General features: G+C 71.9%; 47 protein-coding genes and 1 tRNA gene (2 of these 48 only partly in view). 28 read left to right on the plus strand and 20 right to left on the minus strand.

The window, feature by feature from the left end:
• The 3 genes from ACH4ZA_RS07895 to ACH4ZA_RS07905 all read right to left on the minus strand — a co-directional run.
• On the minus strand, positions 1 to 439 hold the 5' end (the start) of the coding sequence (locus tag ACH4ZA_RS07895; protein ID WP_398428488.1) for a penicillin-binding transpeptidase domain-containing protein. Its footprint begins 1,238 nt before the window's first position; only the first 439 of its 1,677 coding nucleotides appear in the window; the start codon lies at positions 437 to 439; its stop codon lies off the left edge, out of view.
• A 143-nt stretch (positions 440 to 582) separates the two neighbouring features.
• Positions 583 to 2,217 carry a penicillin-binding transpeptidase domain-containing protein gene (locus tag ACH4ZA_RS07900; protein WP_398428490.1) on the minus strand — a complete coding sequence of 545 codons (1,635 nt, stop codon included), beginning with the start codon at positions 2,215 to 2,217 and terminating at the stop codon, positions 583 to 585.
• Positions 2,218 to 2,343: 126 nt separating this feature from the next.
• On the minus strand, positions 2,344 to 4,095 hold the full coding sequence (locus ACH4ZA_RS07905; protein ID WP_398428492.1) for a dolichyl-phosphate-mannose--protein mannosyltransferase: 1,752 nt from the start codon (positions 4,093 to 4,095) through the stop codon (positions 2,344 to 2,346).
• A gap of 63 nt (positions 4,096 to 4,158) precedes the next feature.
• Between ACH4ZA_RS07905 and rsmI the strand changes: the two genes are divergently transcribed.
• From rsmI to ACH4ZA_RS07935, 6 genes are all read left to right on the plus strand, one after another.
• A complete protein-coding gene (rsmI, locus tag ACH4ZA_RS07910) occupies positions 4,159 to 5,031 on the plus strand; it encodes a 16S rRNA (cytidine(1402)-2'-O)-methyltransferase (protein ID WP_398428493.1) in 873 nt (290 codons plus the stop codon).
• 245 nt (positions 5,032 to 5,276) lie between these two features.
• Positions 5,277 to 5,696 (plus strand): hypothetical protein, encoded by a 420-nt coding sequence (locus ACH4ZA_RS07915; RefSeq protein ID WP_319276315.1) that lies wholly within the window; start codon positions 5,277 to 5,279, stop codon positions 5,694 to 5,696.
• 46 nt (positions 5,697 to 5,742) lie between these two features.
• Positions 5,743 to 6,636: a TatD family hydrolase gene (locus tag ACH4ZA_RS07920; RefSeq protein WP_319276316.1), complete on the plus strand. Its 894-nt coding sequence runs from the start codon at positions 5,743 to 5,745 to the stop codon at positions 6,634 to 6,636.
• Positions 6,637 to 6,748: 112 nt separating this feature from the next.
• Complete coding sequence (locus ACH4ZA_RS07925) at positions 6,749 to 8,194, plus strand: ubiquitin-like domain-containing protein (RefSeq protein WP_398428496.1); 1,446 nt, start codon at positions 6,749 to 6,751, stop codon at positions 8,192 to 8,194.
• A gap of 103 nt (positions 8,195 to 8,297) precedes the next feature.
• Positions 8,298 to 9,173: a 16S rRNA (adenine(1518)-N(6)/adenine(1519)-N(6))-dimethyltransferase RsmA gene (rsmA, locus tag ACH4ZA_RS07930; protein WP_319276318.1), complete on the plus strand. Its 876-nt coding sequence runs from the start codon at positions 8,298 to 8,300 to the stop codon at positions 9,171 to 9,173.
• Positions 9,170 to 10,069, plus strand: a complete 900-nt coding sequence (locus ACH4ZA_RS07935; protein WP_398428498.1) for a 4-(cytidine 5'-diphospho)-2-C-methyl-D-erythritol kinase — start codon at positions 9,170 to 9,172, stop codon at positions 10,067 to 10,069. Before rsmA ends, ACH4ZA_RS07935 begins: the two co-directional genes overlap by 4 nt.
• Positions 10,070 to 10,081: 12 nt before the next feature.
• On the opposite strand, the gene ACH4ZA_RS07940 is transcribed toward ACH4ZA_RS07935, so the two are convergent.
• Positions 10,082 to 10,687 (minus strand): Uma2 family endonuclease, encoded by a 606-nt coding sequence (locus ACH4ZA_RS07940; protein ID WP_398428500.1) that lies wholly within the window; start codon positions 10,685 to 10,687, stop codon positions 10,082 to 10,084.
• Positions 10,688 to 10,833: 146 nt separating this feature from the next.
• Here ACH4ZA_RS07940 and ACH4ZA_RS07945 point away from each other — a divergent pair, with 146 nt between their 5' ends.
• The 7 genes from ACH4ZA_RS07945 to ACH4ZA_RS07975 all read left to right on the plus strand — a co-directional run bounded on the left by ACH4ZA_RS07945 (position 10,834) and on the right by ACH4ZA_RS07975 (position 19,858).
• On the plus strand, positions 10,834 to 12,639 hold the full coding sequence (locus ACH4ZA_RS07945) for an ABC-F family ATP-binding cassette domain-containing protein (protein WP_398428502.1): 1,806 nt from the start codon (positions 10,834 to 10,836) through the stop codon (positions 12,637 to 12,639).
• A 189-nt stretch (positions 12,640 to 12,828) separates the two neighbouring features.
• Positions 12,829 to 14,658 carry a PQQ-binding-like beta-propeller repeat protein gene (locus tag ACH4ZA_RS07950; protein ID WP_398428504.1) on the plus strand — a complete coding sequence of 610 codons (1,830 nt, stop codon included), beginning with the start codon at positions 12,829 to 12,831 and terminating at the stop codon, positions 14,656 to 14,658.
• A 107-nt stretch (positions 14,659 to 14,765) separates the two neighbouring features.
• The gene (locus tag ACH4ZA_RS07955; RefSeq protein WP_398428505.1) at positions 14,766 to 16,883 is read left to right on the plus strand and encodes a PQQ-binding-like beta-propeller repeat protein; all 2,118 of its coding nucleotides are present in this window, start codon (positions 14,766 to 14,768) and stop codon (positions 16,881 to 16,883) included.
• A 282-nt stretch (positions 16,884 to 17,165) separates the two neighbouring features.
• Positions 17,166 to 17,870, plus strand: coding sequence for a LuxR C-terminal-related transcriptional regulator (locus ACH4ZA_RS07960; RefSeq protein WP_319276324.1), 705 nt, complete (start codon positions 17,166 to 17,168; stop codon positions 17,868 to 17,870).
• A 5-nt stretch (positions 17,871 to 17,875) separates the two neighbouring features.
• The gene (locus tag ACH4ZA_RS07965; RefSeq protein ID WP_319276325.1) at positions 17,876 to 18,406 is read left to right on the plus strand and encodes a hypothetical protein; all 531 of its coding nucleotides are present in this window, start codon (positions 17,876 to 17,878) and stop codon (positions 18,404 to 18,406) included.
• 285 nt (positions 18,407 to 18,691) lie between these two features.
• Positions 18,692 to 19,456, plus strand: coding sequence for a GNAT family N-acetyltransferase (locus ACH4ZA_RS07970; RefSeq protein WP_319276327.1), 765 nt, complete (start codon positions 18,692 to 18,694; stop codon positions 19,454 to 19,456).
• A gap of 129 nt (positions 19,457 to 19,585) precedes the next feature.
• Positions 19,586 to 19,858, plus strand: a complete 273-nt coding sequence (locus ACH4ZA_RS07975) for a hypothetical protein (protein WP_319276328.1) — start codon at positions 19,586 to 19,588, stop codon at positions 19,856 to 19,858.
• Between the two features lie 103 nt (positions 19,859 to 19,961).
• On the opposite strand, the gene ACH4ZA_RS07980 is transcribed toward ACH4ZA_RS07975, so the two are convergent.
• Both ACH4ZA_RS07980 and ACH4ZA_RS07985 read right to left on the minus strand, forming a co-directional pair.
• Complete coding sequence (locus tag ACH4ZA_RS07980) at positions 19,962 to 20,342, minus strand: hypothetical protein (RefSeq protein WP_319276329.1); 381 nt, start codon at positions 20,340 to 20,342, stop codon at positions 19,962 to 19,964.
• A 34-nt stretch (positions 20,343 to 20,376) separates the two neighbouring features.
• Positions 20,377 to 22,056, minus strand: a complete 1,680-nt coding sequence (locus ACH4ZA_RS07985) for a sodium:solute symporter family protein (protein WP_319276330.1) — start codon at positions 22,054 to 22,056, stop codon at positions 20,377 to 20,379.
• 149 nt (positions 22,057 to 22,205) lie between these two features.
• Here ACH4ZA_RS07985 and galT point away from each other — a divergent pair, with 149 nt between their 5' ends.
• Genes galT through galK form a run of 3 tightly spaced genes read left to right on the plus strand, consistent with a single transcriptional unit; the run spans position 22,206 to position 25,422 of the window.
• The gene (gene galT, locus ACH4ZA_RS07990; RefSeq protein ID WP_398428508.1) at positions 22,206 to 23,285 is read left to right on the plus strand and encodes a galactose-1-phosphate uridylyltransferase; all 1,080 of its coding nucleotides are present in this window, start codon (positions 22,206 to 22,208) and stop codon (positions 23,283 to 23,285) included.
• Positions 23,285 to 24,268, plus strand: coding sequence for a UDP-glucose 4-epimerase GalE (gene galE / locus ACH4ZA_RS07995; RefSeq protein ID WP_319276332.1), 984 nt, complete (start codon positions 23,285 to 23,287; stop codon positions 24,266 to 24,268). Before galT ends, galE begins: the two co-directional genes overlap by 1 nt.
• The gene (gene galK, locus ACH4ZA_RS08000; RefSeq protein WP_319276333.1) at positions 24,268 to 25,422 is read left to right on the plus strand and encodes a galactokinase; all 1,155 of its coding nucleotides are present in this window, start codon (positions 24,268 to 24,270) and stop codon (positions 25,420 to 25,422) included. The genes galE and galK overlap by 1 nt, the downstream gene beginning before the upstream one ends.
• A gap of 58 nt (positions 25,423 to 25,480) precedes the next feature.
• On the opposite strand, the gene ACH4ZA_RS08005 is transcribed toward galK, so the two are convergent.
• Positions 25,481 to 25,948 carry an N-acetyltransferase gene (locus tag ACH4ZA_RS08005; RefSeq protein WP_319276366.1) on the minus strand — a complete coding sequence of 156 codons (468 nt, stop codon included), beginning with the start codon at positions 25,946 to 25,948 and terminating at the stop codon, positions 25,481 to 25,483.
• A gap of 272 nt (positions 25,949 to 26,220) precedes the next feature.
• Between ACH4ZA_RS08005 and ACH4ZA_RS08010 the strand changes: the two genes are divergently transcribed.
• A complete protein-coding gene (locus ACH4ZA_RS08010; protein WP_319276334.1) occupies positions 26,221 to 26,994 on the plus strand; it encodes a response regulator transcription factor in 774 nt (257 codons plus the stop codon).
• Here ACH4ZA_RS08010 and ACH4ZA_RS08015 read toward each other — a convergent pair.
• Complete coding sequence (locus ACH4ZA_RS08015) at positions 26,953 to 27,450, minus strand: MarR family winged helix-turn-helix transcriptional regulator (RefSeq protein ID WP_107443563.1); 498 nt, start codon at positions 27,448 to 27,450, stop codon at positions 26,953 to 26,955. The genes ACH4ZA_RS08010 and ACH4ZA_RS08015 overlap by 42 nt on opposite strands.
• Positions 27,451 to 27,538: 88 nt before the next feature.
• Here ACH4ZA_RS08015 and ACH4ZA_RS08020 point away from each other — a divergent pair, with 88 nt between their 5' ends.
• The 3 genes from ACH4ZA_RS08020 to ACH4ZA_RS08030 all read left to right on the plus strand — a co-directional run bounded on the left by ACH4ZA_RS08020 (position 27,539) and on the right by ACH4ZA_RS08030 (position 29,000).
• The gene (locus ACH4ZA_RS08020) at positions 27,539 to 28,348 is read left to right on the plus strand and encodes a trans-aconitate 2-methyltransferase (RefSeq protein ID WP_398428510.1); all 810 of its coding nucleotides are present in this window, start codon (positions 27,539 to 27,541) and stop codon (positions 28,346 to 28,348) included.
• Complete coding sequence (locus tag ACH4ZA_RS08025) at positions 28,342 to 28,725, plus strand: VOC family protein (protein ID WP_398428511.1); 384 nt, start codon at positions 28,342 to 28,344, stop codon at positions 28,723 to 28,725. Before ACH4ZA_RS08020 ends, ACH4ZA_RS08025 begins: the two co-directional genes overlap by 7 nt.
• A 101-nt stretch (positions 28,726 to 28,826) precedes the next feature.
• Positions 28,827 to 29,000, plus strand: a complete 174-nt coding sequence (locus tag ACH4ZA_RS08030; protein ID WP_069768604.1) for a CsbD family protein — start codon at positions 28,827 to 28,829, stop codon at positions 28,998 to 29,000.
• An 89-nt stretch (positions 29,001 to 29,089) separates the two neighbouring features.
• Here the strand turns inward: ACH4ZA_RS08030 and ACH4ZA_RS08035 are convergent, their stop codons facing one another.
• Positions 29,090 to 29,776, minus strand: coding sequence for a TetR/AcrR family transcriptional regulator (locus ACH4ZA_RS08035; RefSeq protein WP_319276337.1), 687 nt, complete (start codon positions 29,774 to 29,776; stop codon positions 29,090 to 29,092).
• Positions 29,773 to 30,783 (minus strand): fatty acid desaturase, encoded by a 1,011-nt coding sequence (locus ACH4ZA_RS08040; protein WP_319276338.1) that lies wholly within the window; start codon positions 30,781 to 30,783, stop codon positions 29,773 to 29,775. The genes ACH4ZA_RS08035 and ACH4ZA_RS08040 overlap by 4 nt, the downstream gene beginning before the upstream one ends.
• A gap of 291 nt (positions 30,784 to 31,074) precedes the next feature.
• Here ACH4ZA_RS08040 and ppc point away from each other — a divergent pair, with 291 nt between their 5' ends.
• Positions 31,075 to 33,804, plus strand: a complete 2,730-nt coding sequence (gene ppc / locus ACH4ZA_RS08045; RefSeq protein ID WP_398428513.1) for a phosphoenolpyruvate carboxylase — start codon at positions 31,075 to 31,077, stop codon at positions 33,802 to 33,804.
• 103 nt (positions 33,805 to 33,907) lie between these two features.
• Here ppc and ACH4ZA_RS08050 read toward each other — a convergent pair whose 3' ends face one another.
• From ACH4ZA_RS08050 to ACH4ZA_RS08075, 6 genes are all read right to left on the minus strand, one after another.
• The gene (locus ACH4ZA_RS08050) at positions 33,908 to 34,420 is read right to left on the minus strand and encodes a hypothetical protein (protein ID WP_398428570.1); all 513 of its coding nucleotides are present in this window, start codon (positions 34,418 to 34,420) and stop codon (positions 33,908 to 33,910) included.
• A 203-nt stretch (positions 34,421 to 34,623) separates the two neighbouring features.
• The gene (gene pth, locus ACH4ZA_RS08055) at positions 34,624 to 35,226 is read right to left on the minus strand and encodes an aminoacyl-tRNA hydrolase (RefSeq protein WP_319276340.1); all 603 of its coding nucleotides are present in this window, start codon (positions 35,224 to 35,226) and stop codon (positions 34,624 to 34,626) included.
• A 72-nt stretch (positions 35,227 to 35,298) separates the two neighbouring features.
• On the minus strand, positions 35,299 to 35,883 hold the full coding sequence (locus ACH4ZA_RS08060; RefSeq protein WP_319276341.1) for a 50S ribosomal protein L25/general stress protein Ctc: 585 nt from the start codon (positions 35,881 to 35,883) through the stop codon (positions 35,299 to 35,301).
• Between the two features lie 199 nt (positions 35,884 to 36,082).
• The gene (locus ACH4ZA_RS08065) at positions 36,083 to 37,057 is read right to left on the minus strand and encodes a ribose-phosphate diphosphokinase (protein WP_319276342.1); all 975 of its coding nucleotides are present in this window, start codon (positions 37,055 to 37,057) and stop codon (positions 36,083 to 36,085) included.
• A 133-nt stretch (positions 37,058 to 37,190) separates the two neighbouring features.
• The gene (gene glmU / locus ACH4ZA_RS08070; RefSeq protein ID WP_319276343.1) at positions 37,191 to 38,639 is read right to left on the minus strand and encodes a bifunctional UDP-N-acetylglucosamine diphosphorylase/glucosamine-1-phosphate N-acetyltransferase GlmU; all 1,449 of its coding nucleotides are present in this window, start codon (positions 38,637 to 38,639) and stop codon (positions 37,191 to 37,193) included.
• 110 nt (positions 38,640 to 38,749) lie between these two features.
• Positions 38,750 to 38,824: transfer RNA gene (locus tag ACH4ZA_RS08075), tRNA-Gln, on the minus strand.
• A 396-nt stretch (positions 38,825 to 39,220) separates the two neighbouring features.
• Here ACH4ZA_RS08075 and ACH4ZA_RS08080 point away from each other — a divergent pair.
• Positions 39,221 to 40,501: a histidine kinase gene (locus ACH4ZA_RS08080; protein ID WP_319276344.1), complete on the plus strand. Its 1,281-nt coding sequence runs from the start codon at positions 39,221 to 39,223 to the stop codon at positions 40,499 to 40,501.
• An 82-nt stretch (positions 40,502 to 40,583) separates the two neighbouring features.
• On the opposite strand, the gene ACH4ZA_RS08085 is transcribed toward ACH4ZA_RS08080, so the two are convergent.
• Together ACH4ZA_RS08085 and ACH4ZA_RS08090 are read right to left on the minus strand one after the other, a co-directional pair.
• Positions 40,584 to 41,078 carry an SUKH-3 domain-containing protein gene (locus ACH4ZA_RS08085; RefSeq protein WP_319276345.1) on the minus strand — a complete coding sequence of 165 codons (495 nt, stop codon included), beginning with the start codon at positions 41,076 to 41,078 and terminating at the stop codon, positions 40,584 to 40,586.
• A gap of 71 nt (positions 41,079 to 41,149) precedes the next feature.
• The gene (locus ACH4ZA_RS08090) at positions 41,150 to 41,686 is read right to left on the minus strand and encodes a YwqJ-related putative deaminase (RefSeq protein WP_319276346.1); all 537 of its coding nucleotides are present in this window, start codon (positions 41,684 to 41,686) and stop codon (positions 41,150 to 41,152) included.
• A 307-nt stretch (positions 41,687 to 41,993) separates the two neighbouring features.
• On the opposite strand from ACH4ZA_RS08090, the gene ACH4ZA_RS08095 reads away from it, so the two are divergent.
• The 3 genes from ACH4ZA_RS08095 to ACH4ZA_RS08105 all read left to right on the plus strand — a co-directional run bounded on the left by ACH4ZA_RS08095 (position 41,994) and on the right by ACH4ZA_RS08105 (position 46,964).
• Entirely contained in the window at positions 41,994 to 43,022 is a 1,029-nt protein-coding gene (locus tag ACH4ZA_RS08095; protein ID WP_319276347.1) for an SMI1/KNR4 family protein, read from the plus strand.
• A gap of 8 nt (positions 43,023 to 43,030) precedes the next feature.
• Positions 43,031 to 45,787, plus strand: coding sequence for an SUKH-4 family immunity protein (locus tag ACH4ZA_RS08100; RefSeq protein ID WP_398428515.1), 2,757 nt, complete (start codon positions 43,031 to 43,033; stop codon positions 45,785 to 45,787).
• A gap of 292 nt (positions 45,788 to 46,079) precedes the next feature.
• Positions 46,080 to 46,964: a cellulose-binding protein gene (locus ACH4ZA_RS08105; protein WP_319279818.1), complete on the plus strand. Its 885-nt coding sequence runs from the start codon at positions 46,080 to 46,082 to the stop codon at positions 46,962 to 46,964.
• A 76-nt stretch (positions 46,965 to 47,040) separates the two neighbouring features.
• Here the strand turns inward: ACH4ZA_RS08105 and ACH4ZA_RS08110 are convergent, their stop codons facing one another.
• Both ACH4ZA_RS08110 and ACH4ZA_RS08115 read right to left on the minus strand, forming a co-directional pair.
• Positions 47,041 to 48,651: a cation acetate symporter gene (locus ACH4ZA_RS08110; protein WP_319279817.1), complete on the minus strand. Its 1,611-nt coding sequence runs from the start codon at positions 48,649 to 48,651 to the stop codon at positions 47,041 to 47,043.
• Positions 48,648 to 49,178: a DUF485 domain-containing protein gene (locus tag ACH4ZA_RS08115; RefSeq protein ID WP_398428516.1), complete on the minus strand. Its 531-nt coding sequence runs from the start codon at positions 49,176 to 49,178 to the stop codon at positions 48,648 to 48,650. The genes ACH4ZA_RS08110 and ACH4ZA_RS08115 overlap by 4 nt, the downstream gene beginning before the upstream one ends.
• Before the next feature lie 708 nt (positions 49,179 to 49,886).
• Between ACH4ZA_RS08115 and ACH4ZA_RS08120 the strand changes: the two genes are divergently transcribed.
• The 3 genes from ACH4ZA_RS08120 to mfd form a co-directional block, all read left to right on the plus strand.
• Complete coding sequence (locus ACH4ZA_RS08120; RefSeq protein WP_319279815.1) at positions 49,887 to 50,675, plus strand: ABC transporter ATP-binding protein; 789 nt, start codon at positions 49,887 to 49,889, stop codon at positions 50,673 to 50,675.
• Complete coding sequence (locus ACH4ZA_RS08125; protein ID WP_319279814.1) at positions 50,672 to 53,251, plus strand: FtsX-like permease family protein; 2,580 nt, start codon at positions 50,672 to 50,674, stop codon at positions 53,249 to 53,251. Before ACH4ZA_RS08120 ends, ACH4ZA_RS08125 begins: the two co-directional genes overlap by 4 nt.
• 453 nt (positions 53,252 to 53,704) lie before the next feature.
• Positions 53,705 to 56,934, plus strand: partial view of a transcription-repair coupling factor gene (gene mfd / locus ACH4ZA_RS08130; RefSeq protein ID WP_398428518.1) — the 5' portion only. Its footprint extends 304 nt past the window's final position; the window shows 3,230 of its 3,534 coding nt (coding positions 1–3,230); the start codon lies at positions 53,705 to 53,707; its stop codon lies off the right edge, out of view.

A 56,934-nucleotide genomic window follows, 5' to 3' on the forward strand; every position in this document is an offset into this window, starting at 1 on the left:
TGGCGTACGACAGCGGCTTGCTGACGTCCTTGTACGTCACCGTGCCCTTCACCCGGAACGGGACCCTGGCGCCCTTGGCCTCGCCGGCGCTGAGGGCGACGCCCGTGACGTGGGCGTCCTTGCCGTAGCCGGTCAGCAGGGCGGAGGCGGCCGCGGAGTCGTCCGTGGCGGCGGCCGCCTGGGCCACCTTGCCCCCCTGCCAGGCCGTGAGGAACCGCTCGGCCACGGTCTTGGCCTCGGCCGCCGACGGCGGATCGGCCCTGACCCGCGGCACCTGCCTGCCGTCCGCGGCCGCGGCGGAACCGTCGTCGGCCGCCGCCCCGCCGTACAGCGCGTAGACGCCGAACCCGGCGCCCGCGACGACTACGGCGATCATGCCGCCGGCCACGGCGGGACGCCGCTTGCTGCGCTGCTCTTCGACGCGCCTTCTCTTGCCCACTGCGTGCGATCCTCCGGATCCCCTGGGGCTTCCCCCCGCCCCGCTGCCCTCGTTGCCCTCACCGACCCCAACGACGGCAACAGCCTAGAGTCCCGTCGCGGTCGAGTGACGTCATAGGTGACGTCGGCCACTTCGGTCACGGTTCAGCCGGCCCGCAGCACCTCCGCGACGATCGGCCCCGACGCGTCGATCCCGTGGCCGCCGTCCTGGGTCATCGCGGCGGCCGCGACGTCGCCCCGGTAGCCGGTGAACCAGCTGTCGGAGCGGGCCTGTCCGTCGACCTCGGCGGAGCCGGTCTTCGCGCCGATGCGGCCGCTCAGCCCGGCCATGACCTGGGCGGCGGTGCCGCTGGTCGCGGTCCGGTTCATCATGGAGCGCAGCTGCTGGACGGTGCTCTGCGACAGCCCCTTCGCGTGGGCAGGGTCGCGGCCGTCGAGGCTGAGCGGCACGATCACCGGCTGCCGGAAGGCGCCGGTGATCGCGGTCGCGGTCACCGAGGCCATGTTCAGCGGGTTCATCTGGACCTTGCCCTGTCCGATCAGGCCGGCCGCGGTGTCCGGGCCGGCGGAGACCGGGACGGAGCCGTCGAACGAGGGGATGCCGGTCTGCCAGTCGAGGCCGATGCCGAAGCGGTCCCTGGCCTCGTTCGTCAGCGAGTCGTCCTTCACCGAGTCGGCGAACTTCACGAATGCCGTGTTGCAGGAGACGGCGAAGCTCTTGGAGAGGGTCGCGCCCTCGTCGGCCTTCATGCCGGTGATGTTCTTGAAGGTCTGGCTCTCGGAGACGGCCGAGGACGGGCAGGGCGCGGGTCCGTTCGCGGTGGTGAGCCCGTTGTCGATGAGGGTGGCCGCGCTGACGATCTTCATCGTGGAGCCGGGCGCGACCTCGCCCAGGAAGGCGGCGTTCCAGCCGTCGGTGCGGTTGTTGGCGACGGCCAGGACCTCGCCGGTGCTCGGCTTGACGGCCACCACCGACGACTGGGGGTACTTCTTGACCGCTTTCTCCGCCGCCGCCTGCACGCTCGCGCTGAGGGTGGTGGGCAGCCTGCCCGCCTTGCCCTCGGCGAGCGTCAGCAGCGGGGTGTCGGCGGTGTCGGGCGCGGCGTGCCGGATCGCCAGCTCGATGCCCGGCGTCCCGCCCGCCTTCGCCCCGTACTTGGTGCGCAACTGGTCCAGGACCGGCCCCAGGGAGGGGTACTTCTCCTTCGTCAGCACCTTGCCGTCCCGGTCCACGGCCTCGATCGACGGCGCCGACGAGCCGCCGGTGACCAGGGTGTCGTCCATGTTCCTGAGCGCGGGATGGACGACCGACGGCTGCCAGTCGACCAGCGCCTTGCCGGTGGTGACGCCCCGCACGACCGTCAGCCGGCTCCGGTAGGCGAGCGGCTTGGACTTCCCGTCGTACGTCACCGTCGCCTTCACCGCGAAGGGCACGCTGTCGCCCGCCCTCTCGCCCGGTGTGATCTTCACGCCCGTGATGTGCGCGGCCTGGCCGTACGAGGTCAGCAGCGGCCCGGCCTTCGCCGCGTTGTTGGTGAGCCCGGCGGCGGTCGCGGCCTGCCCCTTCTCCCAGGCCGCGAAGAACGCGGCGCTGGTGTCCTTCACCTCGGAGTCGCTCGGCGGCCCGCTCTTGACGGCCACCGGCTCCGCGCCTCCCGGCCCGCCGCTGCCGCCGGTGTCGCTCAGCGCGTTCACCACGTTGTAGGCCCCGTACCCGGCCCCGCCCACCATTACGGCGAACACCGAGCCGACTATGGCCGCCTTTGCCCCCTTACGCATGTTCCGCGTCCTCCCCGTAGTCCCCGTGGCGACCCTCGCGGGTCGTTTCTGAACGCGTTCAGAAATTCGCGCTCAGCCTCACAGTAAGCGCTGACACCACGCCCGGGGCGGGAGTTTCCGCAATTGTTAGACCCACGTGTCCAGCCACATCCGTGAACGCCAGTCGTCGATCGGGATGGCCTGGCCGGTGTAGAGGGGCCAGAAGTAGATGAAGTTCCAGGCGATCAGGAGGACCAGGACGCCCGCGCCCGTGGCGCCCGCGACGCGGCGGGTGTCGCTGGAGCCCGGGGGGCCGACGAGGGCGCCGATCATCATGGCCACCGCCAGACACAGGAAGGGCAGGAAGACGACGGCGTAGAAGAGGAAGATCGTGCGTTCCTGGTACATGAACCACGGCAGGTAGCCGGCGGCGATGCCGCAGGCGATCGCGCCCGCGCGCCAGTCACGGCGGAACAGCCAGCGCCACAGCACGAACAGCACCGCGAAACAGGCCGCCCACCACAGCAGCGGGGTGCCGATGGCCAGCACCTCGCGCGCGCACTTCTCGCCCGCGTCCGTCGGACAGCCGTCCGTGCCGGGCGCCGGGGACTCGTAGAAGTAGGAGACCGGACGGCCGAGGACGAGCCAGCTCCACGGGTTCGACTGGTACGTGTGCGGCGACGTGAGGTGGGTGTGGAACTCGTACACCTCGTGCTCGTAGTGCCACAGGCTCCGCCACCAGTCGGGGAACAGCCACGTCCAGCTGCCGCCCCTGCCGTCGGTGGCCGCCCAGTTGCGGTAGTAGCCGCCCTTGCCGTCCGTGGCGGACAGGATCCAGCCCGTCCACGACACCAGGTAGGTGACCAGCGCGATCGGCACCGTCGCCAGGAACGCGAAGCCCGTGTCCCGCTTCAGCACCGCCAGGAACGGGCGCCGGGCCCCCGCCACCCTGCGCGAGCCGACGTCCCACAGCACCGTCATCAGACAGAACGCGACCATGATGTACAGGCCGTTCCACTTCGTGCCGATGGCCAGGCCCAGCATCAGGCCCGCCACCCAGCGCCAGGGCCGCCACCCGATGCGGGTCGTCTCCGCGAGGTGCGCGTCCGGGCGGCAGCGGCCGTCGGCGTCCGGTTCGAGCGCCGCGGCGAGTCGCGCGCGAGCCCAGTCCCGGTCGGCCACCAGACAGCCGAACGCCGCCAGCACGAAGAACATCAGCACCCCGTCGAGCAGGGCCGCGCGGCTCATCACGAAGTGCAGTCCGTCCACCGCCATCAGCGCGCCCGCGAGGCAGCCGAGGAACGTGGAGCGGAAGAGGCGGCGGCCGATCCGGCACAGCATCAGCACGCTGAGCGTGCCGAGCACCGCCGTCATGAACCGCCAGCCGAACGGGTCGAAGCCGAAGAGCAGTTCGCCCAGCCCGATCACGTACTTCCCGACCGGCGGATGCACGACGTACGCCGCGTCCCCCGGGATCGGGACATGACCGCCCGAGGAGAGGATGGCGTCGTTGGCGTTCTTGTCCCAGTTGACCTCGAACCCGCGGTGGACGAGCGCCCACGCGTCCTTCGCGTAGTACGTCTCGTCGAATATCACCGCCCTGGGGCTGCCCAGATGCCAGAACCGCAGCACGCCCACGAACAGCGTGACCAGCAGCGGACCGAGCCACGGCGACCAGCGCACGATCCGGTCCGCCCATGCGTACGGGACGCCGAGCGCCTGCCACAGCCGCGGGCCGGGCTGCGCGAACGGCGGCAGCAGACGCTCCCGGACGTCGGCGGAGGACTGCGCCGGCCAGCCGAAACGGCGCAGCCGCTGCTGCCACGACGGCCGCCGGTCGTGCGGCGCCGGGTCCTGCCGGTAGTCCGTGGAGTCCATGGAGGACGCGGTACTGGTCACCGCGCCATCGTAGGGAACACGTCTGTGTGAGTCCCGTGTCTCTCCCCCTGCGAGGATGGAAACGTGACAGCCACGCCCCGAACCGCCCCCGGAGTCCTCGTCCTCGCCGGCACGCCGATCGGCGACGTCGCGGACGCCCCGCCGCGCCTTGCCGACGAACTGACCGGCGCCGACGTCATCGCCGCCGAGGACACCCGCCGACTGCGCCGACTGACCCAGGCCCTGGGCGTGACGCCCAAGGGTCGGGTGGTGTCCTACTTCGAGGGCAACGAGGCCGCCCGCACACCCGAGCTGGTCGAGGAACTCGTCGGCGGCGCACGGGTGCTGCTGGTCACCGACGCCGGGATGCCCTCGGTCTCCGACCCCGGCTACCGGCTGGTCGCCGCCGCCGTGGAGCGGGACGTCCGCGTCACCGCCGTCCCCGGTCCGTCCGCGGTGCTCACCGCGCTGGCCCTGTCCGGGCTGCCCGTCGACCGGTTCTGCTTCGAGGGGTTCCTGCCGCGCAAGGCGGGCGAACGGCTGTCGCGGCTGCGCGACGTCGCCGACGAGCGCCGCACGCTCGTCTACTTCGAGGCCCCCCACCGGCTCGACGACACCCTCGCCGCGATGGCCGAGGTGTTCGGCGCGGACCGGCGGGCCGCCGTCTGCCGCGAACTGACCAAGACGTACGAAGAGGTCAAGCGCGGCCCGCTCGGCGAACTGGCCCGGTGGGCGGCCGAGGGCGTGCGGGGCGAGATCACCGTCGTCGTCACCGGCGCGCCGGAACGCGGGCCCGAGGAGCTCGACGCGACGGAGCTCGTACGGCGTGTGCGGGTGCGCGAGGAAGCCGGCGAACGCCGCAAGGAGGCCATCGCGGCGGTCGCGGCGGAGGCCGGACTGCCCAAGCGCGAAGTGTTCGACGCGGTGGTGGCCGCGAAGAACTCCGGTGTGCTGTGACGGGTGTGCCGGTCCCGCCGTGACGGCTGGCGCCGGGGCGGTGTGAAGGGGCTCACACCCCCTCTGAGCAGGGCGCATGTCGTCTGAGCGTGCGCCCCATGCGCGGGCAAAGGACCGCGGGCCCTGGGGCAAGGGACACCCAAATCGGCTTCAACAGTGCACAGGTCGAGTGCATTCGCCGCGGGGGAGGCGTCCACTGGACGACGGGACGTGAACCGTCCCACCAGCGGACCACGGGAGCGGTCATGAGTGACATCACAGGGCAGACCGGCCTCCGCGGCGGCGCGAGCGCCGTCGTCAACGAGTCGTACTCCTTCGCCTGCATGCGCTGCGGGCACGGCTGGGAACAGTCGTACGAGATCGAGCACCACACCGACGCCGACGGCCACGAGTTCGTCCTCTACGTGGCGAACGGGCGTGTCGTGCCGTCGCCGCTGAGCCGGCCGGCCTGCCAGAACTGCGACGGGCACATCGTGCGCATCATGCGGGCCGGTCAGGTCTCCTCGGTGCTGAGCGCCGCCCGTCAGCGCAAGACGTCCCCGGCCGGACCGGTCCAGGCGCCGGTGACGGCGGCCGAGGGGCAGCCCGAGGGCGGCCCGCAGGGACAGCCCCAGCACCACTGGCACCTTTCCGACCTGCTGCACCCGTTCCGCAAGGCGAGCTAGCCGGGAGCCGGCCGGGGAGGGCGAGCCCCTTCCGTAGGATCGGGGCATGTCTTCGAACGCCGGCGACCGCGCCGACAAGAGTGCCGCGCCGCCGCTTCCGGCCCCCCTCGGGGTGCCGGTCGCGGACTCCCACACCCACCTCGACATGCAGTCGGGCACGGTGGCGGAGGCCCTCGCCAAAGCCGCGTCGGTCGGCGTGACCACGGTCGTCCAGGTCGGCTGCGACGTACGCGGCTCCCGTTGGGCGGCCGAGACGGCGGCGGCGCACGACAGCGTGCACGCCGCCGTCGCCCTGCACCCGAACGAGGCGCCGCGGATCGTGCACGGCGACCCCGGGGGAGGAGGGTCCCGCCAGGGCCCGCGGACGCCGGGCGGCCCGGCCGCGCTCGACGAGGCGCTCGCCGAGATCGACCGCCTCGCCGCGCTCCCGCACGTCAAGGGCGTCGGCGAGACGGGCCTCGACCACTTCCGCACCGGCCCCGAGGGCAAGGACGCCCAGGAGAGCTCCTTCCGCGCCCACATCGAGATGGCCAAGCGGCACGGCAAGGCCCTGGTCATCCACGACCGCGACGCGCACGCCGACGTCCTGCGCGTCCTGAAGGAGGAGGGCGCCCCGGAGCGGACCGTCTTCCACTGCTACTCCGGCGACGCCGAGATGGCCGAGATCTGCGCCCGCGCCGGCTACTTCATGTCCTTCGCGGGCAACGTCACCTTCAAGAACGCCCAGAACCTCAGGGACGCCGTCGCCGTGGCGCCCGCGGAGCTGCTCCTGGTGGAGACCGACGCCCCGTTCCTGACTCCGGCGCCCTATCGCGGACGCCCGAACGCCCCCTACCTCATTCCCGTCACCGTGCGCGCCATGGCCGCCGTGCGGGGCGTCGACGAGGACGTCCTGGCCGCCGCTCTCGCCGCCAACACGGCACGCGCGTTCGGGTACTGACCCGCACACCCGCGTCGAACACCACTCTGGGTAGCCGCGTCACTTTGGAGAGTGACCGCCGCTCCGCTAGGTTCTGGGGGCCCGATCCGGACCCCACCCCTGGAGTGTCGGCGTGAGCAACTCGCAGTACCTCGAGTACGGGCCGTACGGCGGCGCCGGGACGCAGGTCGACCTGCACAACGCCGAGACGATCGCCTACGGCGTGTACGCGGCGCCCGGGACGTACGACGACACGTACCGCCCCTCGTACGAGGAGTTCGCCGAGTACCAGGCGGACGGGGCGGACGGGGCGCCCGGGACGTACGACGCGCACGAGACGCATGACGCGCGGCCGGCCCGGGCCGAGCCCGTGCGGACGCTGCAGCTGACCGAGCCGCTGCTCCCGCTCCCCGAACCGCCGCTGCCGGCGCAGGGCACGGGGCGGCGGGCGGGGCGCCGGCGCCGGGCACGCGACGCCGAGCGCCCGGAGTCCGCGGTGCGCAGGCTTCTCCCGCAGGCCCTCGTCGTCGCGTTCCTGGCCGGCGGCACCACCGCGTTCGTCGCCGACGACAAGGCGGTGGAGCTGACCGTCGACGGCAGGCCGCGCACCCTGCACACCTTCGCCGACGACGTGGGCGAGCTCCTCGCGGACGAGGGCGTGCGGGTGGGCGAGCACGACGTGGTCGCACCCGCCGCGGGCACGGACCTCGCCAGCGGCGACGAGATCACCGTGCACTACGGGCGGCCCGTCCGGCTCACCCTGGACGGACAGCGGCACGAGTGGTGGACGACCGCGCACACCGTCGAGGAGGCGCTCCGGCAGCTCGGGGTGCGGGCGGAGGGCGCGTACATGTCCGTCTCGCGCTCCCAGCGCATCGGTCGCGCGGGGCTGGCGCTGGACGTGCGCACCGAGCGCTCCGTCACCGTCATGGCCGACGGCCGGGCCCGCACCATCCGCACCAACGCGGCGACCGTGCGCGAGGCGGTCGCCGCCGCCGGGATCACCCTGCGCGGCGAGGACACCACCTCCGTCGACCCCGGCAGCTTCCCGCGTGACGGCCAGACGGTCACCGTGCTGCGGATCACCGGCTCCGAGGAGGTCCGCGAGGAGCAGATCCCGTTCCACGTGCGGCGCACCGAGGACCCCTCGCTGTTCAAGGGCGCCGAGGTGGTCGAGCGGGCCGGACAGCCCGGACTGCGGCGCATCACCTACGCCCTGCGCTCCGTGAACGGCGTGCGGCAGAAACCCCGGCGGATCCGTGACGAGATCGTGCGCGAGCCGCGCGAGCAGCGGGTGAGGGTCGGGACGAAGCCGCTGCCGTCGTCGGTGCGGGGAGCCGACGGCCTGGACTGGCGCGCGCTCGCGGCCTGCGAGTCGGGCGGCCGGCCCGGCGCCGTCGACCCGTCGGGCAACTACGGCGGGCTCTACCAGTTCGACACCCGTACCTGGCAGAGCCTCGGCGGCAGCGGACGGCCCCAGGACGCCCCGGCGGCGGAGCAGACGCTCCGCGCGAAGAAGCTGTACGTCCGGCGCGGCGCGAGCCCCTGGCCGCACTGCGGACGCCGCCTGCACGGCTGACGGCGACGCCCACCCGCCGCCCCCTGCACCCACGGCCGCCCCACAGGGTTCGGGGGCATGGCGGCGGTGCGGGGGTGGGGGCGCGGCCCCGTACCCTGGTGCCGTGAGCAGCAGCCCCCCTTCCGACGCCCTCCTGGGCCCCGCCGACATCCGTGAGCTGGCGGCCGTCCTCGGCGTGCGGCCCACCAAGCAGCGCGGCCAGAACTTCGTGATCGACGCGAACACCGTCCGCCGGATCGTGCGCACCGCCGACGTCCGGCCCGACGACGTGGTCGTCGAGGTCGGTCCCGGGCTCGGCTCCCTCACCCTCGCCCTGCTGGAGGTCGCCGACCGGGTCACGGCCGTCGAGATCGACGACGTCCTGGCCGGCGCGCTGCCCGCGACGATCACCGCCCGCATGCCGCAGCGCGCGGAGCGGTTCGCGCTGGTGCACTCCGACGCGATGCACGTGACCGGGCTGCCGGGCCCCGCCCCCACCGCGCTCGTCGCGAACCTGCCGTACAACGTGGCCGTGCCCGTCCTGCTGCACATGCTGGAGACGTTCCCGAGCATCGAACGCACCCTCGTCATGGTCCAGTCGGAGGTCGCCGACCGGCTCGCAGCGGGCCCCGGCTCGAAGGTGTACGGCGTGCCGTCCGTGAAGGCGAACTGGTACGCCGACGTCAAGCGGGCCGGAGCGATCGGCCGCAAGGTGTTCTGGCCGGCGCCGAACGTGGACAGCGGGCTGGTGTCGCTGGTGCGGCGGTCCGAGCCGATCAGGACCACGGCGTCCCGGCGCGAGGTCTTCGCCGTCGTCGACGCGGCCTTCGCCCAGCGCCGCAAGACACTGCGCGCCGCGCTCGCCGGCTGGGCGGGGTCGGCCGCCGCCGCCGAGAAGGCCCTGGTCGCCGCCGGGGTGTCCCCGCAGGCCCGCGGCGAGGCCCTCACCGTCGAGGAGTTCGCCCGGATCGCCGAGCACCTGCAGCAGGACGCCGCGTGAGCGCCGGCGTCACCGTGCGGGTGCCCGCCAAGGTCAACGTGCAGCTCGCGGTGGGCGCGGCCCGCCCGGACGGCTTCCACGACCTGGCCAACGTGTTCCTGGCGGTCGGCCTGTACGACGAGGTCACGGTGACCCCGGCCGACGCCCTCCGCGTCACCTGCGAGGGCCCGGACGCGGCCCAGGTGCCCCTGGACCGCACGAACCTGGCGGCGCGGGCCGCGATCGCCCTCGCCGAGCGGTACGGCCGCACCCCCGACGTGCATGTGCACATCGCCAAGGACATCCCGGTCGCCGGGGGCATGGCGGGCGGCAGCGCGGACGGCGCGGGCGCACTGCTGGCCTGCGACACGCTGTGGGGCACCGGCGCCACCCGCGACGAACTCCTGGACATCTGCGCCGAGTTGGGCAGCGATGTGCCGTTCAGCCTGGTCGGCGGGGCCGCTCTCGGTACCGGGCGTGGCGAGAAGCTGACGGCCCTGGAGACGGGCGGCGCCTTCCACTGGGTGTTCGCGATGGCCGGGCGGGGGCTGTCGACGCCGGCCGTGTTCCGCGAGTTCGACCGGCTCACCCGGGGAACGGACGTCCCCGAGCCGGCCGCCTCGGACGCGCTCCTGGACGCCCTCGCGACGGGCGACCCCGACGCCCTCGCGGCCACCGTCTCCAACGACCTGCAGCCCGCCGCGCTGTCGCTCTTCCCGGAACTCGCCGACACCCTGGACGCGGGGCGCGGGGCGGGAGCGCTGGCCGCGCTGGTCTCGGGCTCGGGCCCGACGACGGCGTTCCTCGTGCGTGATCCGGGGGCGGCGGAGACAGTGGCCGAGGCCCTGCGCGCCTCCGGCACATGCCGGGCGGCGCGGGTGGCCTCGGCGCCGGCGGCGGGGGCGACGGTGCTCTGAGGGCGGCCGCGGTCAGAGTTCGTCGATGGCGGTCAGGTCGATGACGATGTCACAGGGCTTGTCGACCTTGACCTGGTCCCGATGCATTCCTGTGTGAACGTACGCCTGGGTGAGAGGGTCCAGTTCGTACACGTGGATGACAGCCCTGTTGCCGGTCCCGCTCTGCTCGACGCGCCAGAAATTCGGGATTCCGGCGGCCGCGTACTTCTGTGGCTTGGTCGTGCGGTCCCGGGATTCCGAGTCCGGCGAGACGACCTCCACGGCGAGGAGCACGTCCTCGGCCCGGTAGCTCGTCTGATCCGGCCCGGTGGCCGCGTCGGCGCGGATCACGCTGACGTCCGGTTCGGGACCGTTGCGGGTGTCGAGGACGATGGTCATCTCGCGTTTGACCTTGAACTCGGCCGGCAGCCCACCGCGCAGACCAGTGACCAGCAGGTCGATCGCATCGGCGTGGAAAGCTCGCTGGGGACTCACGAAGACCAGGCTCCCGTCGATCAGCTCGGTGTGCGGCGGGAGATCAGGCAGCGTGAACAGGTCGTCCACGGTGTAACCGTCCTGCGGCGGCACCGGCCACCGGACGCGGCGCTTGACGGACTCGGCGGTCATGGTTCCTCCCATGGACGGGATCCTGCTGCCCGACCTCCACGGTAGCGGCCCGATCCCGAACAAGGTCATCACAAAGAGTGACCGCACCCTCGCGCCCGGTGCCTCACCCGTCAGGCCGTAGGCTTAAAGGCTGTCCGACCCCGATGCGCAGGAGTGAAATGGCCGTCAATCTGGTCAATGTCGAGAACGTCAGCAAGGTGTACGGGACCCGTGCGCTGCTCGACGGCATCTCGCTCGGCGTGTCCGAAGGGGACCGGATCGGTGTCGTCGGCCGCAACGGCGACGGCAAGACCACGCTGATCCGCATGCTCGCCAAGCTGGAGGAGGCCGACTCCGGGCGGGTCACGCACTCGGGCGGGGTACGCCTCGGAGTGCTCACCCAGCACGACTCGCTCGACGCGACCGCGACCGTCCGCCACGAGGTCATCCGGGACATGGCCGACCACGAGTGGGCCGGCAACGCCAAGGTCCGGGACGTGCTCACCGGGCTCTTCGGCGGGCTCGACCTGCCCGGCTTCCCGCAGGGCCTGGACACCGTCATCGGCCCGCTGTCCGGTGGTGAGCGCCGCCGCATCGCGCTCGCCAAGCTGCTGATCGAGGAGCAGGACCTCATCGTCCTGGACGAGCCGACCAACCACCTCGACGTCGAGGGCATCTCCTGGCTCGCCCGGCATCTGCGCGAGCGCCGTTCCGCGCTCGTCTGCGTCACCCACGACCGCTGGTTCCTCGACCAGGTCTGCACCCGCATGTGGGACGTGCAGCGCGGCGCCGTCCACGAGTACGAGGGCGGGTACTCCGACTACGTCTTCGCGCGCGCGGAGCGTGAGCGGATCGCCGCGACGGAGGAGACCAAGCGGCAGAACCTGGTCCGCAAGGAGCTGGCCTGGCTGCGCCGCGGCGCCCCCGCGCGCACGTCCAAGCCGCGCTTCCGCGTCGAGGCCGCCAACGAGCTCATCGCGGACGTGCCGCCGCCGCGCGACAGCAGCGAACTGATGAAGTTCGCCTCCTCGCGCCTCGGCCGTACGGTCTTCGACCTCGAGGACGTCACCGTGCAGGCCGGCCCCAAGGTCCTGCTGAAGCACATCACCTGGCACCTCGGCCCCGGCGACCGCATCGGCCTGGTCGGCGTCAACGGCGCCGGCAAGACCTCCCTGCTGAGGGCGCTGGCCGAGGCCGCGCGCACCGAGGGCGAGACCCAGCCGGCCGCCGGACGGATCGTCGTCGGCAGGACCGTGAAGCTCGCCTACCTCTCCCAGGAGGTCGCCGAACTCGACCCCGCCCTGCGGGTGCTGGAAGCCGTGCAGCAGGTGCGCGAGCGCGTCGACCTCGGCAAGGGGCGGGAGATGACCGCCGGGCAGCTCTGCGAGACGTTCGGCTTCAACAAGGACAAGCAGTGGACGCCGGTCGGCGACCTGTCCGGCGGCGAGCGCCGCCGGCTGCAGATCCTGCGGCTGCTGATGGACGAGCCCAACGTCCTCTTCCTCGACGAGCCCACCAACGACCTGGACATCGAGACCCTCACCCAGCTCGAGGACCTGCTCGACGGCTGGCCCGGCTCGATGATCGTCATCTCCCACGACCGGTTCTTCGTCGAGCGCACGACGGACCGCGTCTTCGCCCTCCTCGGCGACGCCGCTCTGCGGATGCTCCCGCGCGGCATCGACGAGTACATCGAGCGCCGGCAGCGCATGGAGGAGGCCGTGGCCGCCTCCGCCGCCCCCGCCGCGGCGAAGGCCGCGCCCGAGAAGAGCGCCGCCGACCAGCGCGCCGCCAAGAAGGAACTGCAGAAGATCGAGCGGCAGTTGGACAAGGTCTCCGAGAAGGAGGCCAAGCTGCACGACCGGATCGCCGCCCACGCGACCGACTTCGCGAAGGTGGCCGAACTGGACGCCGAACTGCGCGCGTTGGCCGGCGAACGCGAAGAACTCGAGCTGCGATGGCTGGATCTCGCCGAGGACGCGTGAAGGGTGCGTGAAGACGCATAACGGCGGCATCACGGGGCGGTCCTCCCTTGGGAACAGGGGTGGAGCGGCCCCGGAGGCCGTCGGCGCCGAGTGATAGAAAGAGCCGTCCGAGAACCTTCTGAGGACGGCTCCGGGTGGTCACTGGCCCGGAGGCGTGGCTAAAAAACAGTGACAAGGGGGAACACGCCGATGGCCCAGCCGCCCAGTCAGCCGCCGCAGCCCGGCGGTTTCGGAGCACCGCAGGACCAACCGCACCAACAGCCGTCGCCGCAACAGCAGCCGCCGCAGGGCGGCTTCGGCGCTCCGCAGATGCCGCCGCAGCCGCCCCAGGGCCCGCCCGCCCAGGCCCCGCAGCCCGGCTACGGCCACCCGCAGCAGCCCGGCCCCTACGGACAGCCGCCCCAGCAGCCCGGCCCCTACGGACAGCCCCAGCAGCCCGGCCCCTACGGACAGCCGCCCCAGCAGCCGGGCCCCTACGGACAGCCGGGCCCGTACGGTCAGGCCGCCGGCCCCTACGCCGCGCAGCCCGGCTACGGCTACCCGCAGCAGCCCCCGTTCCCCGGCGCGCCCGGCGCCCCGGCGGGCGGCCGCAACCCCTTCAAGGGGCGGCCCGCCCTCGTCGTCGGGGCCGCGGTCGTGGCGCTGCTGGTGATCGGCGGCGCGGTGTTCGCGGTCACGAACGGCGACGACAAGGACCCGAAGAAGCCGGTCGCCGCGCCGAGCGGCGACGACAAGGCCACGACCGGCGCATCCCCGGTCAACCCCGGTGACGGCGGCGGCGACGGCGGCGAGGACGCCCAGGACTTCAACGCGGGCCGCAAGTCCGGCGAGGCGAAGGTGCTCTGGTACAAGGAGGCGCCCGACGCGCCCGCCTCCGGCGCCGACGCCCCCGGCATGTGGATCACCTCGAAGGCGGCCGTGAAGGCCGCCTACAAGCAGGTCGTCGCATACAACGTGGCGGACGGCAAGCCGTCCTGGCCCGCGCTCACGTTCCCCCAGAAGATCTGCGCGGTCACCCCGCAGCGGACGGCCGACGACAAGGTCGTCGTCGCCTACATGAGCGGCACCAGCGACCGCGCCAAGTGCAACCAGCTCCAGCAGGTCGACCTCGGCACCGGCGCCAAGGGCTGGACCGGCGTGGTCGCGGACGGCGCGCTGTTCGACAGCGCGATCAGCATCGAACTGTCGCTGGCCGGCAACACGCTGATGGTGGGCCGCTCGCAGTCCGGCACGGCGTACGACGTCCGCACGGGCAAGAAGCTGTACGACAAGCAGAAGTACGGGGACGCGTGCTTCCCGACGGCGTTCGCGGGCGGAAGCCGGCTCATCTCGGTGGCGTCCTGCGACGCGACCAAGGCCACCGAGCACGACGAGATCCAGGAGCTGGACCCGGCCACCGGCAAGGTCAAGTGGACCCAGAAGTTCGACAAGGGCTGGAGCGTCGGCAAGACGTACTCCGTCGACCCGCTGGTCGTCTACAGCACCAACAAGGACAAGAACTCCTGGAACATCTCGACGTTCCAGGCGAACGGCTCCTACCGCTCGCAGGTCGGCTTCGACGAGGACTTCGCCCCCGACTGCGACTCCGGCTTCCTGCAGCGCAATCTGACCGGCTGCCAGGGCACGGCGTCCGACGCCAACACGCTGTACCTGCCGACCGACGCGAAGAGCGGGCCCAACGAGATCGTGGCGATCGACCTGGCCACCGGCAAGGAGAAGTGGCGGGTGAAGTCCCCGGCGGACGAGGCCATGAAGCCGGTGCGGGTCGACGGCGGGAACCTGGTGGCGTACGTCCAGCCGTCGTACGACGCGCCCGGTCAGGTGGTGGCGATCCCCACGGCGGGGTCCGCGCACACGCCCGCGAAGCTGCTCCAACTGCCCGAGAGCACGGTCAAGATCGAGGACAGCTTCTACTCCCGCGACGTCGACTGGGTCGGCGGGCGCTTCTACATCTCCACCACCCGGCTGACGGGCAACGACGACACGAAGGAGAAGCTGATGCTCGCCTACGGCAAGTGAGGCGAGCCGCCGCCCTCCCGGCTTCCGCCGCCCTCCCGGCTTCCGCCGTCGTCTTCCCCTCCCCGCCTTTCCGGGCTCCCCGAGCTTTCTCCTGAGGTACCCACACCATGACCCAGCCGCCGCCCCCGTCGCCGAACCAGCCGCCGAACCAGCCCCCGCAGGGCGGTTTCGGACCGCCTCAGCCGCCGCAGGACGCGACGCCCGAGGCCGTCCCGCAGGACTCCGCTCCCCAGGCCGTGCCCGAGGACTCCGTCCCGCGGGACGCTGTGCCGCAGCCGCCCGCGCCGAACCTGTCGAAGGCCCCGGAGCAGCAGCCCCCGGCCCCGGCCCAGCCCCCCGCCCCGGTTCAGGCCCCGGCTGCGGGACAGGCGCCGCCGGCCTCGCCCACGCCGTCGCCCACGCCGCCGGCCCCGTCCGGGCCGCCGCAGCCCCAGCCGGGCTACGGATACCCGCAGGCCCCGGCCCCCGGCGGACCGGGCGGGCCCGTCGCGCCCCCGGCCGGCCCCGGTTACGGCTACCCGGCCCAGCCGGGCGCCCCCGTCCCGGGCCCGTCCGCGTACGGTCAGCCGCAGCCCAACCCCTACGGCCAGTCGCAGCCCCACCCCTACGGCCAGCCCCCGACGAACCCCTACGGCCAGTCGCAGCCCCACCCCTACGCCCAGCCCCCGACGAACCCCTACGGCCAGCAGCCGGCCTACGGCTACCCGGGTCAGCCCACCGTGCCCATGCAGCCGCAGGTCGTCGGCAGCGGCGGTCCGGCGGGTTCCGGCGGGAAGATCAACGCACAGGTGGCGATCATCGTCGCGGCGGTCGTCGCGATCGCGCTGATCGTCGGCGGCGGCGTCTGGTACGCGAACTCCGACGGCGGGGGCAAGAAGGAGGAGGCGAGCTCCGGCGGTGCGAACGGCGGCGGGGGCGACAAGGGGGACACGGGAGGAGGCGCCGGCGGCAAGACCTCCGGCGGCAGCGAGAAGGCGCCGGCCGACCCCACCTCCGACGTGCTGTTCAAGCTTCCGATGCCGGTGGTCAAGAAGGGCGAGAACGTCGCCGTCCGGGGTTCCTGGCTGACCGACAAGGCGTACGTGAAGACGGGCGTCAACCAGATCACCGGCTACGACCCGGCCAAGGGCGCCAAGCTCTGGTCGATCGCCCTGCCGGGCCCGGTGTGCGAGGCCAGCAAGTTCGCCACCGACGACCACCGCACGGCGGTCGTGTTCCAGGCGAGCACCGCCAAGACCGCCCGCTGTGACCAGATCGCGGCGATCGACCTCGCCGCCGGCAAACAGTTGTGGAAGAAGACGGTCACCTCAGGCGACTACGCGATCGACTTCGACAACGTCACGGTCAGCGGGAACACGGTCGCCCTGGGCAGCACGGAGGGCGGGGCCGCCTTCGACATCGACTCCGGCAAGGTGCTGTGGTCTCCGAAGCCCGCCGACTCCTGCTACGACGCCGGCTACGGCGGCGGCCCCAAGCTGGTGGCGGTGCGCAAGTGCGGCGCGTACGACAACCCCGAGCTGCACATCCAGACCATCGACCCGGTCTCCGGGAAGGTGCTCTCCGAGTACAAGCTGGCCACCGGCATCGACTACGCGTCCGTCGTCTCCACCGAGCCCCTGGTGGTGGCCGCCGACGTCGGCGACAGCGCCGGGGACGGCAGCGGCATCTCGGACTTCTTCTCCATCGACAACAAGACCGGCAAGCTGCGCACCCGCATCTCGGTCCCGGGGGCCGAGTACGCGGCCGACTGCGAGGGCATCACCAGGATCGAGGCCTGCACCGGCCTGGCCGTCGGCAACGACCGCATCTACGTGCCCACCGAGGAGCACGACGGCAGCGGCAGCCACGGCCGGACGAACGAGGTCGTCGCCTTCGACCTGGCCACCGGCAAGCAGACCGGCCAGCGCGCGGACGCCGGCGACGGCTACACGATCTACCCGCTGCGCATGGACGGCGGCAACCTGATCGCGTACAAGAGGCCGCCGTACGACAAGGGCGGACAGGTCGTCAGCGTCGACGGCGGCTCCTTCAAGGAGACCGTGCTGCTGGAGAACGCGGCCACGGACGCGGTGCACGACCTGGAGACCGGCCTGTCCCCGGAGTACTCCGAGGTCCTCTTCGCGCAGGGACGCCTGTACATGTCGGAGGTGTACGTCGACGACAACGCCACCTCGGGCGGCGACCCCGAGTACCTCGCGGTCGGATTCGGCGTCGCGGGCGGCTGATCGCACCGACCGGCGTTGCGGCCCCGGCCCCGAGCAGGATTCCCGCTCGGAGCCGGGGCCCGCTCATTTACCGTCAACGTCGCCCTCGTGAGAGGAATTTCGGCGATCCGGGCAGTTCTCGCCGGTAGGGGGAGCGCAACGTCGAACAAGCGTGTAGCTTCCGGGGGCATGAAGACAGGGGTGCCGGGGGGCGCCCTTTGTTCGTCCGCGTGGGTTCGCGTGGGTGCGTGTGGGTCCGCGCGGATCCGTGTGGGCATCCACGGGGGGACTGGGGGTTGCTCGATGGGAGTGCGGCTGATGGTGGTCGACGACCACCGCCTGCTCGCGGAGGCGCTGGCCTCGGCGCTCAAGCTGCGGGGACACCGGGTGCTCGCCGCTGCGGCGCCGGCGGCCGGGGCGGCGGAGCTGGTGATCACCCGCGCCCCCGAGGTGTGCCTGCTGGGCACGGCGGCGCCGGCCGAGCCGGGCGTGTTCGACCCCGTGGTCCGCATCAAGCGGGAGCGTCCGCAGGTGGCGGTCCTGGTCCTCGGGCCGGTGCCGAGCCCGCGCGGCATCGCCGCGGCCTTCGCGGCGGGCGCCTCCGGCTACGTACGCCATGACGAGCGCATAGAGGGCGTGGAGCGGGCCATCATGAAGGCGCGGGCGGGTGAGGCGGCGGTCGCGCCGCAGCTGCTGCAGGGCGCGTTCGGCGAACTGCTGAACCCGGCGGCCCAGCCGGACGACGAGGGCCAGCGCCTGCTGCAGATGCTCACCCCGCGCGAGGTGGAGGTCCTGGTCCGCGTCGCCGACGGCGAGGACACCCGTCTGATCGCGGCCGGCATGGGCATCGCCCCGTCCACGGCCCGCACCCACGTCCAGCGGGTCCTGATGAAGCTGGGCGTGGGCTCCCGCCTGGAGGCGGCGGCCCTCGCGGCGCGCACGGGTCTGCTGGACCGCGCGGGGCCGCTGCCGCACACCTCCCGCGAGCGGGCGACGGAAGCGGAGTAGGACGGATGCGAGCACGCACGGTCGTCGGACGGGGCGCGCGCCTCGGCGTCCTCATCGGGGCGTGGCCCGCGGGGACGCTCGGTCTGCTGTGCCTGGTGGCGGCGTTCGTCTTCCTGACCGGCGGCCAGTACGGGGCGGCGTGGGCGCTGACGACCGCGGGCGGGTACGCGGCTGTCGGCAGCATGGCGCTGGGCGTCCTCCTGGGCACGGTCACCGGCCTCGCCCTGGCGATCGCCCCGCGCCGCCTGCTGGCGAGGGCCCCGCTGCGCGGTCTGCTGGCGGCGCTCACCGCGGGACTGCCGGTCGCGGCGCTGCACGTCGCCCTGCTGACCGGGGACGGCTACACCCTGGCGAGCTACCCGCTGTCGACGCACCTCGTCGACTGGGCGGTCATCCTGACGGTCGCCCTGGTGGCGGCGGCGCGCAGCGGTGAGATCGCCGGGTGCGGCGCCGATGAGACGGAGAAGGGGACGAACGGCGATGCCGGGTCGGGGAAAGCGGCGGCGGCAGCGGAGCGCGGCGGCACAGCGCGCTGACGGCCGCTGGGACGTGCTGCTCGAGACGCGGGACCGGTCCGAGCTGCGCGCGATGCTGCTGCGCCTGCGGGCGGCGCAGCCGCCGATCGACCCGGCGGCGGTGCGCATCGACACGCTGTGCGGCCGGTCGGACCGCCCCACCGGGTACCGCCTGAGCCTGTTCCTGCCGGCCCCCGCGCCTGCGCCTCCCGGGCCCGCCACGCCCGGACCCCCGATGCCCGGACGTGGTTCGTGCAGCGGGTAATTCGGGGGCGGCCCCGGTCCGCGGCTGCCTAGGCTCTTCCCATGCCCCACCCGGAAATGCAGCGGATCAACGCCTTCCTGTCGGCCTTCGCCCGACGGCAGGCCGCGCGCGTCGTCGACCTGCCGGGCGCTTTCGCCGCCCTCGACGACGAATTCGCGCACTCCCACGCCGACAACCAGGTCGTGGTCGACGGGGCCGTCGATCCCGAGGCGCTGCCCGCCCTCGCGGAGGGGGCACTGGGACATCTGCCGTTCCGTCTGATCTCCGTCCTCGACGACGACGTCGCGGTCGCGTGCGCGGAGCCGCTGGTGCGGGCCGGATACACCCACTCCACGCTGCTGGTCATGCTGCACACGGGCCTTGCGCCGACCGACGGCGGGCCCGCGCGGGAGGTGGACCTCGACGCGTTCCGCGTCCCGCTGGCCCGGCGCTGGCGGGGCTTCCTCCCGGACGCCGGCGACGAGGTCGTCCGCCACCTCGTCGACCGGCGTGAGGCGCGTCGCCGCGGGGCCGACGTCGTCCGGTTCCTCGGCGCCCGCACGCGGGAGGGCGAGGTCGCCGCCTGGGCCGACCTCTACATGGACCCGGCGACCGGCACGGCCCAGATCGAGGACCTGGTCACCTCGGAGGCCCATCTCCGGCAGGGTCACGGCGACGCCGTCCTGGGCGCCGCCCTGCGCATGGCCGCCGACGAGGGCTGCGGGACCCGGTTCCTGACCGCGGACGCCGCGGACTGGCCGCGGCACTGGTACGAGCGTCGCGGCTTCTCCGTCATCGGCCGTTCGCACTGCTTCGAACGGAGCTGACTCGGCGGTGGCTGAGGTGCATATCGGACATTCACCGCATACGGTGTGTAATCGTACGGTTTCGTTCAGTGACCGCATGCGTCGCTCGGCGCCGAACGAAACACGCCACTCAGCCGAAAAGGGAATGCAATGCGCAAGCTTCACCAGACCGCTCTCGTGGCTGCCATGATCGCCGGCCTCGGCATGGCCGGGGCCGGGATCGCCTCCGCCGGCGTCGCCGGCTCGGACGGGGACTCCCGGCAGTGCGCCAACCACGTGGAGAACATCTCGTTCGGGCTCATCAACATCCCGAACCTGAACCTCCCCCTCCTCGGCTCCTCGTCGAACCAGACGGCGACCCAGCAGATCTGCAACAACGGCGACGACGCCGTCAACGTGAACGTCGCCGACCGGGAGGACTAGGACCTCTCCGGCCGGACACGGTCATGACGCGGGGCGGCTCGGGGTTCCGCATGCCGGGATCCCGGAGCCGCCCCGCCGCACGACCGGCGCGTCCACCGTGCCGCTACCCGGCCCGCGGGGGTTCACCCTCCACCGCCTCGGGCGGGAGCTTCGGGGTGACCGGTGCCGCGGGCCGCAGCTTCAGCCAGGCCAGGAAGAAGAGGCCGAGGGCCAGCATCCCGAGGCCCGTCCACAGGTTGATGTTGATTCCCTGGGCCTTGTCGATCTCCGCGTCGCCGTCCGTGAGGCCGGCGATCGTGACGATCACGCCGTAGACGACGAACAGCCCGCCGATGATGCGGCGCAGGTCGAAGATGCGGGCCGCGGTCGTGGACTTCTCCTCGAGCGCCGTGACCTCGCGCTGGACGTCGGCCTCGGACCAGCCCGCCCGCCGCAGCCGCTCGGCGGCCTCGTCGCGCTCGGACGGTTCGAACTGCTCGGACATGGTGTCTCCATCCTCCCGCGGGTGTCGCGAGGGCTCAGAACGAGAACGGGATGTAGCAGAGGGCGGCCAGGATCACCGCGCTCCAGCCCAGCAGCGCGGGCCGGCGGTACCAGGCGTCGTCGCCCGCCGCGGGCGGCTCGGCCATCCCGGGGGAGACGGTGCCGTAGACCAGGCCCTGCAGCTCCTCGTCCGGTTTGGGGGCGGTGAACAGCGACACCGCCACCATCACGACCGCGCCCGCCACGAAGCCCGCGATCGCGGAGACGAAGTTGGCGCCCTGGTCGGTGGGGATGCCGATGACGTCCTGCTTGTAGAGGACGAAGTAGTTGACCATCGCGGCCGTGGTGCCCGCGAGCAGGCCCCAGAAGCCCGACTTCTTCGACGCCCGCTTCCAGAACATGCCGACGATGAAGACCACGAACATCGGCACGTTGAAGAAGCTGAACAGCGTCTGCAGGTAGCTCATGATGTTCGAGAAGGACGACGCCAGGAACGCCGTGCCCACCGAGGCCGCCACGCCGATCGCCGTGATCAGCCGGCCGAAGCGCACGTAGTAGGCGTCCTCCCGCCCCCGCACCACGTACTTCGCCCAGATGTCGGTGGTGAACACCGTGTTGAAGGACGACACGTTCGCCGCCATGCCGGCCATGAACGCCGCCAGCAGACCCGTCACCGCGATGCCCAGCACACCGTTCGGCAGGAGCTGCTCCATCAGGTACGGGATGGCGTCGTTGTACTGGAGGTCGGAGTCGGCGGTGCCGATCTTCGGCACCAGCACCGCCGCCACCAGGCCCGGGATCATCACCAGGAAGACGATGAAGATCTTCGGGAAGGCCGCGATGAGCGGGGTGCGCTGGGCTGCCGAGAGGTTCTTCGCGGACAGCGCGCGCTGCACCTCCGCGAAGTTGGTCGTCCAGTAGCCGAAGGACAGCACGAAGCCGAGGCCCAGCACGATCGTCAGCCAGTTCGCGCCGAGCGGGTTGGCGCTGCCGATGCCGGTGCCGCCCCAGGCGGTGACGAAGTCGTCCCCGTGCGTCGCGGTCAGCTTGTCGGTCAGGCCGCCCCAGCCGCCCACCTTCTTCAGGCCGAGCACGGACAGCGGGATGAGGGCCGCCAGGATCACGAAGAACTGCAGGACCTCGTTGTAGATCGCCGACGAGAGGCCGCCGAGCGTGATGTACGCCAGCACGAAGAAGCCGGCCACCACGATCGCCACCCACTGCGGCCAGCCCAGCAGCGCCTCGACGACGATGGCCAGCGCGTACAGGTTCACCCCGGCGATCAGGATCGCGGCGAACGCGAACAGGATCGAGCTCAGCAGGTGGGCCGCCCTGTCGAAGCGCAGCAGCAGCATCTCCGGGACCGAGCGGACCTTGCTGCCGTAGTAGAACGGCATCATCACCAGGCCGAGGAACACCATCGCCGGGATGGCGCCGATCCAGTACCAGTGGACGGTGTACGCGCCGTACTGCGCGCTGTTCGCGGCCATGCCCAGGATCTCGGTGGCGGCCAGGTTCGCCGAGATGAACGCGAGACCGGTGATCCAGGCAGGCAGCGAGCGGCCCGAGAGGAAGAAGTCGAGGGTGGTCTTCACCGAGCGCCGGGCGGCGAAGCCGATGCCGAGGACCACGACGAAGTAGATGCCGAGGATCGTGTAGTCGAGCCAGTTCGTGGGGAGCCGTAGCTCTGCCGCCAGGTTCGTGGGGGTTCGCATGCACTGCTCGCTTCGCTTGGTGTTCTTTGTTTGGTTGTGACGGTGACTCGCGTGGGGGTTTATGGTTTTATGTGTTCGGTTCTGTTTGAAGCTTCGCTAGGTGTACTGATCCGGGTCCACGGGCCCGGAGGTACGGATGGAGAGTCGCGGTGAAGAAGACCTCGACCCGTCTGGCCGACGGTCGTGAGCTGATCTACTACGACCGGCGCGACGACGTGGTGCGCGACGCGGTGGACAAGCGTCCGCTCGAGCGCACGGTCACCACTTCGGAGGTACGGCGCGACCCGCTGCTCGGGGATTCCGTCGCCGTCGCCTCGCACCGGCAGGGGCGCACGTACCACCCGCCGGCCGACGAGTGCCCGCTCTGCCCCTCCGAGGGCGACCGGCTGAGCGAGATCCCGGACTCGTCGTACGACGCCGTCGTCTTCGAGAACCGCTTCCCCTCCCTCGCCGGCGACTCCGGCCGCTGCGAGGTGGTCTGCTTCACCTCCGACCACAACGCGTCCTTCGCCGACCTCACCGAGGAGCAGGCCGGACTGGTCCTCGAGGCGTGGACGGACCGGACGTCCGAGCTGTCGCATCTGCCCTCCGTGGAACAGGTGTTCTGCTTCGAGAACCGCGGCGCCGAGATCGGTGTGACTCTGGGTCACCCGCACGGGCAGATCTACGCCTACCCGTTCACCACTCCACGCACCGCCCTGATGCTGCGCTCGGTCGCGGCGCACAAGGAGGCGACCGGCGGAGAGAACCTCTTCGACGCCGTCCTCCAGCGCGAACTCGCCGGGGACCGGGTCGTCCTGGAGGGTGAACACTGGGTCGCGTTCGTGCCGTACGCCGCCCACTGGCCGTACGAGGTGCACCTCTACCCCAAGCGCCGGGTGCCCGACCTGCTGGCCCTCGACGAGGACGCGCGCACAGAGTTCCCCCAGGTGTACCTGGAACTCTTGAGGCGCTTCGACCGGATCTTCGACGGGGACGGAGGGCAGGGAGGCGGCTCCGAGTCGCAGACGCCGTACATCTCCGCCTGGCACCAGGCGCCGTTCGGCGCGCTGGAGGAGTTCGAAGGCGTCAACCGCGACGACTTCGCGCTGCACCTCGAGCTTTTCACCATCCGACGCACGTCCGGCAAGCTGAAGTTCCTCGCGGGCTCCGAGTCCGGCATGAACGTCTTCATCAACGACGTGCCGCCGGAGCGCGCGGCCGAGCGACTGCGAGAGGTAGCGAGTTGATGAGCAGCGGCAAGTATCTGGTCACGGGCGGCGCGGGATACGTCGGCGGCGTGGTCGCCCAGCACCTGCTGGAGGCCGGGCACGAGGTCGTCGTCCTGGACAACCTCTCCACCGGTTTCCGCGAGGGCGTCCCCGCCGGTGCCGCGTTCGTCGAGGGCGACATCCGCGATGCCGCCAAGCACCTCGACGCCTCCTTCGACGCGGTGCTGCACTTCGCCGCGTTCTCGCAGGTCGGCGAGTCCGTCGTGAAGCCCGAGAAGTACTGGGACAACAACGTCGGCGGCACCATGGCGCTGCTCGGCGCGATGCGCGAGGCGGGCGTGCGCAAGCTCGTCTTCTCCTCCACCGCGGCCACCTACGGCGAGCCGGAGCAGGTTCCGATTCTCGAGTCCGCGCCCACCAGGCCGACCAACCCCTACGGCGCCTCCAAGCTCGCCGTCGACCACATGATCAGCGGCGAGGCCGCCGCCCACGGGCTCGGCGCCGTCTCGCTGCGGTACTTCAACGTGGCGGGCGCGTACGGCGCGCAGGGCGAGCGCCACGACCCGGAGTCGCACCTCATCCCGCTCGTCCTCCAGGTCGCCCAGGGCCGCCGCGAGGCCATCTCCGTCTACGGCGACGACTACCCGACCCCCGACGGCACCTGTGTCCGCGACTACATCCACGTCGCCGACCTCGCCGAGGCGCACCTCCTCGCCGTCGCCGCCGCCGAGCCGGGCGAGCACCTCATCTGCAACCTCGGCAACGGCAACGGCTTCTCCGTCCGCGAGGTCGTCGAGACGGTCCGCAAGGTCACCGGCCACCCGATCCCCGAGGTCGTGGCCCCGCGCCGCGGCGGGGACCCGGCCGTCCTGGTCGCCTCGGCGGCCGCCGCCCGCGAACAGCTGGGCTGGAACCCGTCCCGCGCGGACCTCGCGGGCATCGTCGCGGACGCCTGGGCGTTCGCCCAGCAGATCGCCGACAGCACGACGAGGGAGCGGTAATGGCGCAACAGCAGGTCCGGGAAGGCTTCGTCGAGCTGTACGGCGCGGAGCCCGACGGCGTCTGGGCGGCGCCCGGCCGCGTCAACCTCATCGGCGAGCACACCGACTACAACGACGGCTTCGTGATGCCCTTCGCCCTGCCGCACACCGCGGTCGCGGCGGTCTCCCGACGCGAGGACGGCCGGCTGCGCCTGCACTCGTCCGACGTCGAGGGCGGCGTCGTCGAGCTGGAGCTGGCCTCCCTGACGCCCGGAACGGACGACGGCTGGGCCTCCTACCCCGCCGGCGTCGTCTGGGCGCTGCGCGACGCCGGCCACGACGTCACCGGCGCGGACGTCCACCTCGCCTCGACGGTGCCGACCGGCGCGGGCCTGTCCTCGTCGGCGGCCCTGGAGGTCGTGGTCGCGCTCGCGCTGAACGACCTGTTCGCACTCGGGCTGCCGGGCTGGCAGCTGGCCCGGCTGTGCCAGCGCGCGGAGAACGTCTACGTCGGCGCGCCCACCGGCATCATGGACCAGACCGCCTCCGCCTGCTGCGAGAGCGGCCACGCGCTGTTCCTCGACACCCGCGACCTCTCCCAGAAGCAGATCCCCCTCGACCTCGCGGCCGAGGGCATGCGCCTGCTGGTCGTGGACACCCAGGTCACGCACGCGCACAGCGGCGGCGAGTACGGCAAGCGGCGGGCCGGCTGCGAGAAGGGCGCGGCCCTGCTCGGCGTCGACGCGCTGCGGGACGTCCCGTTCGACGGACTCGACGCGGCGCTGGCCCGGCTCGGCGACGAGGAGGAGGTCCGCCGTCTGGTCCGGCATGTGGTGACCGAGGACGAGCGCGTGGAACGCGTGGTGCGGCTGCTGGAGTCGGGGGACACCCGGGCCGTCGGCCCGGTCCTCACCGAGGGCCACGCCTCCCTCCGGGACGACTTCCAGGTCTCCTGCCCCGAGCTGGACCTGGTGGTGGAGACGGCCGTCGCGGCCGGGGCGCTCGGCGCGCGGATGACCGGCGGCGGCTTCGGCGGCTCGGCGATCGTCCTCGCGGAGGCCGCCGACGTCGACACCCTGACCAAGGCCGTCGAGGAGGCCTTCGCGGCCGCCGGGTACGCGGCCCCGCGCGTGTTCGAGGCGGTGCCGTCGGCGGGCGCGCGCCGGCTGAGCTGAGCGGTTCGGCGTCACGTCACCGGGGTGCGGCGGTCCTCCGCCCCACCCCGGTTCCGTTTCAGCCCGGTTCCTGCGTCAACCGCTTGGTCAGCGTGAACTCCGTGACGCCCGGCGGATAGTCCTCGATCACGCACACCACCTGGTAGCCGTGCCGCCGGTAGAAGTCCGGCGCCTGGAAGTCCCAGGTCTCCAGGCGTACGCGGGTGCAGCCCCGTTCGTCGCGGGCGACGCGCTCGGCCTCGGCGAGGAGCCGGGAACCCAGCCCCGCGCCCCGGTGCCGGCCGTCGACCCACAGCTGGGCGACGTGCAGCCACGTCGCCCAGGTGTGGCCCACCAACCCGCCGGCCAGGCCGCCTTCGCGGTCCGAGGCCCACACGTGCAGCGGGGCCTCCCGTCCGGCCGGGGCGCCGCGCAGCGCGCGCAGCACCGGGGACCTCTCCGTGTTCGTGTCCAGCAGCCGCGAACGGAGAAGATCGCGCCGGGTCCTGTCGACTTCTGTCTCAAGACGAAACATGCGGCACACCATAAACGCGCTGGCCAACCAGTTCTGCCATTTGCCTTCCGCTCCCCGCCCACGGCCCTACCCTGTTGAACAGCACCGGTGGGGGCCGGTGTTGATCAGGGGACGAGACAGTCGGGTACGACGCCCGTGGTGGGGGTAGCAGTCTCTGCGCGGCGGTGGCCGGGCGGTCCCGGCCTCCCTGCCGGGGTGTCGCAGCCGCGGCGGTCGTCCGTTTCCCGTCTCCGGACCTTTGGGGTATCCCCTGCTCCGTCAAGGAGCTCGGGGAAGGGGGTTTCGTGGTTCGCATCCGTGTACTGGTCGTCGACGACCACCGTATCTTCGCCGAGTCGCTCGCCGCGGCCCTGGCGGCCGAGCCCGACGTCGAGGTGTCCGCGGCCGGCAGCGGCCCGGCGGCGCTGCGCAGTCTGGAGCGCGCGGTCGCCGAGGGCCGCCGGTACGACGTGCTGCTCGTCGACGCCGACCTCGGCGGTCAACTGCCGGCCATACGGCCCGCGGTGCCCGTGCAGGAGGTGGGGGCGGACGGCACCGTCGACGGGATCTCCCTGGTCGCGGGCGTCCGCGGCGCGCAGCCGCACATCCGGGTCGTCGTCCTCGCCGAGAAGGACGACCCGCGTCGCGCGGCCCTCGCCCTGCAGGCGGGCGCGTCGGGCTGGGTGGCCAAGGACTGCTCGCTGTCGCGGCTGCTGACGGTGATCCGTGGTGTGCTGCGCGACGAGACGCATCTGCCGGCTGCCCTGCTCACCGGCGTCCTGCGGGAGCTGACGGCCGCCCGCAAGCACCGCACCGAGAGCGAGCGGCTGGTGGAGTCCCTCACGCCGAGGGAGCGGGAGGTGCTGCGCTGCATGGTCGCGGGCCTGGGCCGCAAGGCGGTCGCCGAACGCCTGTTCCTGTCCCCGCACACCGTCCGCACCCATATGCAGAACGTGCTCGGCAAACTGGGCGTGCACTCCACCCTCGCCGCGGTCGCCCTCGCCCGCCGCGCCGGAGTCGGCCCGGCGGACCTGGCCTCAGCCGGGGATGTTGTCGAACGGGGCGGTCAGCTGGCGTAGCAGGCTCGCCAGGTCGCCGCGCTGGGACGGTGAGAGCTCGGCCAGGATCGCCCGCTCCTGGTCGAGCAGTCCGGCGAGCGCCTGGTCGGCGCGGTCCTTGCCGTCGTCCGTGAGGCGGACCAGCACACCCCGCCGGTCGCTGGGGTCCGGCAGCCGCTCCACCAGGCCCTTCTTCGCGAGCCGGTCGATGCGGTTGGTCATCGTGCCCGAGGTGACCAGCGTCTGGGTCAGCAGCTGCCCCGGCGAGAGCTGGTAGGGCGCCCCCGCGCGCCGGAGCGCCGTGAGGACGTCGAACTCCCAGGGCTCGAGCTGGTGCTCGGAGAACGCCAGCCGGCGTGCCCGGTCCAGGTGCCGGGCCAGTCTGCTCACGCGGCTGAGGACCTCGAGCGGCTCCACGTCGAGGTCCGGGCGCTCCCGGCGCCACGCTGCGACCAGCCGATCGACCTCGTCCTCCATGACGATCAGTGTAGTGGTTCTGTCGACATGAAGTCTCTTGATATCGAGCATCTTGACATCAAGATAAGCCGGGAGGACGCTGATCGGCATGACGATCAACCCCAGTTGGGACCCCGCCCAGTACCTGCGTCACGCCGGCCACCGCGCCCGCCCCTTCGCCGACCTCCTCGCCCGCGTCCCCGACCTGCCCGGCGACCCGCCCCGCATCGCCGACCTCGGCTGCGGCCCCGGCAACGTCACCGCCGTCCTCGCCGACCGCTGGCCCACCGCCCGCATCACCGGCTACGACAACTCCCCGCAGATGCTCGCCGACGCCGCCGCCCACGCCGGCCCGCGCCTGGACTTCGCCCACGCCGACCTCACCGACTGGACACCCACCGAGACCTACGACCTGCTCGTGTCGAACGCCGCCCTCCAATGGGTCCCCGGCCACCTCGACGCCCTCCCCGGCTGGCTGGACGGCCTCGCCCCCGGCGGCACCCTCGCCTTCCAGATCCCGCACAACATCGACGCGCCCCTGCACACCCTCATGCGCGACCTCGGCGACACCCCCCGCTGGAAGGACCGTCTCGGCCACGTCCTGCGCCGCGCGGACTCCGTCCACGCCCCCGCCGTCTACCTCGACCGGCTGGCCCGCCTCGGCTGCGCCGTCGACGTCTGGACCACCACCTACCTGCACGTCCTGCGCGGCGAGGACCCGGTCCTCGACTGGGTCAGGGGCACCGGCCTGCGCCCCGTCCTCGACGCCCTCGCCGACGACCCCGACGCCAGCGACGCCTTCACCGCCGCCTACCGCGACCTGCTCCGCGAGGCCTACCCGAGCACGCCCTACGGCACCGTCCTGCCGTTCCGCCGCCTGTTCGCCGTGGCCACGAAGGACGGCGGCCCGGCATGCTGACCGCCGTCGACCACGTCCAGCTCGCCGCCCCGCCCGGCTCCGAAGACTTCCTGCGCCCCTTCTACACCGCCGCACTGGGCATGACCGAGATCCCCAAGCCGCCGGCGCTCGCCGCGCGCGGAGGATGCTGGTTCCAGGCCGGGGCGGTCCAGCTCCACCTGGGCATGGAGCCCGGATTCCGGCCCTCCGGCAAAGCCCACCCCGGGCTGTGGGTCACCGGCATCGAGGCGTACGCGGCCCGCCTGGCACACCACGGCGTCCGCGTCACCTGGGACGACGCGCTGCCCGGACACCGCCGCTTCTACGCCCTGGACCCGGTCGGCAACCGGCTGGAGTTCCTGGAACCCGACCGTCCCGGGCCCGACGCGCAACCGTGAGAGCGGCGCAGGGAGGGAAGAGGCGCGTGGGTTTGAGCGGTGCCCGACGGGTCACTCGCAGGAGGGAGACCACACGCAGACCTGACTGGGAGTGATGGACAGTGGCAGGCGAGCAGAAGTCCAAGGCGAAGATGGAACAGGCCAAGGGCAAGGCGAAGGAAACGGTCGGCCGCGCCGTGGGCAACGAGAGGCTTGAGGCCGAAGGCCGCGCCGACCAGGCCAAGGGCGACGCCCGGCAGGCCAAGGAGAAGACGAAGGACGTCTTCAAGCACTGATCGGCGCACACATCGCGCACCGCATGCGGCGGGCCCCCGTCCCGAGGACCGGGGGCCCGCCGCATGCGCGCCTCGTTCCGCTCGGCGGCTCAGCTCTTGCGATGCCCGATCAGCCGCGGCCTGGCCTCCAGGCCGTCCAGCCCGTGCCAGGACAGGTTCACCAGGTGGGCCGCCACCTCCGCCTTCTTCGGCCGGCGCACGTCCAGCCACCACTGACCGGTCAGCGCGACCATCCCGACCAGGGCCTGCGCGTAGAGAGGCGCCAGCTTCGGGTCGAAGCCGCGGTTCTTGAACTCGCGGCCCAGGATGTCCTCCACCTGCGTCGCGATGTCCGAGATCAGCGACGCGAACGACCCCGTCGACTGGGGGATGGGGGAGTCCCGCACCAGAATGCGGAATCCGTCCGTGTACTCCTCGATGTAGTCCAGCAGCGCGAACGCCGCCTGCTCGAGAAGCTCCCGCGGATGGCCCGCCGTCAACGACGACGTCACCATGTCCAGCAGACGGCGCATCTCCCGGTCCACCACGACCGCGTACAGCCCCTCCTTGCCGCCGAAGTGCTCGTACACCACCGGCTTGGACACCCCGGCCTTCGCCGCGATCTCCTCCACCGACGTGCCCTCGAAGCCCTTCGCCGCGAACAGGGTGCGACCGATCTCCAGCAACTGCTGCCGGCGCTCGGCCCCCGTCATGCGGGTGCGCCGTGCGCGCCGCGGCTTCACATCACTGCTGGGACTGGAGGTACTGCTGGGATCGGTCGCCACGCCGTCAATCATGCAGCCTCAGCGGCCGCCTTCCCCTGCGGGGAACCGTCCCCGTCCGTGATACGGCGTGAATCGATACGCGAGCGTGACGGCCAGCGCACGTCGTATGCCCAGCCGAGCATCTCGAACCACCGGATGAACCGGGCCGAGGAGTCCACCTGGCCCCGCATCACCCCGTGCCGCGCCGACGTCGGGTCGGCGTGGTGCAGGTTGTGCCAGGACTCGCCGCAGGACAGGACCGCCAGCCACCACACGTTGCCGGAGCGGTCCCGCGACTTGAACGGACGCTTGCCCACGGCGTGACAGATCGAGTTGATGGACCACGTCACGTGATGCAGCAGAGCCACCCGCACCAGCGAGCCCCAGAAGAACGCCGTGAACGCGCCCCACCAGGACATCGTCACCAGCCCACCCACCAGCGGCGGGATCGCCAGCGACAGCAGCGTGAAGCCGATGAACTGGCGCGAGATCGCACGGATCGCCGGGTCCTTGATCAGGTCCGGCGCGTACTTCTCCTGCGAGGTCTGCTCCTCGTCGAACATCCAGGCGATATGGGCCCACCACAGGCCCTTCATCAGAGCCGGGACGGTCTCCCCGAACCGCCACGGCGAATGCGGGTCGCCCTCCGCGTCGGAGAACTTGTGGTGCTTGCGATGGTCCGCCACCCAGCGCACCAGCGGACCCTCCACCGCCATCGAACCCATGATCGCCAGCGCGATCCGCAGCGGCCGCTTCGCCTTGAACGAGCCGTGCGTGAAGTAGCGGTGGAAGCCGATCGTGATGCCGTGACAGCCGAGGAAGTACATGAAGACCATCAGCCCGAGGTCCAGCCAGCTCACCCCCCATCCCCAGGCCAGCGGCAACGCCGCCAGCACGGCCAGGAACGGGACGACGATGAAGAGCAGCAGAGTGATCTGCTCGATCGAGCGCTTCTGCTCACCGCCGAGGGTGGCGAGCCGCGCGGCGCTGTCGTCAGGCGCCTTGGAAGGGTCTTCGATCACGTTGGAGCCTGTGGTCATGCGCGTCCCCTGGGGGGTATGGGAGTGAGGGAGGAGCCGTACCGCCGGAACCGTCCGGTACTTCCTACGGTCCCGTAACCTACGGCATCGTAAGTATGGCAGTGCCCCGCCTCGCGGCAAGAGCCCGCCGACCTGCGCGTCCCCGTGGACACCTATCCTTGGACTCGGTCGGACAGCGCGGTCCGCTTAGTTTTCTTCCCGGATGTCCGACCCCGTATGCGACGCCTGCCCGCGGGGAGGATGTCCGAGTTCCCTCTTGGACGAGCTTCAACACTGCAAGGAGCCGCACCTGTGAGCAGTGCCGACGACCAGACCACCACCAGCGCCGAACTGCGCGCCGACATCCGCCGGCTCGGCGATCTCCTCGGCGAGACCCTCGTCCGGCAGGAGGGCCCCGAGCTCCTCGACCTGGTAGAGAAGGTCCGCCGCCTCACCCGGGAGGACGGCGACGCCGCCGCCGAACTGCTGCGCGGCATCGAACTGGAGACCGCGGCCAAGCTCGTGCGCGCCTTCTCCACCTACTTCCACCTGGCCAACGTCACCGAACAGGTCCACCGGGGCCGCGAACTGCGCGAACGCCGCGCCGCCGAGGGCGGCCTCCTCGCCCGCACCGCCGACCGCCTCAAGGACGCCGACCCCGAACACGTCCAGCAGACGGTCCGCAACCTCAACGTCCGCCCCGTCTTCACGGCGCACCCCACCGAGGCCGCGCGCCGGTCGGTACTCAACAAGCTCCGGCGCATCGCCGCGCTTCTGGAGACCCCCGTCATCGAGTCCGACCGCCGGCGCCACGACACACGCCTGGCCGAGAACATCGACCTCGTCTGGCAGACCGACGAACTGCGCGTCGTCCGCCCCGAGCCCGCCGACGAGGCCCGCAACGCCGTCTACTACCTCGACGAACTCCACGCAGGCGCCGTGGGCGACGTCCTGGAGGACCTGACGGCGGAACTGGAGCGCGTCGGCGTGAAGCTCCCCGACGACACGCGCCCCCTCACGTTCGGCACCTGGATCGGCGGCGACCGCGACGGCAACCCCAACGTGACCCCCCAGGTCACCTGGGACGTCCTCATCCTCCAGCACGAACACGGCATCAACGACGCCCTGGAGACCGTCGACGAACTGCGCGGCTTCCTCTCCAACTCCATCCGCTACACCGGCGCCACCGAGGAACTCCTCGAATCCCTCGCGAACGACCTCGAGCGACTCCCCGAGATCAGCCCCCGCTACAAGCGCCTCAACGCGGAGGAGCCCTACCGGCTCAAGGCCACCTGCATCCGCCAGAAGCTCGAGAACACCAAGCAGCGCCTCGCCAAGGGCACCCCCCACGAGCCCGGCCGCGACTACCTCGGCACCAGCGAACTGCTGCAGGACCTCACCCTCGTCCAGACCTCCCTGCGCGAGCACCGCGGCGGCCTCTTCGCCGACGGCCGCATGAACCGCACCATCCGCACCCTCGCCGCCTTCGGCCTCCAGCTCGCCACCATGGACGTCCGCGAACACGCCGACGCCCACCACCACGCCCTCGGCCAGCTCTTCGACCGACTCGGCGAGGAATCCTGGCGCTACGCCGACATGCCCCGCGAGTACCGCACCAAGCTCCTCGCCAAGGAACTCAGGTCACGCCGGCCCCTCGCCCCCACCCCGGCCCCCGTCGACGCCGCCGGCGAGAAGACCCTCGGCGTCTTCCTCACCGTCAAGCGCGCCCTCGAGGTCTTCGGGCCCGAGGTCATCGAGTCCTACATCATCTCCATGTGCCAGGGCGCCGACGACGTCTTCGCCGCCGCCGTCCTCGCCCGCGAGGCCGGACTCGTCGACCTGCACGCCGGCTGGGCCAGGATCGGCATCGTCCCCCTCCTGGAGACCACCGACGAACTCAAGGCCGCCGACACCATCCTCGAGGACATGCTCTCCGACCCGTCGTACCGCCGGCTGGTGGCACTGCGCGGAGACGTCCAGGAGGTCATGCTCGGCTACTCCGACTCCTCCAAGTTCGGCGGCATCACCACCAGCCAGTGGGAGATCCACCGCGCCCAGCGCCGCCTGCGCGACGTCGCCCACCGCTACGGCGTCCGCCTGCGCCTCTTCCACGGCCGCGGCGGCACCGTCGGCCGCGGCGGCGGCCCCTCCCACAGCGCCATCCTCGCCCAGCCCTGGGGCACCCTCGAAGGCGAGATCAAGGTCACCGAACAGGGCGAGGTCATCTCCGACAAGTACCTCATCCCCTCCCTCGCCAGGGAGAACCTGGAACTGACCGTCGCCGCCACCCTGCAGGCCTCCGCCCTGCACACCGCCCCCCGCCAGTCCGACGAGGCCCTCGCCCGCTGGGACGCCGCCATGGACGTCGTCTCCGACGCCGCCCACGCCGCCTACCGCACCCTCGTCGAGGACCCCGACCTGCCGACGTACTTCCTCGCCTCGACGCCGGTGGACCAGCTCGCCGACCTGCACCTGGGCTCCCGGCCCTCCCGCCGCCCCGGCTCCGGCGTCTCACTCGACGGCCTGCGCGCCATCCCCTGGGTGTTCGGCTGGACCCAGTCCCGCCAGATCGTCCCCGGCTGGTACGGCGTCGGATCCGGACTCAAGGCACTGCGCGAGGCCGGCCTGGACACCGTGCTCGACGAGATGCACGAACAGTGGCACTTCTTCCGCAACTTCATCTCCAACGTCGAGATGACCCTCGCCAAGACCGACCTGCGCATCGCCCAGCACTACGTCGACACCCTCGTCCCCGACGAGCTCCGCCACGTCTTCGACGCCATCAAGGCCGAACACGCCCTCACCGTCGCCGAAGTCCTCAAGATCACCGGCGAACGCGAACTGCTCGACGCCACCCCCGCCCTGCGGCAGACGTTCTCCATCCGCGACGCCTACCTGGACCCCATCTCCTACCTCCAGGTCACCCTGCTCAAGCGTCAGCGCGACGCGGCTGCCGCCGGCGACGAACCCGACCCGCTCCTGGCCCGCGCCCTCCTCCTCACCGTCAACGGCGTGGCGGCAGGCCTGCGCAACACCGGCTGACCTGCCCCGCACCACCACGATGGGCGCCTGCGGGTTCACACGAACCCGCAGGCGCCCCTCACCCGTCCCCGCTCACACCGCCCCGCTGCTCACACCGCCTCACTCACACCGTCAAGAACGCCGCCGTCAGCAACGCCACCCCCGACCCCGCCAGCACCCAGCCGGCCCGCACCCGGCCCAGACCCCCCGCCACCACCACCGACGCCAACAACAACGCCCCACCGAACGGCACCCACGCGTACAACACCCCCGCAGGCCCCGAACGCACCGCACGATCACCGCCCGGCTTCAGCACCACCGTGTACGTCCGCCCCGCGCGCACCGCCACCGACTGGTCCAGCACCACCCGCGCCCGCGCCAGTGACCCCGCCGACGTCGGCGTGTACGGCCCCGCACAACTGCCCCCGGCACACCGCGTCACCTCGACCGTGCCCTGTTCCCGCCCCTTCGTCAGCATCACGTGCTGCGCCGAACCCCAGGAACCCCACACCCCCGCCACCAGGATCAGCACGGCGACCACGCCCATCGCAGCGAACCGCCCGAACCGCAGCACCGCCGAACCCCCGGACCCCCTGGCCGCGACCGGACCTCCGGCCGACGCCGAGCCCGCGACCACGCCCTTCCCGGACCCCTTGTCGGAGCCCTTGGCGGAGGCCTTGGCGGAGGCCTTGGGGGAGCCCTTCGCGGACCCCTTCGCGGACCCCCTGGCCGAGTGCCTGCGGGACGGACCCCCACGGCGGTGCGACGAGACTGCAGAGCCAGACATGGCCGGGATCATCAGCCATCACTGAACCAACGTCAACCTCGGCGGGCGACACGTCACGAGTTGTACGTGCTCTGCGCCCGCTCCAGACCCTCCAGCACCAACGCCTCCACCGCGTCCGCCGCCCGGTCCACGAAGTAGTCCAGCTCCTTGCGCTCCGCCGACGAGAAGTCCTTCAGCACGAAGTCCGCCACCTGCATCCGCCCCGGCGGACGCCCGATCCCGAACCGCACCCGGTGGTACTCCGCACCCATCGCCTTCGTCATCGACTTCAGACCGTTGTGCCCGTTGTCCCCGCCGCCCAGCTTCAGCCGCAGCACGCCGTAGTCGATGTCCAGCTCGTCGTGCACCGCGACGACCTGCGACAGCGGCACCTTGTAGAAGTCCTTCAACGCGTTCACGGGACCGCCCGACAGGTTCATGAACGACATCGGCTTCGCCAGCACCACCCGCCGGCTCCCCGTCCCCGGCGGACCGATCCGCCCCTCCACCACCTGCGCCTGCGCCTTCCCCGCCCGCTTGAACCGCCCCCCGATCCGCGTCGCCAGCAGATCGGCCGCCATGAAGCCCACGTTGTGCCGGTTCATGGCGTACTCGGGGCCCGGATTGCCGAGACCCACGATCAGCCACGGCGCGTTCGCATCGGTCGTCACCTGCATGTCTCCTCACATACGCGCAGACCGCCGCCCCCCGAAGGGAGCGGCGGCCGACGAAACGAGATACCGGGAAAATCAGGCCTCGGTGGCCTCGGCCTCGGCCTCGGCCGGAGCCTCCTCCGCCTGAGCGGCCAGGACCTGAAGGACGACCGCGTCCTCGTCGATCGCCAGCGTCGTGCCCTTGGGCAGCGGGATGTCCTTGGCAAGGATGGAGGCGCCGGCCTCGAGACCCTCGATGGAGACGGTGACCGACTCCGGGATGTGCGTCGCCTCGGCCTCGACCGTCAGCGTGCTCAGCACGTGCTCGAGCAGGTAGGCGCCCGGCGCCAGGTCGCCCTCGGTGTGCACGAAGACCTCGACGTTGACCTTCTCGCCGCGCTTCACGAGCAGCAGGTCGACGTGGTCCAGGAAGCCCTTGATCGCGTCACGCTGCACGGCCTTCGGGATCGCCAGCTGCGTCTTGCCCTCGATCTCCAGGCTGAGCAGCACGTTCGGGGTGCGCAGCGCGAGCTGGAGCTCGTGGCCCGGAAGGGTGATGTGCACCGGGTCGGCGCCGTGGCCGTACACCACGGCCGGAACCTTGTTGGCACGACGGATACGACGGGCGGCGCCCTTGCCGAACTCGGTCCGGGACTCGGCGGCAAGCTTCAGCTCAGCCATGTTCACTCCTCGTAGAACGGGGGAAAGGTGGTCACCCGGCCAACCATCGGCCTGCTACGAAGAGCGCGTCGATAACGGACCGCCGTACACACGCGCCACAAACACGCGTACGGCCTCCCTCGCCGAGCAACTGTGACAGCTTACGCAGCGGGAAGGCCGTACACGAAATCGATCTAGAACCCGCCCCGGAGGGCGACCGTCACTGCTCGTCGAAGAGGCTCGTCACCGAACCGTCCTCGAACACCTCACGCACCGCGTTCGCGATCGTCGGCGCGATCGACAGCACCGTGATCTTGTCGACCTCCAGCTCGCCCGGCGTCGGAAGCGTGTTCGTGAACACGAACTCGCTCACCTTCGAGTTCTTCAGACGGTCCGCCGCCGGACCCGACAGCACACCGTGCGTCGCCGTCACTATGACGTCCTCCGCACCGTGCGCGAACAACGCGTCCGCCGCCGCGCAGATCGTGCCACCCGTGTCGATCATGTCGTCCACCAGGACACAGACACGGCCCTTGACCTCGCCCACGACCTCGTGGACCGTCACCTGGTTCGCCACGTCCTTGTCGCGCCGCTTGTGCACGATCGCCAGCGGCGCGCCCAGACGGTCGCACCAGCGGTCCGCCACCCGCACCCGGCCCGCGTCCGGCGACACCACCGTGAGCTTGGCGCGGTCCACCTTCTGGCCCACGTAGTCCGCCAGCAGCGGCAGCGCGAACAGATGGTCCACCGGACCGTCGAAGAACCCCTGGATCTGGTCCGTGTGGAGATCGACGGTCAGGATCCGGTGTGCACCCGCCGTCTTCATCAGATCGGCGATCAGCCGCGCCGAGATCGGCTCACGCCCACGGTGCTTCTTGTCCTGACGCGCATATCCGTAGAACGGCACGATGACGGTGATCGAACGCGCCGAAGCCCGCTTCAGCGCGTCGATCATGATCAACTGCTCCATGATCCACTTGTTGATCGGAGCCGTGTGGCTCTGGATCAAAAAGCAGTCCGCACCACGCGCCGACTCCTGGTAGCGAACGTAGATCTCACCGTTGGCGAAATCGAAGGCCTTCGTCGGGACGACCCCGACACCCAGCTGGTGGGCGACCTCCTCGGCAAGCTCGGGGTGGGCGCGGCCGGAGAAGAACATCATCTTCTTCTCGCCGGTCGTCTTGATCCCGGTCACAGCACTGTCTCCTCAGAGGTGTCTCAGCTGGATGTCGAGACCCTTCGCCGCTGGGCGCGACAAGGACGTCTCAGCTGGTAGGTGCGGGTGTGCACTTATCACGGTACGCCGTGTTCGACGCGCCCGTTTCCGGTCAGCTTTCGTCTTCGCCCTGCCGGGAGGCCGCCTCGGCCGCCTTCGCCGCCGCGCTGCCCGGACGCTTACGGGCCACCCAGCCCTCGATATTCCGCTGCTGACCACGGGCCACGGCCAGCGAACCGGGCGGCACATCCTTGGTGATCACGGACCCGGCCGCGGTGTACGCGCCGTCCCCGACCGTGACCGGAGCCACAAACATGTTGTCCGAACCCGTCCGGCAATGCGACCCGACCGTCGTGTGATGCTTGTCCTGTCCGTCGTAGTTCACGAACACGCTCGCCGCACCGATGTTGCTGTACTCACCGATCGTCGCGTCCCCCACGTACGACAGGTGCGGAACCTTCGTCCCCTCACCGAGCGACGCGTTCTTCGCCTCCACGAACGTACCGATCTTGCTCTTCGTCCCCAGCCGCGTACCCGGGCGCAGATAGGCGAACGGCCCCACCGACGCACCCGCCCCGATCTCCGAGTCGTTCGACACCGTGTTGTCGACCCGGGCCCCCGCGCCCACCACCGTGTTCTTCAGCCGGCTGTTCGGGCCGACCTCGGCGCCCTCGCCCACATGCGTGCTCCCGTGCAGCTGCGTACCCGGATGCACCACCGCGTCCCGCTCGAACGTCACCGTGACGTCCACCCACGTGCTCGCCGGGTCGATCACCGTCACACCCGACAGCATCGCCGCGGTCAGCAGCCGGTCGTTCAGGATCCGGCGCGCCTCGCTCAGCTGCACCCGGTTGTTGATCCCGGCGATCTCACGGTGATCGGCAGCGACCGACGCGCCCACCCGGTGACCCGCCTCCCGCAGGATCCCCAGGACGTCCGTCAGATACTCCTCGCCCTGGCTGTTGTCCGTGCGCACCTTCTTCAGCGCGTCCGCGAGCAGCTGCCCGTCGAACGCGAACACCCCGGAATTGATCTCCCGGATCGCCCGCACCGCGTCGTCCGCGTCCTTGTGCTCGACGATCGCCGTCACCGCGCCGGAGGCCTCGTCCCGGACGATCCGCCCGTACCCCGTCGCATCCGGCACCTCCGCGGTCAGCACGGTGACCGCGTTGCCGTCCGCGTGATGCGTCGCGGCCAGCTCCGCCAGCGTCGCACCCGTCAGCAGCGGGGTGTCACCGCACACGACCACCACCGTGCCGTCCACGCCGCCGCCCAGCTGCTCGAGCCCCATCCGCACGGCGTGCCCGGTGCCGTTCTGCTCCTCCTGCACGGCGGTGCGCACGGCGGCGTCGACCTCGGCGAGGTGCGCGGTGACCTTCTCGCGTGCGTGTCCGACCACCACGACCAGGTTCTCGGGGTCCAGTTCACGGGCGGCGGCCAGCACATGGCCCACCAGGCTGCGGCCGCAGAGCTCGTGCAGGACCTTCGGTATGGCCGACTTCATACGGGTGCCCTCACCCGCTGCGAGTACGACGACGGCTGCCGGGCGAATGGCGCTCACGGAGTTTGCCCTTCGGCTGTGGGAGGTGGGGACATCCGAAGGATACCGGGGCGTTTTCCGGCGGACATGAGAGCGGGCCCCGACCTCACGGTCAGGGCCCGGATCCTGTATGGCTCCCCCGCCAGGACTCGAACCCGGACATATGGCACCAAAAGCCACAGTGCTGCCAATTACACCACAGGGGAACATTATCGCCCTAATCGGACATTTACTCCGACTGGCGAGTGGCGCTTCCTACTATGCCGCACCACCAGCCCTCGATGCGACGGTGTAGGTCGGCACTCTGGAGTACAGCGACCCGTGGGCGGCCGCGGCAACCCTCTCCGGTGGCGGTGCGGTTGGTCTCCGGGTGGTGTTCCCGGTCGTGCCGCCGTAGTGGTTCGGGGTCGGCGCACTTGCCGGATGAATGTGCCATACGCATACAGTCCTGGCGGAATGTGAGGCTCCGGGGTCGAACGGGTGGGGTTCAGCCGTTCGAGGGATACCGGGGGGTTTCGAGGCTGTTCGGTTACGGTGCGTGGTGTGGGGCGGGCGCGGAAAGTCGCCGGAAAAGGCGGGGGGTGCGCCCGTAGGCTGGAGGCATGACCATGACGGGGGCAGAGGACACGGCGGTCCGGGGAGGGCCGCTGTGGTGGGCCAGACGGCGCAGCGCGGTGTTCGACTCGGGCCTGGGGCTCGTGTCGGCGGTGGAGTGCGCGGTGGAGGGGGTGCCGTTCGCGCGGGATGCGGGGATCCCGCCGGCGGTGGGGGTGGTGTTCGGTCTGCTGGCGGGTTCGGTGCTGGTGGTGCGGCGCAGGTGGCCGATCGCGGTGGTGCTGGTGGCGATCGCGATCACGCCGGCGCAGATGGGCTACCTGATGGGCATCGTGGGGCTGTACACGCTGGCGGCGTCGGAGCTGCCGCGTCGGATCATCGCCTCGTTGGCGGGGATGCAGCTGGTGGGGACGCTGATCGTGACGTTCGTGCGGGTGCGGCAGAGTCTGGACCAGGGGCGTCTGACGATCGGGGACTGGTTCATTCCGTTCGCGGCGATCACGACGTCGCTGGGGTTGACGGCGCCGCCGTTGCTGCTGGGGCTGTACGTGGGGGCGCGGCGGCGGTTGATGGAGAGCCTGCGGGAGCGCGCGGACAGTCTCGAGCGGGAGTTGCAGTTGCTGGCGGAGCGTGCGGAGGAGCGTGCGGAGTGGGCGCGTAACGAGGAGCGGACGCGGATCGCGCGGGAGATGCACGATGTGGTGGCTCATCGGGTGAGCCTGATGGTGGTGCATGCGGCGGCGTTGCAGGCGGTGGCGCGCAAGGACCCGGAGAAGGCGGTGCGCAACGCGGCGCTGGTGGGTGACATGGGGCGGCAGGCGTTGACCGAGTTGCGGGAGATGCTCGGGGTGTTGCGCAGTGGGGTCGGGGTGGAGCGGGCGGCGGCCGCGTCGGTGACGGTGGGGGTGGCCGTGGTGGTGGAGGAGGGTGAGGGTCCGTGTCTGGCGGAGTTGGAGGAGTTGGTGGGGCAGTCGGCGGCCGCGGGGATGGTGGTGGATCTCATGGTGGAGGGTGACGTGCGGTCGTACGCGCCGGAGGTGGAGCAGACGGCGTACCGGGTGGTGCAGGAGGCGCTGACGAACGTGCACAAGCACGCGGGGGGTGCCAAGACGCGGGTGCGGTTGGCGCATCGGGTGGGGGAGATCGCGATGCAGGTGGAGAACGGGGCGCCGCCGGAGGCGGGGGCCGCGTCGTCGGCGGGGTTGCCGTCGGGGGGCAACGGGTTGGTGGGGATGAAGGAGCGGGTGGTGGCGTTGGGCGGGGTGTTCGTGTCGGGGCCGACGGATGCGGGGGGTTTCCGGGTGTCGGCGGTGATCCCGGCGGCGTAGGCGGGCGGTGCCGCGGCGGTGGGATGCGCCGGGGGCCCGGGACTGAGGGTCCGGCGGGGGGCCGAGGGGTCGGGGGTCCGGGTCAGCCTGCGGTGAGGCGGGTGGGTTCGATGCCGGAGGTGAGGGCGCCGAGGGCCTGGTCGATGTCGGGGCCGAGGTACCAGTCGCCGGTGTGGTCGAGGGCGTAGACGCGGCCTTCGGCGTCGATGGCGAGGAGGGCGCGGTCGTCGGCTTCGGCGCCGAGGGGGGCGACTTCGGTGTCGAGGGCGCGGCCGAGGTCGGCGAGGGTGCGGGCGAGGTGGAGGCCGTGCAGGGGGTCGAGGTGGAGGGTGCTGGGGGCGATCTGGCGGCCGGGTCCGGCGGGGGTGATGGTGAGTCCGCCGAATTCGGCCCAGGCTTCGACGGCGGCGGGGAAGACGGCGTGGCGGTGGCCGGCGGGTGAGGTGTGGTCGCGGAGGGTGTCGGCCCAGATTTCGGCTTGTTTGATGTCCCAGCGTCCGGGTTGCCAGCCGGCGGCGCGCAGGGCGGCGTCGACGGGTACGGGGAAGCGCGTGGTGGAGGTGCGGTCGGGGTGCATCTGCCCTTCGTCCGTGGTGTGTCGGGGTGGTGCGGGTGTGCGGGTGTGCCGTCTGCGCCGGTGGGGGTGGTTCAGGAGTCCGTTGCGGGGTCGACGACGCGTACGCCGAAGTGGGCGCTGAGGGCGGCGCAGGCGCGGCAGGGGGTGGCGAAGCCGCCGTGGAGGGGGTCGCCGTCCTCGCGGATGTGGCGGGTGGTGAGTTTGGCTTGTTTGAGGGTCTTCCGGGCTTCGCCGTTGGTCATGGGGCGGCGGGCGGCGCGTCTGCTGCGGGCTGCGTCGGCGGCCGTGATGTGGCGGGAGATGAGGAGGGCTTCGGCGCAGCGGCCGGTGGAGCGGTCGCGTTGGGCGCTGGTGAGGGTGTCGAGGAAGTCCTGGACCAGGTGGTGCAGGGGTGGGGGCTGGTCGCCGCGGGCGGCGGTGCCGGTGAGGGTGGCGCCGCGGACGGAGAGGGCGGCGGCGACGGTGGGGAGTATGCCGTCGCGGCGGTGGCGGAGGGTGGGGGCGTGGGGCGTGGTGGTGGCGGACCAGCCGATGCGGGGGTCGCCGGTGTGGGTGGTGTGCAGGTCGTCCGGCCTGCCGGTGTGTGGGCCCGTCTGTGTGGTGTTCATGATCGTTTCCCCTCCCGTGCATCCCCCCGGAGGTCACAGGGTGCCAAATGGCGGGGCGGGTGCGGAAGCTGGGGCGGCGCGACACGCCAGGGGCGGGGGTGGGTCGTCACGGCGGGGTGACGGCTGGTCACGGAAGTGGAGGGCCGGTGACCGCCGTCGTCGTACCGCATAGGCTGTCGCACCGTGAGCGCGCGGTTGACGCGCGTCGGAGATCGTTGGAGACAGTCGATACGGGTCGTGGCGGGCCGGGTCCGGAAGCGGAACCGTCCGTCGCGGGCCGTACAGAGTGCCGCAGGGGGCAACCGCCATGACGACAGGTCGGCTCGGGCTGGGGGCGCCTCCCGGCCGCCAGGTGGGGGGACAGGGCACGCCGCCGAACGCGGCGTACGCGGGGCAGGTCGTGCATTTCCCTGATCCGGTCCGGGCCGCGCGGCATCCGAGGGGTGTGCGGGTGGACGAGCGGGGCTATCCCGACTTCTCGCCGTATGCGCGGGCCGCCGCGGAGATCGCGGATCCGCCGGAGGGTTTCGGCGTGGACGAGTTGCGGTTGACGGACTACGTGTCGGCGAACGCGGCGTCGGCGGCTTCGGGGCACGAGTTGTGGGACACGGTGCCGGAGGTGGCGACTCCGCACGGCTGGACGTGGCATCACGTGGTGGGTTCGCGGCGGCTGGAGCTGGTTCCGGTCGAGGTGAAGGCGTTGCTGCGGCATCACGGCGGGGTGTCGACGGCGTCGGTGGACCAGGCGAAGCGGGGGACGCGGCCGTTGCAGGAGACGCGTCCGGCGCATTTCGGTCTGCCGAAGTCGGGTGTGGCGGTGTCGGAGCAGCAGGTGCAGGGGGTGGAGGAGGATCTGGGGTATCGGCTGCCGGGGGCGTACCGGTCGTTCCTGAAGGCGGCCGGCGGGTGTGCGCCGGTGGGCGCGGCGCTGGACGCGGAGCTGGGTCTGCTGGTGGACCAGCCGTTCTTCACGGTGCGGGACGAGGCGGCGGTCAATGACCTGGTGTATGTGAACAAGTGTCTGCGGGACCATCTGACGAAGGACTATCTGGGCGTCGGTTTCGTGCAGGGCGGGTTGCTGGCCGTGAAGGTGCGGGGCGAGCGGGCCGGTTCGGTGTGGTTCTGCTCGTACGACGACGTGCGGGACGTGGATCCCGGGTGGTCGCCGGCGGAGCGGATGGAGCGGTTGTTGTTGCCGTGCGGTGAGGACTTCGACGTGTTCCTGTCGCGGTTGGCGGGCAATCCGCCGGAGTTGGCGACGGTGGCGAATCTGATGGTGGACGGCGGGTTCGCGCGGGCGGTGCCGGCGGCTTCGGCGTCTTCGGCGGGGGAGTGAGCTGGACGATGGTGACGTTCGCGCAGGCGCAGGAGCGCGCCGAGGAGTGGGTCAACGGCGATGTGCCGGCGTACCAGCATCGTGAGGTGCGGGTGCGGGAGTTCGAGCTCGGTTTCGTGGTGTGGGCCGAGGACCGTGCGGAGGGGCCGCGTTCGGACGGGGGTGCGCAGCGGCTGGTGATCGCCCGGGACAGCGGGGAGGCCACGTTGTGGCCTTCGATGCCGGTGGGCGAGGTGATCCGCCGCTACGAGGAGGAGTACGGCCGTCCGGAGGGGCCGGCGGACGCGGTGCCGGCGCCTGCGGCGCGGGTGGATCTGAATCAGACGTCGTTCCTGTTGTCGCCGCCGGAGTGGTTGCAGGAGGCGGCGGACCGGCTGGGGATTCCCGACCGGCGGGAGGCGGGTCCGGTGTCCGGCGCCGCCGGGCCGGCGTCCGGGGCCGTCGACGGTCGGGCCTCGTCGGCGGGTTCGTTCGGCGCGGGTGCCGGCGGTGATCCGTCGCTGCCCCGGACGCAGGGCGGTGTGCCGGGGAGCCGGCTGCCCGAGACGCAGGCCGGGGTGCCGACGGGTCCGGCCGCGGGCCCGGCGCCGGCGGCCGGTGCCCCCACTCCCCCTCCCACTCCCGCTCCGGCCGGTGCGACGCCGTGGGCCGGGACGGACACCAATGCCGACGGCGGTGACGACCGTTCCGTGCCGCTGCCCGCGACGGTGTTCGCGCCTCCGCTGAGCGGGTCCGACGACGACGACGCGGGGCCGCCGACGGCCGCGCCGGACGCCAAGACGGCGTTGATGTCCGGTGGCAGCCAGCTTCCGCCGACGGCGGTCGCTCCCGTGCTCGGCGATCCGGGCGCTCCGGGTGCGTCCGGGGCGCAGGGCGTGGGGCATGCGTCCCGGAATGCGCCGGCGGGACCGTCCGCGACTCCTCCGCCCGCGGGTCCGACGCCTTCGCCGGCGGGGCCGGCCGGGTCGTCGTACGGCTATCCGCAGGGCGCGGGTGCTCCGGGCGCCCCGGCTGCTCCGGGCGCCCCGGCTGCTCCGCAGCCGCCGGCCGGACCGGGCGCCCCGGCGCGGCCGCTCGCGTCGAACGCCGGTGACATCGCCGACGCGGCGACCAGCAAGGCCGCGCCTCCGCCGCGCCGCAACCGCGGTGCGGGGGCGCCGCCGCCTCCGCCGGGGATGCCCGGTGCGCCGGGCGCTCGGCCGGTCGGCACGCCTCCGCCGCCGCCCGCGCCGTCCGGCCCGGGTGCGCCCGGCACTCCCGCGGGCGGCTATGTGCCGACGCAGCTGATCTCGGCCCTGGAGCCGGGTGGTCCGGGTGCGCCGGGCGGCCCCGGTGGGGCGGGTGGGCCGGCGGGTTCCGGTCCTTCGGGCGCGCCCGCTGCGCCCGGTGCACCCGGTGCGCCGAACCCGCCCGGGGGGACTCCTCCCGGTGCGGTGCATCACGCCGCGACCATGTTCGCCGACCCGGGACAGCCGGGTCCGGGCGGCGTTGCGCCTCCGCCGGGGGCTCCCGGCGCGCCGCAGGTTCCGGGCGCCGCTCCTGGCGCTCCGGGCGCGGGGCCGGGTGCCGTCCACCACGCCGCGACGATGCTGGCCGGTCCGCCGGTCGGCGGCCCGGGCGCGCCCCCGCCGCCGCAGGCGCCCGGTGCTCCCGGTTTCCCGGGTGGCGGTCCCGGCGTGCCCCCGGGGCCTCCCGGGACGGCTCCGGGCGCTCCACAGCCTCCGATGCCGCCGGGCGCCATGCCGCCTCCGGGGCAGCCGCCGTCGTACGGGTACCCGCAGCAGCAGGGTCTGCCGACGGTCGGGCCCGGCTATCAGGCCGTGCTGCGCTTCCGGGCGCAGGACGGTTCGGAGCAGCAGCTGATCCGGCGTTCGGCGCCGGGCACCCCGCACCCGGAGTGGCAGATCTTCCACGAGCTGCGGGCGATGAACGTGCCGCCGGACCAGGTGCTCGAGCTGCACACCGAGCTGGAGTCGTGCGAGTTGCCGGGCGCGTACTGCGCGCGGATGATCCGGGAGCAGTGGCCGCAGGCGCGGATCACGAGCATCGCGCCGTACGGCACGGATCATGCGAGCCGGCAGCAGGGCATGCGGCAGTTGCTGGCGCATCAGGGCGAGTTGCACCAGGTGGCGGACGGTCCCGCGCGTCCGGGGCCGGTGCGGGCGCCGCTGACCCCGGTGCAGCCGACGCCGCCGGTGCCGCCGGAGGCGATCGGGCAGGAGCTGGCTGCGGTGTTCGGGCCGGCGGTGTTCCGGTTCGAGCAGGCGGCGGTGTCCCGGCAGGGGGTGCCGCCGGTGGTCGCGCACACCCTGGTGGTGGCGGGTCTGCCGGCGGACATGGGGCCGTTCTTCTGGGCGCAGGCCCAGCCGGGGCGGCCGGTGCCGACGCTGGCGGAGCTGGCGGCGGAGCGGGGTGTGCAGCCGGCCTCGGACGCGGGTTCCTACCTCGTCATGGGCAGCGACTTCGGCAAAGCGATCTGTGTGCAGTACGGGACGGCGAACATCGTCGCCGTGCCGGTGGAGGCGGGCCTGGGCGGTGCTCCGGTGCCGCCGCAGTTCGTGAACACGGGGCTGCCGGAGTTCGCGCGCTGTCTGGCGCTGCTGGGGCGGATGTGGCGGCTGCGGTTCGGTCTGAACCAGGAGCAGGCGGGCCGCTGGACCGTCGACTTCCAGGCCCAGTTGGCCTCGCTCGACCCGGCGGCGCTCGGTTCGCCGGAGAGCTGGTGGTCGGTGCTGCTGGAGCAGATGTGGGACGGGCTGCTCTGACGGCGGGCCGCTGACCTGCCGCAGGGCTCGGCACTCAGGACGGCGCGCGGGCCGGACCCGGTCGGATGACCGGGTCCGGCCCTTTTCGTGTCCGGGTTCGTCGGAATCGCGTCCGGGTGACCGCGGATTCCTGTCCGGGGTTGTTGGATTCGCGTTCGGGTGGTGCCCGGGTGGTGACGCTGTTGACCGTGATCTGTACGCGGAGTGTCGCGTTATGAACACTTACGCCCGATACATCAAGATATGCGCGAAATCATCATGTCGTGTCCGTCGGGTGGCGAGGGGTTCAAGGATGAGCAGCGCATCGGTGTCACCGCCGGGGTTCGTGACCGTTCGCGGCCGCGGCTACCGGCCCGAGCAGGTCGAGGCGTACACGGCCGCGCTCTGTGCCGACCGGGACGCGGCATGGGAGCGGGCCGCCCGGCTCACCGTCCTCGCCCGGCAGATGGAGGAGGAGGCCGAGCGGTTGCGCGAGGTCGTGACGGGGCTCGCGCCGCAGACCTACGCGTCCCTGGGGGAGCGTGCGCAGCACGTTCTCCAGCTCGCGATCGAAGAGGCGGAGGACGTTCGCGCGGGTGCGCGGCGTGCGGCGGCGGACGAGGTCGCACACGCCGAGACGTGCGCCCTCGGGACGCGCCGGGCGGCGCAGGAGGAGGCGGACGCGCTGCGGGCGGAGGCCGAGGAGCGCGCACGCCAGCGGCTGCTCGCGGCGCGCGCCGAGGCCGACGAGCTCCGCATCGGCGCCCGGCGCGAGGTGAAGGAGTACCGGGGCGAGGCGCTGGCCGCCCTGCGCGAGGTGCGCCAGCGCACCGCCGCCATGCTCGCCGAGCAGCACAAGGAGCACGCCGAGCGGTGGGCCGCGGCGGAGCGCGAGGCCGCCGGGCGGGCCGCCGCCATCGACGCGCGGCACGCCGAGGCGGTGGCGCGCGCCGAGGCGGCGCTCTCCGAGGCGAAGCAGGCGTTCGCCGAGGCCGAGGAGTCGGCCCGCCGCGGCCAGGAGGACGCACACGCGCGTGCGGCCGGGATCCTCGCCGAGGCGCGCGCCCGGGAGGAGCGCACCGAGCGGGAGACGGAGCGCGTGCTGCGGGAGCACATCGCGCGCGGGGAGGACGTCCAGGCGCACATGGACCACGTCCGCAACAGCCTCACCGCCCTCACCGGGAGGGCGGTCGACTGACGCCCTCGCCCCCTCCCGGCCGGCCGGCGATCGGGTCGCCCCCGTGCTCGTCGACGGCCCGCGCTGTGAGGGGGCGTCAGTCGCCCCTGCGGACCGCGCCCGCCAGGATCGAGCCCTCCACCTCCTCGTACCGTTGCCGCTGCGCCTCCGCCTTGCGGTGGCCGGAGAGCACCGTGCCCAGCCAGCCGAGGGCGAAGCCGAGGGGGACGGTGACGATGCCCGTGGTGGTGAACGGGAACCAGTTGAAGTCGGCCTCGGGGAAGGCGGAGACGGGCGAGCCGGAGACCAGGTTCGTGCCCGGCATGAGGAGCAGCACGGACACGGTCCCGCCGATGAGCGTGGTGAGCAGCCCCGTGCGGGTGTAGCGGCGCCAGAAGAGGCTGTAGACGAGGGCCGGGGCCAGGGCCGACGCCCCGAGGCAGAAGGAGAGGGTGACCAGGGGCTGCAGGCTGCGGTGCTGGACCTGGGTGGCCAGCAGGATCGTCGGGACGCCGACCGCGAGGGCGGACAGCCGGGCGACGAGCATCTCGCGCCGGGGGGACGTCCTTGGTTTCTGCGCGGCGAACACGTCGTGGGCGAGGGAGTTGGCGCAGGCGAGGATCATGCCGGCGACCGAGGCCAGGACGGTGAGGAAGATCGCCGTCGTGACGGTGGTGAGGAGCAGGGTCTCCGCGGTGGACACGTCCGCGCCGAACGCGGCCCGGGAGCCCAGCAGGTAGGCGGTGTTGCCCCGGGGGTCGGCCCGGGCGATCAGCGCACGGCCGACGAGCGCGGTGGCGCCGAACCCGACGACCGTCATGACCAGCACGAACAGGGCGACTGCGGACACCGCCCAGGACATCGAGCGGCGCACCTGGCGGGCGCTGGAGGCGGTGTACATGCGCATGGTGATGTGGGGCAGACACGCGCCGCCCAGCACGACCGACAGCTGGGAGACGATCATGTCGACGCGGGGGTAGGGGCCGCCGGCGAACTCCAGGCCGGAGCGCAGGAAGGCGTCGCCGACCCCGCTCCCCTCGGCGGCCGCGTCGAAGAGCGCGCCGGGGCTGCCGTCGAAGCGGTACAGGATGATCACCGCGATGACGGTGCCGGAGCCGAGCAGCGTGACGATCTTCAGCATCTGGATGAGCGCGGTGCCCTTCATGCCGCCGATCGCCGCGTAGCTGATCATCAGGACGCCCATGCCCACGACGCAGCCCGTCTTCACCGAGTCGCCGGAGAAGCCGAGGATGAAGGCGAGCAGCTGGCCGGTGCCGGCGAGCTGGACGAGCATCATCGGCAGGAGTGCGGCGAGGGTGACCGCGCACGCCGTGATGCGCACCGCGCGGCCCGGCATCCGGCGGGCGAGCGCGTCGCCCATGGTGAACCTGCCTGCGTTGCGCAGCGGTTCGGCCAGCAGGAACATCAGCAGCATCAGGGAGAGCACGGTGCTGAGGGCGAGGACGACGCCGTCGTAGCCGCACAGGGCGATGACCCCGCCGGTGCCGAGGACGGTGGCCGCGGAGATGTAGTCGCCCGCGATGGCCAGGCCGTTGCGCAGCGGGGACAGCGAGCGGTAGCCGGTGTAGAACTCGTCGAGGTCGTCGCGGTCGGGGCCGGTCATCACGCACAGCAGCAGCGTGATGGTGGCGACTGCGGTGAACGCCACGAGGGACATGGTCTGGGCGTCGCCGGTGAGTTCCGTCATCGTCGGGCCTCCCCCGGGTGCGTGCCGCGGCGGTCCCGGGTCTCCCGCGCGGTGCGGGTGTCCCTTCTGGCGTCGATCTCGGCGAGTTTGCGGATGCGGTCGGCGAGCGGGTCGACGTGCCGGCGGGCGGTGCGCTCGTACAGGACGATCGCCAGCCAGGTGACCGGGAGCTGGAGCAGGGCGAGCAGCAGTCCGGCGGGGAGGCCGGGCGCGGGCGTGCCGGTCATCAGGGACGGCGCGTACGCCGACAGGACGAGGAAGACGACGAAGTAGCCGAGCGCGGTGAGGGTCGCCACGCGTCGCTGACGGCGGTAGGCGCCGCGCAGGATCCGCAGATCGCTGTGGCGGCCGACGGGTGCGTGGCGGTCCGGGCGAGGTCGCTGCGGCTCGGGCTGCGGGGGCGGCGGCTGCCACGGGTAGGTCGGCTCGGGGTGTGACGGGCGGGGGTATGACGAGTGGGGGTGTGACGGGCGGGGGTATGACGAGTGGGGGTGCGACGGGTGGGGGAACGACGGGTCGTGGGACATCCCGCTCCTTGCATGGCTCGGATCCGAGGCGGCGGACCGCAGGGAGGTGGGGGGCGAGGGAGGCACGTTACTCGGGAGTACGGTCGCTGCGAAGTCTTTTCACCAAACTGGTCGGTCGGTATGCGCTTACTGCGCGAAACGGGCTCCCACCTGGGGTGTTACCCGCGTTAACCCGATGCCTTTCCGTGGGTGACACGACTGCGTCCCCCGTCCGCCCCCGCCCGTGCGGAAGCCGGCGCCGACGGCCGGCGCCCGGTGGCGCCCACGTGTGCCCCTTGCATCCATATGCCGGAACCCTGCTTTCCGTTTGCCCCTCACGCGACGGGAGGACGCAGCATGGGCGGGGTCGAGGGTGGAGAGACCCCGAGCGCGCCTCCACCCGGCGGTGGACAGCCCCTAGGGGTCCCTCCGCACTACGGCTGGGGGCGGGTTCGTTCCGGCGGAGGAGGAGAACCCCCCTCCGCCGTCCTTAACCTGGCTTTACGCCGTCGACGGGGGCGGACGGGGACCGGCGGGGCGGTCAACCCCACCCACGGGGGGTGGGGTTAACCCCCCGGGAAGACGGGCCCGGGCACCAGCGCGCGGGCCCGCCTCCCGCCGACACACTTCTCGACGTAGCGCTTCACCGACCGACGCCGCCGCGCACCGTGCGGCGGCACCGGCCCGAGGCGCTCGTCCACCGCAGACTTTCGACTGAGGAGACTGACCGTGACTTCGGCTGTGACCATTCCCAGGCACGGGGGCACTGGAGGGCCTACGGCCGTTGCCGCGCGAGCGCGACAGGTCGTCAAGGCATACGGATCCGGGGAGACCCGGGTCGTCGCGCTCGACCACGTCGACGTGGACATCTCCCGTGGCCAGTTCACCGCGATCATGGGCCCCTCGGGGTCCGGCAAGTCCACGCTGATGCACTGCCTCGCCGGCCTCGACACCGTCTCGTCGGGGCAGATCTACCTGGACGAGACCGAGATCACCGGGCTCAAGGACAAGAAGCTCACCAAGCTGCGCCGGGACCGGATCGGGTTCATCTTCCAGGCGTTCAACCTGCTGCCCACGCTGAACGCGCTCGAGAACATCACGCTGCCCATGGACATAGCGGGCCGCAAGCCGGACAAGGCGTGGCTGAGCCAGGTCGTGGAGACCGTCGGGCTCGCCGACCGCCTCAAGCACCGTCCCACCCAGCTCTCCGGCGGTCAGCAGCAGCGCGTCGCCGTGGCCCGCGCCCTCGCGGCCCGCCCGGAGATCATCTTCGGCGACGAGCCCACCGGAAACCTCGACTCGCGCGCCGGCGCCGAGGTCCTGGGCTTCCTTCGCCGCTCGGTGGACGACCTGGGCCAGACCATCGTGATGGTCACGCACGACCCGGTGGCCGCCTCCTACGCGGACCGGGTGCTGTACCTCGCGGACGGCAGGATCGTCGACGAGATGTTCAAGCCGACCGCCGAGAGCGTCCTCGACCGCATGAAGGACTTCGACGCGCGGGGGCGTACGTCATGACCGTGCTGAAGACCTCGATGCGCAACTTCTTCGCGCACAAGGGACGCATGGCACTGTCGGCCGTGGCGGTCCTGCTGTCCGTGGCGTTCGTCTGCGGGACGCTCGTCTTCACCGACACGATGAACACGACGTTCGACAAGCTCTTCGCCGCCACCTCCTCCGACGTGACCGTGAGCGCGAAGGGCGCCTCGGACACCGGTGAGACGACCGCCGACAACGGCAAGCCGCCGGTCATGCCGGCCTCCGTGCTCGACCGGGTGCGCAAGGCGCCGGGTGTGAAGTCGGCGGAGGGCGCGGTCTTCTCCAGCGCGGCGACCGTCGTCGACGCCGAGAAGGACAGCCTGTCGCCGTCCAGCGGCGCGCCCACCATCGTCGGCAGCTGGAACGCCAACGAAGCCCGCACCATGAAGATCACCGAAGGCGCGGCGCCCAAGGGCTCCGACCAGGTCATGGTCGACGAGGACACCGCCGACAAGCACCACCTGAAGCTCGGCGACCAGATCGGCGTGATCACCGCGGTCGGCACGCACACCGCGAAGATCTCCGGCATCGCCGCCTTCCAGGTCACCAACCCCGGCGCGGCGATCTTCTACCTCGACACCGCGACCGCCCAGAAGACGCTGGTCGGCGAGGCGAACGTCTACACGAACGTCAACGTCACGGCCGCGGCCGGGGTCAGCGACGATCAGCTCAAGAAGAACGTCGCGGCCGGCGTCGGCGCCGACTACAAGGTGCAGACCGCGAAGGAGACCGCCGACGCCAACCGCAAGGACGTCGGGAGCTTCCTGGACGTGATGAAGTACGCGATGCTCGGCTTCGCCGGGATCGCCTTCCTCGTCGGCATCTTCCTGATCATCAACACCTTCTCGATGCTGGTCGCCCAGCGCACCCGTGAGATCGGCCTGATGCGGGCCATCGGCTCCAGCCGCAAGCAGGTCAACCGCTCGGTGCTCGCGGAGGCCCTGCTGCTGGGCGTCGTCGGCTCCGTCCTCGGCGTCGGCGCGGGCGTCGGCATCGCGGTCGGCCTGATGAAGCTCATGAGCCTGACCGGCATGAACCTCTCCACCGACGACCTGACGGTCGCCTGGACGACCCCGGTGGTCGGCATGGTCCTCGGCATCGTCGTCACGGTGCTGGCGGCCTACCTCCCGGCCCGCCGCGCCGGCAAGGTCTCCCCGATGGCCGCGCTGCGCGACGCGGGCGCCCCGGCCGACGCCAAGGCCGGCATCGCGCGGGCCGTCATCGGTCTGCTGCTCACCGGTGCGGGCGGCGCGGGTCTGTACCTCGCGTCCGCCGCCGACAAGGCGGCCGAGGGCTCGATGTGGCTGGGCCTGGGCGTGGTGCTGAGCCTGATCGGCTTCGTGGTGATCGGCCCGCTGCTGGCCGGAGCGGTCGTGCGGGTGCTCGGCGCGGTCCTGCTCAGGGCGTTCGGCCCGGTCGGGCGGATGGCGGAGCGCAACGCGCTGCGCAACCCGCGCCGCACGGGCGCCACGGGCGCGGCCCTCATGATCGGCCTCGCGCTGGTGGCCTGCCTGTCGGTGGTCGGCTCGTCCATGGTGGCCTCCGCCACGGAGGAGCTCGACAAGAGCGTCGGCACGGACTTCATCATCCAGAGCGACAAGGGCCAGCGCCTGACCGCCGACGCCGTGCAGGCCGTCAGGTCGGTCCCGGGTCTGGAGCGGGTCACCGAGTACAAGGGGACCCAGGCCGACTACACCACCCCCGACGGCAAGACCCTCGACGACACGTCGATCACGGCGGCCGACCCGACGTACGCGACCGACCTGCGCGTCGAGACCGTCGCCGGCAAGCTCGCCGACGCCTACCGCCTCGACTCGATGTCCGTCCACGAGAAGTTCGCCGAGGACCACAAGATCAAGCTGGGCTCCACGATCTCCGTGGCGTTCAAGGACGGATCCACCGCCCGGCTGACGGTCCGCGCGATCACCAGCAGCGACGGCGTCATCGACCAGGGCGCGATGTACACCTCCATCGCCACCCTCAAGAAGTACGTCCCCGCCGACAAGCTGCCGCTGGACCAGCTGGTCTTCGCCTCGGCGAAGGAAGGACAGCAGGACGCCGCGTACACGGCCCTGAAGTCGGCGCTGCACGACTACCCGCAGTACACCGTCCGCGACCAGACCGACTACAAGCAGGAGCTGAAGGACCAGATCGGGCAGCTGCTGAACCTGATCTACGGCCTGCTCGCCCTCGCGATCATCGTCGCCGTCCTCGGCGTGGTGAACACCCTGGCGCTCTCGGTGGTGGAGCGCACCCGGGAGATCGGCCTGATGCGGGCGATCGGCCTCTCCCGCCGCCAGCTGCGCCGCATGATCCGCATGGAGTCGGTCGTCATCGCCCTCTTCGGCGCGCTCCTCGGCCTCGGCCTGGGCATGGGCTGGGGCGCGACCGCCCAGCAGCTCCTCGCCCTGCAGGGCCTGAACGTCCTCGAGATCCCGTGGCCGACGATCATCGGCGTGTTCATCGGCTCCGCCTTCGTGGGCCTGTTCGCGGCACTGATCCCGGCGTTCCGCGCGGGCCGCATGAACGTCCTGAACGCGATCGCGACGGAGTAGCGGAAACGGCCCCGCGCCGCGGAGGCGGCGCGGGGCGCACGGCCCGGCATCGAGAAGGACGGGGGTCTTCTCGGTGCCGGGCTCCTTCGTGCTCCCGGCCGGTCCGTGAGACGGCCACCTCCGCGGTGAGGTGGCCGTCTTCGCGTGCGGCCCTCTCCGCGGTGCGGTGGCCGTCTCCGCGGTGCGATCCCTCGTAGGCGCGGCCCCTCGCCGGGGCGACCCCTCCGCGGGGCGGCGCGGACGAAAGAATCCGGTCATCGGCCCCCACCTGCCCCCGGGGTTGTCCACAGCCCCCGGCGAACATCCCCGCCCCGTCGTACCCTGGACACCCCCGGCCCGTGACACGCGTCGGGCCCTTCGCGTTGCCCACCCCGGACCGGGTGCACCCGTGTCACCGCGAGAGACATCCCGCGAGGACGAGACACACCCGGGCCCCTCGACGGAAAGCCCTCCATGAGCCTGCACGGTCTGCTCGACGCCGTCGTCAAGGACGCCGCCCTCGCGGAAGCCATCCCCGCGGCCGCCGACGGCAACCGCATGCACGTCGATCTGGTCGGTCCCCCGGCGGCCCGCCCGTTCGCGATCGCCGCCCTCGCCCGCGAGACCGGCCGCACCGTCCTCGCGGTGACCGCCACCGGCCGCGAGGCCGAGGACCTCGCCGCCGCCCTGCGCTCGCTGCTCCCGCCGGACGGCGTCGTCGAGTACCCCTCCTGGGAGACGCTCCCGCACGAGCGCCTCAGCCCGCGCAGCGACACCGTCGGCCGCCGCCTCGCCGTGCTGCGCCGGCTGGCCCACCCGCGCCCCGACGACCCGGAGACCGGCCCCGTCTCGGTGGTCGTCGCACCCGTCCGCTCCGTGCTCCAGCCGCAGGTCAAGGGACTCGGCGACCTGGAACCGGTGGCGCTGCGCTCGGGTGGGAGCGCCGACCTGAACGAGATCGTCGAAGCGCTCGCCGCGGCCGCCTACGCGCGCGTGGAACTCGTCGAGAAGCGCGGCGAGTTCGCCGTCCGCGGCGGCATCCTGGACGTGTTCCCGCCCACCGAGGAACACCCCCTGCGTGTCGAGTTCTGGGGTGACGACGTCGAGGAGATCCGCTACTTCAAGGTCGCCGACCAGCGCTCCCTGGAGGTAGCCGAGCACGGCCTGTGGGCCCCGCCCTGCCGTGAACTGCTCCTGACGGACGACGTGCGCACGCGGGCGCGCGACCTCGCCGAGCGGCACCCGGAACTCGGCGAGCTGCTCCACAAGATCGCCGAGGGGATCGCGGTCGAGGGCATGGAGTCCCTGGCCCCGGTGCTCGTCGACGACATGGAGCTGCTGCTCGACGTCCTGCCCAAGGGCGCGATGGCCGTCGTCTGCGACCCCGAGCGGGTCCGCACGCGTGCCGCCGACCTCGTGGCGACCTCGCAGGAGTTCCTGCAGGCCTCCTGGGCTGCCACGGCGGGCGGCGGCGAGGCGCCCATCGACGTCGGCGCGGCCTCCCTGTGGTCGATCGCCGACGTCCGCGAACACGCGCGCGAGCTGGACATGATGTGGTGGTCGGTGTCGCCGTTCGCGGCCGACGACGAGCTGGACGACGGCACGCTGAAGCTCGGCATGCACGCACCCGAGACCTACCGCGGCGACACCGCCAAGGCCCTCGCGGACACCAAGGGCTGGCTCGCGGACGGCTGGCGCGTCGCCTTCGTCACCGAGGCGCACGGCCCGGCCGCCCGCACGGTCGAAGTACTCGGCGGCGAGGGCGTGGCCGCCCGTCTCGACAGCGACCTGACCGAGCTGAGCCCCTCCGTCGTGCACGTCTCCTGCGGCTCGATCGACTACGGCTTCGTCGACCACGCACTGCGCCTGGCCGTCCTCACCGAGACCGACCTGTCCGGCCAGAAGGCGGCCGGCAAGGACGGGGCGCGCATGCCCGCGCGCCGCCGCAAGACCATCGACCCGCTCACCCTCGAGGCCGGCGACTACATCGTCCACGAGCAGCACGGCGTGGGCCGCTACATCGAGATGGTGCAGCGCACCGTCCAGGGCGCCACGCGCGAGTACCTGGTCGTCGAGTACGCGCCCGCCAAGCGCGGCCAGCCCGGCGACCGCCTCTACATCCCCACCGACCAACTGGAGCAGATCACCAAGTACGTCGGCGGCGAGGCGCCCACGCTGCACCGGCTCGGCGGCGCGGACTGGACGAAGACCAAGGCGCGCGCCAAGAAGGCCGTCAAGGAGATCGCCGCCGACCTGATCAAGCTGTACAGCGCGCGCATGGCGGCACCCGGCCACGCCTTCGGCACCGACACCCCCTGGCAGCGCGAACTGGAGGACGCCTTCCCCTACGCGGAGACGCCCGACCAGCTCACCACCATCGCCGAGGTCAAGGACGACATGGAGAAGACGGTCCCCATGGACCGCCTGATCTGCGGCGACGTCGGATACGGCAAGACGGAGATCGCCGTCCGCGCCGCCTTCAAGGCCGTCCAGGACGGCAAGCAGGTCGCCGTTCTCGTGCCGACGACGCTGCTGGTGCAGCAGCACTTCGGCACGTTCAGCGAGCGGTACGCGCAGTTCCCGGTGAAGGTCCGCGCCCTCTCCCGCTTCCAGACCGACACGGAGGCCAAGGCCACCCTGGAGGGACTGCGCGAGGGCTCCGTGGACGTCGTCATCGGCACCCACCGGCTGTTCTCGTCCGAGACGAAGTTCAAGGACCTCGGACTGGTCATCGTCGACGAGGAGCAGCGTTTCGGCGTCGAGCACAAGGAGCAGCTGAAGAAGCTCCGCGCGAACGTGGACGTCCTGACGATGTCGGCGACCCCGATCCCGAGGACCCTGGAGATGGCGGTGACGGGCATCCGCGAGATGTCGACGATCACCACGCCCCCGGAGGAGCGCCACCCGGTGCTCACGTTCGTCGGCCCCTACGAGCAGAAGCAGATCGGCGCCGCGGTCCGCCGTGAACTGCTGCGCGAGGGCCAGGTCTTCTACATCCACAACCGGGTCGAGTCGATCGACCGGGCAGCGGCGCGACTGCGCGAGATCGTCCCCGAGGCGCGCATCGCCACCGCGCACGGCCAGATGTCGGAGACGGCGCTGGAGCAGGTCGTCGTCGACTTCTGGGAGAAGAAGTTCGACGTGCTCGTCTCGACGACGATCGTCGAGTCCGGCATCGACATCTCCAACGCCAACACGCTGATCGTGGAACGCGGCGACACCTTCGGTCTGTCGCAGCTGCACCAGCTGCGCGGCCGGGTGGGCCGGGGCAGGGAGCGCGGTTACGCCTACTTCCTGTATCCGCCGGAGAAGCCGCTCACGGAGACCGCACACGAGCGGCTCGCCACCATCGCCCAGCACACCGAGATGGGCGCCGGAATGTACGTGGCGATGAAGGACCTGGAGATCCGCGGCGCGGGCAACCTGCTCGGCGGCGAGCAGTCCGGTCACATCGCGGGCGTCGGCTTCGACCTGTACGTGCGGATGGTCGGCGAGGCCGTCGCGGACTACCGGCGTCAGCTGGAGACGGGGGAGATCGAGGAGGAGCCGCCGCTCGAGGTCAAGATCGAGCTTCCGGTCGACGCACACGTCCCGCACGACTACGCGCCGGGCGAGCGGCTGCGCCTGCAGGCCTACCGGGCCATCGCCTCCGCCAACTCGGAGGACGACGTCAGGGCGGTCCGCGAGGAACTCGTCGACCGGTA

The organism is Streptomyces sp. NPDC020597 (assembly GCF_044335095.1).
Classification (GTDB): Bacteria; Actinomycetota; Actinomycetes; order Streptomycetales; family Streptomycetaceae; genus Streptomyces.

Bases quoted from the DNA above. Each gene is read 5' to 3' on its own strand.
- ACH4ZA_RS07900 (WP_398428490.1), bottom strand. From the start codon at position 2,217: ATGCGTAAGGGGGCAAAGGCGGCCATAGTCGGCTCGGTGTTCGCCGTA.
- ACH4ZA_RS07915 (WP_319276315.1), top strand. From the start codon at position 5,277: ATGAGTGACATCACAGGGCAGACCGGCCTCCGCGGCGGCGCGAGCGCC.
- ACH4ZA_RS07920 (WP_319276316.1), top strand. From the start codon at position 5,743: ATGTCTTCGAACGCCGGCGACCGCGCCGACAAGAGTGCCGCGCCGCCG.
- ACH4ZA_RS07940 (WP_398428500.1), bottom strand. From the start codon at position 10,687: ATGGGAGGAACCATGACCGCCGAGTCCGTCAAGCGCCGCGTCCGGTGG.
- ACH4ZA_RS07945 (WP_398428502.1), top strand. From the start codon at position 10,834: ATGGCCGTCAATCTGGTCAATGTCGAGAACGTCAGCAAGGTGTACGGG.
- ACH4ZA_RS07950 (WP_398428504.1), top strand. From the start codon at position 12,829: ATGGCCCAGCCGCCCAGTCAGCCGCCGCAGCCCGGCGGTTTCGGAGCA.
- ACH4ZA_RS07955 (WP_398428505.1), top strand. From the start codon at position 14,766: ATGACCCAGCCGCCGCCCCCGTCGCCGAACCAGCCGCCGAACCAGCCC.
- ACH4ZA_RS07960 (WP_319276324.1), top strand. From the start codon at position 17,166: ATGGGAGTGCGGCTGATGGTGGTCGACGACCACCGCCTGCTCGCGGAG.
- ACH4ZA_RS07965 (WP_319276325.1), top strand. From the start codon at position 17,876: ATGCGAGCACGCACGGTCGTCGGACGGGGCGCGCGCCTCGGCGTCCTC.
- ACH4ZA_RS07970 (WP_319276327.1), top strand. From the start codon at position 18,692: ATGCCCCACCCGGAAATGCAGCGGATCAACGCCTTCCTGTCGGCCTTC.
- ACH4ZA_RS07975 (WP_319276328.1), top strand. From the start codon at position 19,586: ATGCGCAAGCTTCACCAGACCGCTCTCGTGGCTGCCATGATCGCCGGC.
- ACH4ZA_RS07980 (WP_319276329.1), bottom strand. From the start codon at position 20,342: ATGTCCGAGCAGTTCGAACCGTCCGAGCGCGACGAGGCCGCCGAGCGG.
- ACH4ZA_RS07985 (WP_319276330.1), bottom strand. From the start codon at position 22,056: ATGCGAACCCCCACGAACCTGGCGGCAGAGCTACGGCTCCCCACGAAC.
- galE (WP_319276332.1), top strand. From the start codon at position 23,285: ATGAGCAGCGGCAAGTATCTGGTCACGGGCGGCGCGGGATACGTCGGC.
- galK (WP_319276333.1), top strand. From the start codon at position 24,268: ATGGCGCAACAGCAGGTCCGGGAAGGCTTCGTCGAGCTGTACGGCGCG.
- ACH4ZA_RS08005 (WP_319276366.1), bottom strand. From the start codon at position 25,948: ATGGTGTGCCGCATGTTTCGTCTTGAGACAGAAGTCGACAGGACCCGG.
- ACH4ZA_RS08015 (WP_107443563.1), bottom strand. From the start codon at position 27,450: ATGGAGGACGAGGTCGATCGGCTGGTCGCAGCGTGGCGCCGGGAGCGC.
- ACH4ZA_RS08020 (WP_398428510.1), top strand. From the start codon at position 27,539: ATGACGATCAACCCCAGTTGGGACCCCGCCCAGTACCTGCGTCACGCC.
- ACH4ZA_RS08025 (WP_398428511.1), top strand. From the start codon at position 28,342: ATGCTGACCGCCGTCGACCACGTCCAGCTCGCCGCCCCGCCCGGCTCC.
- ACH4ZA_RS08035 (WP_319276337.1), bottom strand. From the start codon at position 29,776: ATGATTGACGGCGTGGCGACCGATCCCAGCAGTACCTCCAGTCCCAGC.
- ACH4ZA_RS08040 (WP_319276338.1), bottom strand. From the start codon at position 30,783: ATGACCACAGGCTCCAACGTGATCGAAGACCCTTCCAAGGCGCCTGAC.
- pth (WP_319276340.1), bottom strand. From the start codon at position 35,226: ATGCAGGTGACGACCGATGCGAACGCGCCGTGGCTGATCGTGGGTCTC.
- ACH4ZA_RS08060 (WP_319276341.1), bottom strand. From the start codon at position 35,883: ATGGCTGAGCTGAAGCTTGCCGCCGAGTCCCGGACCGAGTTCGGCAAG.
- ACH4ZA_RS08080 (WP_319276344.1), top strand. From the start codon at position 39,221: ATGACCATGACGGGGGCAGAGGACACGGCGGTCCGGGGAGGGCCGCTG.
- ACH4ZA_RS08085 (WP_319276345.1), bottom strand. From the start codon at position 41,078: ATGCACCCCGACCGCACCTCCACCACGCGCTTCCCCGTACCCGTCGAC.
- ACH4ZA_RS08090 (WP_319276346.1), bottom strand. From the start codon at position 41,686: ATGAACACCACACAGACGGGCCCACACACCGGCAGGCCGGACGACCTG.
- ACH4ZA_RS08095 (WP_319276347.1), top strand. From the start codon at position 41,994: ATGACGACAGGTCGGCTCGGGCTGGGGGCGCCTCCCGGCCGCCAGGTG.
- ACH4ZA_RS08100 (WP_398428515.1), top strand. From the start codon at position 43,031: ATGGTGACGTTCGCGCAGGCGCAGGAGCGCGCCGAGGAGTGGGTCAAC.
- ACH4ZA_RS08105 (WP_319279818.1), top strand. From the start codon at position 46,080: ATGAGCAGCGCATCGGTGTCACCGCCGGGGTTCGTGACCGTTCGCGGC.
- ACH4ZA_RS08110 (WP_319279817.1), bottom strand. From the start codon at position 48,651: ATGACGGAACTCACCGGCGACGCCCAGACCATGTCCCTCGTGGCGTTC.
- ACH4ZA_RS08115 (WP_398428516.1), bottom strand. From the start codon at position 49,178: ATGTCCCACGACCCGTCGTTCCCCCACCCGTCGCACCCCCACTCGTCA.
- ACH4ZA_RS08125 (WP_319279814.1), top strand. From the start codon at position 50,672: ATGACCGTGCTGAAGACCTCGATGCGCAACTTCTTCGCGCACAAGGGA.